The organism is Emticicia sp. TH156, assembly GCF_002855535.1.
Taxonomy (GTDB): Bacteria; Bacteroidota; Bacteroidia; order Cytophagales; family Spirosomataceae; genus Emticicia; species Emticicia fluvialis.
In genome coordinates this window covers 173,015-230,685 of record NZ_PKRS01000010.1, presented here as the reverse complement: position 1 = coordinate 230,685, position 57,671 = coordinate 173,015, and the positions used below count along the sequence as shown (strand labels likewise).

50 protein-coding genes (2 of these 50 running past the window's edge) are annotated in these 57,671 nt (G+C 40.9%); 25 read left to right on the top strand and 25 right to left on the bottom strand.

Annotation, left to right across the window (positions count from 1 at the left end; genetic code table 11):
• On the top strand, positions 1-22 hold the 3' portion of the coding sequence (locus tag C0V77_RS18920) for an SEC-C metal-binding domain-containing protein (protein WP_101727923.1). The gene continues 827 nt to the left of window position 1, outside the view; only the last 22 of its 849 coding nucleotides appear in the window; its start codon lies off the left edge, out of view; it ends in the stop codon at positions 20-22.
• 59 nt (positions 23-81) lie between these two features.
• On the opposite strand, the gene C0V77_RS18915 is transcribed toward C0V77_RS18920, so the two are convergent.
• Together C0V77_RS18915 and C0V77_RS18910 are read right to left on the bottom strand one after the other, a co-directional pair.
• Entirely contained in the window at positions 82-636 is a 555-nt protein-coding gene (locus tag C0V77_RS18915; RefSeq protein WP_101727922.1) for a DUF6580 family putative transport protein, read from the bottom strand.
• Positions 637-752: 116 nt separating this feature from the next.
• Positions 753-2,183: a circularly permuted type 2 ATP-grasp protein gene (locus tag C0V77_RS18910; protein ID WP_101727921.1), complete on the bottom strand. Its 1,431-nt coding sequence runs from the start codon at positions 2,181-2,183 to the stop codon at positions 753-755.
• 166 nt (positions 2,184-2,349) lie between these two features.
• Here C0V77_RS18910 and C0V77_RS18905 point away from each other — a divergent pair, with 166 nt between their 5' ends.
• The gene (locus C0V77_RS18905; protein ID WP_101727920.1) at positions 2,350-3,927 is read left to right on the top strand and encodes a DUF5723 family protein; all 1,578 of its coding nucleotides are present in this window, start codon (positions 2,350-2,352) and stop codon (positions 3,925-3,927) included.
• 48 nt (positions 3,928-3,975) lie between these two features.
• Here the strand turns inward: C0V77_RS18905 and C0V77_RS18900 are convergent, their stop codons facing one another.
• Both C0V77_RS18900 and C0V77_RS18895 read right to left on the bottom strand, forming a co-directional pair.
• Positions 3,976-5,262, bottom strand: a complete 1,287-nt coding sequence (locus C0V77_RS18900; protein WP_101727919.1) for a Gfo/Idh/MocA family protein — start codon at positions 5,260-5,262, stop codon at positions 3,976-3,978.
• Between the two features lie 109 nt (positions 5,263-5,371).
• Entirely contained in the window at positions 5,372-5,788 is a 417-nt protein-coding gene (locus C0V77_RS18895; protein WP_101727918.1) for a GNAT family N-acetyltransferase, read from the bottom strand.
• A gap of 293 nt (positions 5,789-6,081) precedes the next feature.
• On the opposite strand from C0V77_RS18895, the gene C0V77_RS18890 reads away from it, so the two are divergent.
• Both C0V77_RS18890 and rlmB read left to right on the top strand, forming a co-directional pair.
• The gene (locus C0V77_RS18890; RefSeq protein ID WP_101727917.1) at positions 6,082-7,356 is read left to right on the top strand and encodes a GWxTD domain-containing protein; all 1,275 of its coding nucleotides are present in this window, start codon (positions 6,082-6,084) and stop codon (positions 7,354-7,356) included.
• Positions 7,329-8,153, top strand: coding sequence for a 23S rRNA (guanosine(2251)-2'-O)-methyltransferase RlmB (gene rlmB / locus C0V77_RS18885; RefSeq protein ID WP_101727916.1), 825 nt, complete (start codon positions 7,329-7,331; stop codon positions 8,151-8,153). Before C0V77_RS18890 ends, rlmB begins: the two co-directional genes overlap by 28 nt.
• Positions 8,154-8,182: 29 nt before the next feature.
• On the opposite strand, the gene C0V77_RS18880 is transcribed toward rlmB, so the two are convergent.
• Both C0V77_RS18880 and C0V77_RS18875 read right to left on the bottom strand, forming a co-directional pair.
• Entirely contained in the window at positions 8,183-8,491 is a 309-nt protein-coding gene (locus C0V77_RS18880; protein ID WP_101727915.1) for a helix-turn-helix domain-containing protein, read from the bottom strand.
• Positions 8,491-9,927 (bottom strand): leucine-rich repeat domain-containing protein, encoded by a 1,437-nt coding sequence (locus tag C0V77_RS18875; protein WP_101727914.1) that lies wholly within the window; start codon positions 9,925-9,927, stop codon positions 8,491-8,493. Before C0V77_RS18875 ends, C0V77_RS18880 begins: the two co-directional genes overlap by 1 nt.
• Positions 9,928-10,246: 319 nt before the next feature.
• Between C0V77_RS18875 and C0V77_RS18865 the strand changes: the two genes are divergently transcribed.
• Positions 10,247-11,140 (top strand): alpha/beta fold hydrolase, encoded by an 894-nt coding sequence (locus C0V77_RS18865; RefSeq protein ID WP_101727912.1) that lies wholly within the window; start codon positions 10,247-10,249, stop codon positions 11,138-11,140.
• Positions 11,141-11,436: 296 nt separating this feature from the next.
• Complete coding sequence (gene alaS / locus C0V77_RS18860; RefSeq protein ID WP_101727911.1) at positions 11,437-14,082, top strand: alanine--tRNA ligase; 2,646 nt, start codon at positions 11,437-11,439, stop codon at positions 14,080-14,082.
• 139 nt (positions 14,083-14,221) lie between these two features.
• Here alaS and C0V77_RS18855 read toward each other — a convergent pair whose 3' ends face one another.
• The 5 genes from C0V77_RS18855 to C0V77_RS18835 form a co-directional block, all read right to left on the bottom strand.
• The gene (locus tag C0V77_RS18855) at positions 14,222-14,596 is read right to left on the bottom strand and encodes a transcriptional regulator (RefSeq protein ID WP_229236324.1); all 375 of its coding nucleotides are present in this window, start codon (positions 14,594-14,596) and stop codon (positions 14,222-14,224) included.
• A gap of 29 nt (positions 14,597-14,625) precedes the next feature.
• A complete protein-coding gene (locus C0V77_RS18850) occupies positions 14,626-15,006 on the bottom strand; it encodes a DoxX family protein (protein WP_101727909.1) in 381 nt (126 codons plus the stop codon).
• Between the two features lie 328 nt (positions 15,007-15,334).
• A complete protein-coding gene (locus C0V77_RS18845) occupies positions 15,335-16,213 on the bottom strand; it encodes a hypothetical protein (RefSeq protein WP_143706131.1) in 879 nt (292 codons plus the stop codon).
• Positions 16,214-16,245: 32 nt separating this feature from the next.
• Complete coding sequence (locus C0V77_RS18840) at positions 16,246-16,797, bottom strand: hypothetical protein (RefSeq protein ID WP_101727907.1); 552 nt, start codon at positions 16,795-16,797, stop codon at positions 16,246-16,248.
• A gap of 245 nt (positions 16,798-17,042) precedes the next feature.
• Complete coding sequence (locus C0V77_RS18835; RefSeq protein WP_101727906.1) at positions 17,043-17,462, bottom strand: peptidylprolyl isomerase; 420 nt, start codon at positions 17,460-17,462, stop codon at positions 17,043-17,045.
• 255 nt (positions 17,463-17,717) lie between these two features.
• Between C0V77_RS18835 and C0V77_RS18830 the strand changes: the two genes are divergently transcribed.
• The 4 genes from C0V77_RS18830 (at position 17,718) to C0V77_RS18815 (ending at position 23,937) form a co-directional block, all read left to right on the top strand.
• Positions 17,718-18,971 carry a TolC family protein gene (locus C0V77_RS18830; protein WP_101727905.1) on the top strand — a complete coding sequence of 418 codons (1,254 nt, stop codon included), beginning with the start codon at positions 17,718-17,720 and terminating at the stop codon, positions 18,969-18,971.
• Positions 18,972-19,074: 103 nt separating this feature from the next.
• Entirely contained in the window at positions 19,075-20,196 is a 1,122-nt protein-coding gene (locus C0V77_RS18825) for an efflux RND transporter periplasmic adaptor subunit (RefSeq protein ID WP_101727904.1), read from the top strand.
• A 116-nt stretch (positions 20,197-20,312) separates the two neighbouring features.
• Entirely contained in the window at positions 20,313-23,420 is a 3,108-nt protein-coding gene (locus C0V77_RS18820; protein WP_101727903.1) for an efflux RND transporter permease subunit, read from the top strand.
• A 109-nt stretch (positions 23,421-23,529) separates the two neighbouring features.
• On the top strand, positions 23,530-23,937 hold the full coding sequence (locus C0V77_RS18815; protein WP_101727902.1) for a DUF1003 domain-containing protein: 408 nt from the start codon (positions 23,530-23,532) through the stop codon (positions 23,935-23,937).
• Positions 23,938-23,957: 20 nt separating this feature from the next.
• On the opposite strand, the gene C0V77_RS23425 is transcribed toward C0V77_RS18815, so the two are convergent.
• Together C0V77_RS23425 and proS are read right to left on the bottom strand one after the other, a co-directional pair.
• Positions 23,958-25,025, bottom strand: a complete 1,068-nt coding sequence (locus C0V77_RS23425; protein WP_229236323.1) for a hypothetical protein — start codon at positions 25,023-25,025, stop codon at positions 23,958-23,960.
• Between the two features lie 420 nt (positions 25,026-25,445).
• Positions 25,446-26,921: a proline--tRNA ligase gene (proS, locus tag C0V77_RS18805; RefSeq protein ID WP_101727901.1), complete on the bottom strand. Its 1,476-nt coding sequence runs from the start codon at positions 26,919-26,921 to the stop codon at positions 25,446-25,448.
• A 329-nt stretch (positions 26,922-27,250) separates the two neighbouring features.
• Between proS and C0V77_RS23195 the strand changes: the two genes are divergently transcribed.
• On the top strand, positions 27,251-28,516 hold the full coding sequence (locus tag C0V77_RS23195) for a hypothetical protein (RefSeq protein WP_158237975.1): 1,266 nt from the start codon (positions 27,251-27,253) through the stop codon (positions 28,514-28,516).
• A 252-nt stretch (positions 28,517-28,768) separates the two neighbouring features.
• Positions 28,769-30,301 carry an OmpP1/FadL family transporter gene (locus C0V77_RS18790; RefSeq protein WP_143706129.1) on the top strand — a complete coding sequence of 511 codons (1,533 nt, stop codon included), beginning with the start codon at positions 28,769-28,771 and terminating at the stop codon, positions 30,299-30,301.
• An 84-nt stretch (positions 30,302-30,385) separates the two neighbouring features.
• Here C0V77_RS18790 and C0V77_RS18785 read toward each other — a convergent pair whose 3' ends face one another.
• The 3 genes from C0V77_RS18785 to C0V77_RS18775 form a co-directional block, all read right to left on the bottom strand.
• Positions 30,386-30,910: a shikimate kinase gene (locus tag C0V77_RS18785; protein WP_101727897.1), complete on the bottom strand. Its 525-nt coding sequence runs from the start codon at positions 30,908-30,910 to the stop codon at positions 30,386-30,388.
• Between the two features lie 41 nt (positions 30,911-30,951).
• Positions 30,952-32,061 (bottom strand): BT_3928 family protein, encoded by a 1,110-nt coding sequence (locus tag C0V77_RS18780; RefSeq protein WP_101727896.1) that lies wholly within the window; start codon positions 32,059-32,061, stop codon positions 30,952-30,954.
• A 63-nt stretch (positions 32,062-32,124) separates the two neighbouring features.
• Positions 32,125-32,676, bottom strand: a complete 552-nt coding sequence (locus tag C0V77_RS18775; RefSeq protein ID WP_101727895.1) for a DUF1599 domain-containing protein — start codon at positions 32,674-32,676, stop codon at positions 32,125-32,127.
• Positions 32,677-32,765: 89 nt separating this feature from the next.
• Here C0V77_RS18775 and folP point away from each other — a divergent pair, with 89 nt between their 5' ends.
• Positions 32,766-33,644 carry a dihydropteroate synthase gene (folP, locus tag C0V77_RS18770; protein WP_101727894.1) on the top strand — a complete coding sequence of 293 codons (879 nt, stop codon included), beginning with the start codon at positions 32,766-32,768 and terminating at the stop codon, positions 33,642-33,644.
• On the opposite strand, the gene C0V77_RS18765 is transcribed toward folP, so the two are convergent.
• Both C0V77_RS18765 and C0V77_RS18760 read right to left on the bottom strand, forming a co-directional pair.
• Positions 33,615-34,232: a hypothetical protein gene (locus C0V77_RS18765; RefSeq protein ID WP_101727893.1), complete on the bottom strand. Its 618-nt coding sequence runs from the start codon at positions 34,230-34,232 to the stop codon at positions 33,615-33,617. The two genes, folP and C0V77_RS18765, sit on opposite strands and share 30 nt — an antisense overlap.
• Before the next feature lie 24 nt (positions 34,233-34,256).
• The gene (locus C0V77_RS18760) at positions 34,257-34,568 is read right to left on the bottom strand and encodes an autorepressor SdpR family transcription factor (RefSeq protein WP_101727892.1); all 312 of its coding nucleotides are present in this window, start codon (positions 34,566-34,568) and stop codon (positions 34,257-34,259) included.
• A 316-nt stretch (positions 34,569-34,884) separates the two neighbouring features.
• Here C0V77_RS18760 and thrA point away from each other — a divergent pair, with 316 nt between their 5' ends.
• From thrA to C0V77_RS18745, 3 genes are all read left to right on the top strand, one after another.
• Complete coding sequence (thrA, locus tag C0V77_RS18755; protein ID WP_101727891.1) at positions 34,885-37,344, top strand: bifunctional aspartate kinase/homoserine dehydrogenase I; 2,460 nt, start codon at positions 34,885-34,887, stop codon at positions 37,342-37,344.
• 138 nt (positions 37,345-37,482) lie between these two features.
• The gene (locus C0V77_RS18750) at positions 37,483-38,742 is read left to right on the top strand and encodes a 3-phosphoshikimate 1-carboxyvinyltransferase (protein ID WP_101727890.1); all 1,260 of its coding nucleotides are present in this window, start codon (positions 37,483-37,485) and stop codon (positions 38,740-38,742) included.
• Positions 38,743-38,811: 69 nt separating this feature from the next.
• The gene (locus tag C0V77_RS18745) at positions 38,812-39,735 is read left to right on the top strand and encodes an aspartate carbamoyltransferase catalytic subunit (RefSeq protein ID WP_101727968.1); all 924 of its coding nucleotides are present in this window, start codon (positions 38,812-38,814) and stop codon (positions 39,733-39,735) included.
• A gap of 70 nt (positions 39,736-39,805) precedes the next feature.
• On the opposite strand, the gene C0V77_RS18740 is transcribed toward C0V77_RS18745, so the two are convergent.
• Positions 39,806-40,210: a hypothetical protein gene (locus tag C0V77_RS18740; RefSeq protein WP_101727889.1), complete on the bottom strand. Its 405-nt coding sequence runs from the start codon at positions 40,208-40,210 to the stop codon at positions 39,806-39,808.
• A gap of 242 nt (positions 40,211-40,452) precedes the next feature.
• On the opposite strand from C0V77_RS18740, the gene C0V77_RS18735 reads away from it, so the two are divergent.
• Entirely contained in the window at positions 40,453-40,953 is a 501-nt protein-coding gene (locus tag C0V77_RS18735) for an NADH-quinone oxidoreductase subunit C (RefSeq protein ID WP_101727888.1), read from the top strand.
• Between the two features lie 25 nt (positions 40,954-40,978).
• Here C0V77_RS18735 and C0V77_RS18730 read toward each other — a convergent pair whose 3' ends face one another.
• Positions 40,979-42,571, bottom strand: a complete 1,593-nt coding sequence (locus C0V77_RS18730) for a peptide chain release factor 3 (RefSeq protein WP_101727887.1) — start codon at positions 42,569-42,571, stop codon at positions 40,979-40,981.
• Between the two features lie 106 nt (positions 42,572-42,677).
• On the opposite strand from C0V77_RS18730, the gene C0V77_RS18725 reads away from it, so the two are divergent.
• The 7 genes from C0V77_RS18725 to C0V77_RS18695 all read left to right on the top strand — a co-directional run bounded on the left by C0V77_RS18725 (position 42,678) and on the right by C0V77_RS18695 (position 50,458).
• The gene (locus C0V77_RS18725) at positions 42,678-43,280 is read left to right on the top strand and encodes a 2OG-Fe(II) oxygenase (RefSeq protein WP_101727886.1); all 603 of its coding nucleotides are present in this window, start codon (positions 42,678-42,680) and stop codon (positions 43,278-43,280) included.
• Positions 43,281-43,373: 93 nt separating this feature from the next.
• Positions 43,374-43,547 carry a hypothetical protein gene (locus tag C0V77_RS23260; protein WP_173830566.1) on the top strand — a complete coding sequence of 58 codons (174 nt, stop codon included), beginning with the start codon at positions 43,374-43,376 and terminating at the stop codon, positions 43,545-43,547.
• Between the two features lie 207 nt (positions 43,548-43,754).
• Positions 43,755-46,379: a TonB-dependent receptor domain-containing protein gene (locus C0V77_RS18715; RefSeq protein ID WP_101727884.1), complete on the top strand. Its 2,625-nt coding sequence runs from the start codon at positions 43,755-43,757 to the stop codon at positions 46,377-46,379.
• Between the two features lie 312 nt (positions 46,380-46,691).
• Positions 46,692-47,771, top strand: coding sequence for a sialidase family protein (locus tag C0V77_RS18710; RefSeq protein WP_229236322.1), 1,080 nt, complete (start codon positions 46,692-46,694; stop codon positions 47,769-47,771).
• Positions 47,772-47,925: 154 nt separating this feature from the next.
• On the top strand, positions 47,926-48,717 hold the full coding sequence (gene cdaA / locus C0V77_RS18705; protein ID WP_101727883.1) for a diadenylate cyclase CdaA: 792 nt from the start codon (positions 47,926-47,928) through the stop codon (positions 48,715-48,717).
• An 82-nt stretch (positions 48,718-48,799) separates the two neighbouring features.
• Complete coding sequence (locus tag C0V77_RS18700; RefSeq protein ID WP_101727882.1) at positions 48,800-49,840, top strand: aminotransferase class V-fold PLP-dependent enzyme; 1,041 nt, start codon at positions 48,800-48,802, stop codon at positions 49,838-49,840.
• A 48-nt stretch (positions 49,841-49,888) separates the two neighbouring features.
• The gene (locus C0V77_RS18695; protein ID WP_101727881.1) at positions 49,889-50,458 is read left to right on the top strand and encodes a MarC family protein; all 570 of its coding nucleotides are present in this window, start codon (positions 49,889-49,891) and stop codon (positions 50,456-50,458) included.
• A gap of 218 nt (positions 50,459-50,676) precedes the next feature.
• Here the strand turns inward: C0V77_RS18695 and C0V77_RS18690 are convergent, their stop codons facing one another.
• The 5 genes from C0V77_RS18690 to C0V77_RS18670 all read right to left on the bottom strand — a co-directional run bounded on the left by C0V77_RS18690 (position 50,677) and on the right by C0V77_RS18670 (position 56,448).
• Positions 50,677-51,432, bottom strand: a complete 756-nt coding sequence (locus C0V77_RS18690) for a hypothetical protein (protein WP_101727880.1) — start codon at positions 51,430-51,432, stop codon at positions 50,677-50,679.
• A gap of 59 nt (positions 51,433-51,491) precedes the next feature.
• Positions 51,492-52,427, bottom strand: coding sequence for a DUF4097 family beta strand repeat-containing protein (locus C0V77_RS18685; protein ID WP_101727879.1), 936 nt, complete (start codon positions 52,425-52,427; stop codon positions 51,492-51,494).
• Positions 52,428-52,518: 91 nt separating this feature from the next.
• The gene (locus C0V77_RS18680; protein ID WP_101727878.1) at positions 52,519-54,912 is read right to left on the bottom strand and encodes a TonB-dependent receptor domain-containing protein; all 2,394 of its coding nucleotides are present in this window, start codon (positions 54,910-54,912) and stop codon (positions 52,519-52,521) included.
• 208 nt (positions 54,913-55,120) lie between these two features.
• Positions 55,121-55,912 carry a HEAT repeat domain-containing protein gene (locus C0V77_RS18675; protein WP_101727877.1) on the bottom strand — a complete coding sequence of 264 codons (792 nt, stop codon included), beginning with the start codon at positions 55,910-55,912 and terminating at the stop codon, positions 55,121-55,123.
• A gap of 20 nt (positions 55,913-55,932) precedes the next feature.
• Positions 55,933-56,448 (bottom strand): RNA polymerase sigma factor, encoded by a 516-nt coding sequence (locus tag C0V77_RS18670; RefSeq protein WP_101727876.1) that lies wholly within the window; start codon positions 56,446-56,448, stop codon positions 55,933-55,935.
• Positions 56,449-56,881: 433 nt separating this feature from the next.
• Here C0V77_RS18670 and C0V77_RS18665 point away from each other — a divergent pair, with 433 nt between their 5' ends.
• Positions 56,882-57,671, top strand: the beginning of a protein-coding gene (locus tag C0V77_RS18665; protein ID WP_101727875.1) for a zinc-dependent metalloprotease. The gene runs 1,775 nt beyond the window's last position; 790 of the gene's 2,565 nt are visible here — the first part of the coding sequence; its start codon is at positions 56,882-56,884; its stop codon lies off the right edge, out of view.

Here is a 57,671-nt window from a genome sequence, read left to right as displayed (position 1 = left end):
TAAAAAATGCTGTGGTGCGTAAACATCAAGAGCGGGCTGACAACACCCGCTCTTGTTATTTATATTAAAATAGAAGCTTATTTAAGCCATTCTCAATACTTCAAAGCGTCTTTGTAGCAGATAGAATCCACCGAATAACACTCCTGAATAGAACAGGTCTCCAAGAATCTGATTTTGATAAAACTCAAGACCTGCAGCATAAGAAGCTATAATGCCTGTCCAATTATGAGGGTAATTCCCTAAAGTAGGGTTTGGGACTGGCGCTTCAGGGTATAAAAAGGCAAAGTTTGTTATCAGATAAAAAATTGTTGAACTCGCTAAAGAAGCACCGGTTACTCTTAAAACTGAAACTTTATTCAGAAAAAATATACCAATTAGTGTTACAAGCAAAAATGAGCCATAAGTTACCGGCATACCCGAGTGGAAACCCCAACCGGTTAGTAATTCATACATGGTGTCACTCAGAAGCATAGCCGCCATTGGTATGGCAATTGCCACCCAACGTTTGGTAAAATAAGCGCCTCCGAACAAAGCTAATGCTGCCATGGGTGTAAAGTTATACGGATGCGGCAGTATTCTTACAATGGCTGCAAGAACAATAATGGCAACAATAGTAGAAAAACGTGTAATATTCATAAATATCAATTGGTCTGTATCAGGATTTTACTGATTCTTCAGTATTAAAGATTGCAAAATTACAAAGCAAATGTAACAAACAAAAATTAATAGGTCGTTTACATTACAATCATTAATCAGTAAAGCACCCAGGTATCCTTACTACCGCCCCCCTGAGAAGAGTTAACAACCAACGAGCCTTTGCGCAAGGCCACCCTGGTAAGCCCGCCCGGTGTAACATGTATACCATTGCCATACAAAATATAAGGTCGTAAGTCTACATGGCGGCCTTCCAGCCCATCTTCCAGCACACAGGGGCTGCGCGATAGTGATATGGTTGGTTGGGCAATATAGTTTCTTGGGTTTTCTTTGATTCTCTTTCTAAAAAGGTCATGTTCTTTTTTAGTTGCTTTCGGCCCAATAAGCATTCCGTAACCGCCTGCTTCGTTGGCTTCTTTTACCACCAGGTCGGCTATGTTTTCTAATACGTATTTCAATGCGTCTTCTTCGCCGCATATATAAGTATCCACATTGGGTATAATGGCTTCTTCACCCAGATAATACTTAATAATTCTTGGTACGTAGGCATATACTACTTTATCATCAGCTACGCCGGTGCCGGGTGCATTGGCTAGTGCAATGTTTCCTTTTTTATAAACATCAAAAATGCCCGGTATACCAATTAACGAATGCGGATTAAAGGTTAGCGGATCCAGAAAAGTATCATCTATTCTTCTATACACAACGTCTACCGTTTTAAAACCTTTCGTTGTACGCATTTTTACATAATCGCCAGATACCACCAGATCTCTGTAATCTACCAGTTCAACACCCATTTGCTGGGCAAGGTAAGAGTGTTCAAAATAGGCTGAGTTATAAATACCCGGTGTAAGCACCACCACAGTAGGGTCGGGGCGGCCTGAAATGTAACGGAGTACTTCCAGTAGTTTGGCCGGGTACTCTGAAATAGATCGTACACTTGACTGCGACAGCACATCAGGGAAGGTCTGTTTTGATAACTCACGGTTTTCCAGCATATAAGAAACTCCAGAGGGGCAACGGAGGTTATCTTCCAGCACCCTGAAAACGCCGTCGTTTCCACGAATCAGGTCTGTTCCGGTAATATGTATCCATATTTTTTTAGGTGGTGTTAGCCCTTTACATTCTTTCAGAAACCCTTTGCTTGATTCAATAATTTCTCGCGGAATGATTTTGTCTTTAATTATTTTCTGTTGATTGTAAATATCCTGCAGAAACAAATTGAGTGCAGTAATTCGCTGGATAAGCCCTTTTTCTAGCCGGTTCCACTCAGAAGAATCAATTACTCTGGGTATAATATCAACCGGAATGATGCGCTCAGTGCCTCCTTCTTCCGAGTAAACGTTAAACGTTATCCCTGCCGATATCATGGCACGTTCGGCGGCATGTTGTTTGGTTTGTAGTTCACCAATGGTTAGTTTTTCTATACGCTCTTTCAAAAAATGATTTCCTACCCGGGCAGTGGCATCAGCAGTAAGCATTTCGTCAAAGAAATTTTCGGTCTGGTAGTTTTTGAAGTCGTAGGTCATAAAGTTTCTTTGGTTTTTAGGATAAACTATTTTACTAAAATATTACAACTGTTTATTAATTCAAAATCTAATATCGGTTTTTGTCAATAATTAATTAGTTTTGTTCTTTAGTTGGGCAAAAACTTATAATTTAACCTATAATCAAGGGAGTACATTCTTTATATAGATGCGGCTGGTCTTTTGTTTTATTCTTCTTTTTGTACAATTTCATGTGTTTTCTCAGCAATGGCTGGGTATATCATCCAGTAATTATTCGGGTACCCATGGTATCTACGCCAACCCGGCTAACGTAGCCGATACACGTTATAAGGTTTATCTCAATCTGGCTGGAGCCAATATTGATTTTGCCAATAATTATGTTAAATGGGGAGCGCCGTATTCACTTTTCGGCTTTGTTACTAATACGGTTCCTGGCAAGCACAGGGCACCGAACGGACTAATTCGCTACTCCAATTCGTATCTGGAAGAGGCCCAGGGCAAAAGCAATGTAGCTGCTTTTTTAGGGTCTGATGTAAGGGGGCCTTCATTAATGTTTACGTTCGACAGAGCAAAAATGGCTGTGGGTTTAACAACAAGAGGCAGGCTGATAACGAACCTGAACAATACTAACATAACGGCAGCAAAAATAATTATGTTTGGCACCAAGCAGCCTTCTATTTTTAATTTGTCATTGACTGATAATCATTTTAATGCCAATATAAACAGCTATGTAGAAATGGGGCTTACAGTGGGTAAGGTAATAATTGAAGATGCCGACCATTTTATGAAGTTAGGGCTGACCATGAAGCGGGTAAATGCTTTATTGAATGTGCATTATCTGGTAAATCAAGTGGATTTTAAAATTAGTCCTCAGGCGAACCCAAACAAGCAGGACCTTTTTTTGGAAAAAGCCGTGGCTACTTACGGATTAACAAAAACCGGCGCTTCGGCCGCAGCCGGTTTAAATCCGAACTGGCTGTTTGGTAATACACCTGCTGGTTTTGGTTATGGTTTAGATATAGGCTTTGTTTATGAATACAGACCCGATTTTAAGGAATATGATGTAAGATTGAAAGACAGAATGACAACTGACCCTACCCAGAATAAATATAAGTATAAGTTTGGTCTGGCATTGCTTGATTTGGGTCAGATGAGATTCAATAATAATGAACTGGTTTTTCAGACCAGCATCAGTAAGACCAACGTCAATATCCCACAAGGTACGTTTAACAAGATTGATTCGCAGGATAAATTGTACAGCCAAATGAATAATGCATTTGGTTTATCAGATGCCGACTACCGGCATGCTTTCAATGTTCCGCTTCCGGCAGTGGTGTCAGCTACTTTTGATTACTCCTTTTCTGATAAAATATATGCCAGCGCTACGCTGATTCAGAACATCAGAAGCAATAATTCATTAAGCATGATACAGCCTTCTTTATTTGCAATAACACCACGCTGGGAAACCAAATGGCTGGAGGTGTCGGCACCGGTTTCATTATACAATGGTTATAAAACACCGGCCATTGGGCTGGCTGGCAGGGCAGGGGCACTTTTTTTAGGTACTGATAACCTGGTTTCTTTGCTAAATGTAGGTAATCCTAAAAGTGTAAACTTTTATTTCGGTTTATATGCCCCCTTGTTCAGGAAATTACCTGAGGGACCCACAAATTGTTATTATGAACCCCGGTTCACGCTTTTTCAGGACATCAGGGATTTTTTTAACAAAAGCAAGAAAAGAAGAAAATGGCGGAGTATCCGGTAAAAAGCAAAAGCCTGTTACTTGCAACGGGCTTTTGCTTTAATAATGAGGCTATATCTTTATGCCATAAGGCGACCGCAATTTTCTGGTTAGCTTCTTGTCTGCTTCGCGGTCATCGAACCTTTCTGTGCCAGGGTTCCATTTTAAAGGGCGTCGAATTTCATACCCGATGTTAGCAATATTGCACACGGTACAGGTTCGGTGTCCTATTTCTACATCACATAGTGGTTTCTGGCGGGTTCTCATTGAGTTGAGGAAATCTTTGTAATGATTGCCCCCTACCGGAGACGCAAGTTTAATATCATTGGCTTTTAATTGAACATCTTTCAGGTTGTCAGGCACATTCAAAAAAGAACGGCTAACCTCAATAATACCGTCTTTGCCTCTGAACTGCACCGCATTTCCTTTGCCAAAATCGTGGTGAATCATATTTACCCCATTGGCATATTTAAATACCATACCCTGTTGCGCATTTGGGTCAGTTGGTGGATACAGCTCCACCGGCCCGCTTTCATCCATCCCAAGCGCCCATTGGGCAATATCAAACATGTGGGCTCCCCAGTCGGTTACATCTCCCCCGCCAAATCCTTTGTAATAGCGCCATTTAGCCCAGAAATTATATTCAAGGCGCGGTGCAAGAAAATGGTGGTAGGGGTGAGGTTGGTTTGGCCCCAGCCACATATCCCAATTCATACCGGCAGGAACAGTCTCCGGCTGAAAATCTACTTCTTTCGGCGGGCCTCCTATGGTAACACGCACTTCGGTAATCTCGCCTATATATCCGTTTCTTACCAGTTCACAAGCTCTTCTGAAATTATCGCCTGAGCGCTGCATGCTTCCCGTTTGCAGTACACGGTTGTTTTTACGTACAGCATTAACCAATGCGCGGCCTTCAGCAACTGTAAAAGTAAGCGGTTTTTCTAGATATATGTCTTTGCCTTTTTCTGCGGCTCTGATGGCAATAGAAGCATGCCAGTGGTCTGGTGTAGCAATTACAACGCCGTCAATATCTTTTCTGTCGAGCAGCTCCAGGTAGTTTTCATACACTTGCGGAGCTGTTTTTACTTCTCCAAAATACTGTTTGCTGTTTTTAGTAAACTGATCTTTTGTGAAGTTTTCCGACTTCGTTTTGTCAACATCACAGGCAGCTAACAGATTTATTTCTTTGGTTTCAAGAAACCGGGCCTGTAAGCCACGGGCTTGCCGGCCCAGGCCTATAAATCCAACGTTTATTACGTCGCTGGGTGCCATAAAACCCCGGCCTAAAACATTTCTTGGTACTATAGAGAAAGCGGCCAGCGTTCCGGTTGTTTTAAGAAAATCTCTACGGGTTGTCATAAAATTAGGGGTTGAATATGAATTTGGTATCAAATTGAATAGATGTTGGGGTACTTTATAACAGAAGCGACACAAGTGCTAAAGGATACTCTTATTTGACCAGAAAAATTTACACCAGATCATCCGGATTATCTAATGTAAACGCATGGGTATGGTGTGTCATGCCAATGCGGGGATAATAATTGATGGCTTTGGGCGCCGAAAGCAGAATCAGTTTCGCATCAGGGCTTGCCAGCTTGGTGTGCCGTATCAGTTCACGGCCAATGCCATGTTTCTGGTAGGCTTCATCAACAAATAAATCAGACAGGTAAGTGCAAAACGCCCAGTCTGTAACAGAGCGGGCAACACCAACGAGCTTGTTATGGATTCGCGCCGTTATGAGCAGATTAGCGTTTTCAACCATTGCTTTAATTCTTGGCAGGTCGTCAACAGGGCGTCTTTCACCCAATGTTGAGGCTATAAGTGTATTTCTGAATTCCTGCCAGTCAAGGTCTTTTTCGTGGGCATATTGTATTGTACTTTCCATAGTTTTGGTTTGGTTGTCTACGCTACAAATGTATTGAAATGCCCAAAATAAACAAACCCACGCTTTTTTCAGAGTGGTTATAAAATGGGTTCTTCATCTATAACTGCCGGCTATAAGATTTGTACTTTCGCGCGGCTCTTACAATTTTACTTCGAAGCAGTTATTGCGCTTAATTACTTCAGCGAATCTGCAATAAAAAAAGTCTTTGCCTCGTTCTCAATTTGTTTGTTTTTCTGCATTAAGTAATAATATTAGCAAAGAAATTTCTACATTTGGAACAAGAAACGGGTATAATGAGAAAAATACTACTATACACTTTATTATTGGGGCTGGCAGCCTGCGCTACCAGTAAGAAAAATACCAAAGAGCCAAGAGAAACCAAGGCGGCAACGGTGTATCCGGATATTACGGTTAAACCTGTGGTGGTGGCCATTAAAAGCCGATATATAGTGAAGGATTCTTCGTTAGCCAGGGTTTTTCTGGAAATGGAAGTGGAGAATCTTTCAAAAGTTAATGCTTTGCAGCAACTGAAGGAGACTTTCAGGATGAGTTGGTTGTTACAGTCTGACTACGGGGTAAGAGACCGTCTGGCATATAACCGGGTTGATTTTACTGAGCAGAATGTACTGTTGAGAGATAATAAGGTTGAGGTGTCTTTCGAAATTCAACGGCCGAAGAACATTACCCGTGCCTTGTTGCTTACTGAGATTTTTGAGGTGCTTACCAGTAAAAAGTCAAACAACGATTTAGTGGTTGATTTCTCTGCCACCCGCCTTAGCGACAGATACGGGCTTTTCGTGAACGATTACTCAAGACCAATTTTCAGAAACTATATCAATAAAAAAGATACCTTTCAGATCAGAAGTTTAGATAATCATATTAATGAGCTGTTTCTGATTAGATATACCAATGAGTTTGACCCCGCGCAGTCTCCAATGGCAACATCGCTGAGGCCTCCGTTCAGGTCTTTGAAAATTGAAGAGATTCTGAAGGTTAAATCGGGTACGCCACTCCATCTTGAAAACGAAGGTCTGTATTTTGCAGTCGAAGACACCATGAATACCAGAAATGGCTTTGGATTTCTGATTGTAGATAACCGATACCCGCGGTATACCATGCCTGAGAAACTGGTAAAACCGCTGATTTATATGAGTACCAGCCAGGAGACCAGAACCGTAAGCGAGAATGCAGATGCCAAACAGGCAATGGATAGTTATTTTTTGGGGATAACAGGCGGAAACCAGGCTTTGGCCAAGAAAATAATAAGAACCTACTACAGAAGAATTGAAGAGGCTAACCAGTTGTTTACCTCATTTAAAGAAGGTTGGAAAACCGACAAGGGCATGGTTTATATTGTATTGGGCCCGCCTAACAAAGTGCAACGCAGCCGTGACCGCGAAGTGTGGATGTATGCACAAACGCAGAATTTTTCAGAAATTATATTTACTTTTAATAAGAAACCAAATCAGTTTACAGATAACTATTATGAGCTTGTCCGGTATCCCGAGTATCAGGCCTATTGGTATCCGTTTGTAGAAGCATGGAGAACAGGAAACGTAGCGGAGTAAGATCCGAGTCCGGTGGTCGTCCGGAGTATAACAAAAAACCAAAGTTTTTTGCCCGACCAAATTTTGAGAAACCATCGAAACCAGATATAGTTTTTGGTGTGCAATCTGTATTGGAGACGCTGAGAGGCACCAAAGAAATTGAAAAGATATTAATTCAAAGAGAGTTTGGCCATGCAGAAGTAGAGAAGCTGGCCAAAGAAAGAGACCTGCCCGTGCAGCGTGTACCGATTGAAAAACTCAATCGGATTACAATGAAAAACCATCAGGGGGTAATTGCATTTGTTTCGGCGGTTAATTACGCCAGAACATCGAACGTGGTAGCTGATGTTTTTGAAAAAGGTAAAGTGCCTTTGCTACTTATTTTAGACAGAATAACAGATGTACGTAATTTTGGTGCCATAGCCCGCACGGCCGAATGCTCTGGCGTGCATGCCATTATTGTGGCATCAAGAGGGGCAGCGCAAATCAATGCCGATGCCATGAAGACCTCATCAGGCGCTTTGAATTTTCTGCCCGTGTGCCGCGAAAACAGCCTTGCGCAAGTGGTTGAAGAATTGCAACAATCTGGCATTCAGATAGTGGCCTGTACTGAAAAAGCTACCGAAGAGTTGTATCATGTAGATTTTACCGTACCTACTGCCATATTGATGGGCTCAGAAGAAGACGGCATATCAGATAACCTTTTAGAACAAGCCGACCACTCAACTAAAATACCTATGTTGGGCAAGATTGGGTCATTGAATGTGTCAGTTGCTACAGGAGTTATTTTATACGAGGCCGTAAGGCAAAGGCTTTAACAGCAGGCCTTCTTGCCACAGAAGGTCTTTCAGGCCATTTCGTCAAGCGTATCCTGTAAAAATGCTCTTATGGTCAGTAGTCTGGCTTTCAGAGCATTTTTGTTTTTATTCAGGTCGGTTTTCTTATTGATTGTTCTTTCGGCGCCTTTCAGGGTTAATGTGCCTTTACTTTTTACATCAATTATTTCGCGGAGTTTGTCCAGGTCTTTTTGGGTTAGTTTGCGGTCGCGGCCAATACGCTCAAATTTCAGATTAAACTGTTTTTCATAGAACCGAATCTTAGAGGCCGCCACCCCCAATATCTCTGCTGCCTCGTTGGTTGTATAGAAAAGTTTCATTAACGTACCAGAATATCTTTTTTCTCTAAATCGGTTACTAATATACTCAATTCTTCCTTTTTAGAACCAATTTTTACAAAATCATTTCCTTCAATAAAAACCTGTTTCAATTTATCGAACTTTCTTAGCTGGTTTGGTACTTCTTTAATCTGATTGTGGGTAATATCAAATTCAACCAGGTTTGTAAGCTGATACACCTGTTCAGGAAAAACCTTAAACAGGTTGTGCCCAATATGCAACAGTTTTAAATCTGGCAGTGCAGGTAATTCTGTCAGGCGATTATGATGCGCATACAAAGTTTCCAGTTTTTTTAAGTGGGCAAGGTTTGCAGGCAGCGCCCATAGCTCATTGTTAGACACCGCCAGGGTTTTCAAGCCGGGCATATCGCAAATGGCATCAGGTAGTTTTTTCAAATTGTTATAATACAAATCCAGCTCTTCCAGCTTTTTCAGTTTTATGATATTCAACGGTACCTCGTTCAGGCCTGCATTGTATAAGTTAAGTGCTTTCAGGCTATCCATTTTTCTGAAGTCGCGCTTTCTGAATTTCTCAAACCTGTTATTACCAAGAAACAAAATTTCAAGTTTACGGTTTCTGGCCAGTGTGCGTGGTATCATGCCCATGCCTGTGTATTGCAGATTAAGGTCTTTCAGATGCGTATTCTTTTTAAATCTGATTTTATGGGCATTTACCGGGTTATTGCTAATGCTCAGGAATTTAAGATGCGGCATAGCAGAAATCTTCTTAGGTATTTTTTCAATGTAGTTGTTGGAAATGTCCAGCTTTGTCAGGTTTTTAAACCTGAAAACCACCTGTGGGAACGAGGTCAGATTTAAATTATTAAGCATTAACGTTTTTACGGTATCCGGTTTGTCGCAGGCTTCTGCCATTTGTATATTCCAGATATAGGTTTTACTTGGTTTTTTAGGCTGCGAGCCGATGTTCAGCATTATATTGATGCTAAAATTAGTTTTGCCCGGGTTGGCAGGTAGTTTATAATTCAGGCAGAAATTTTCTGCCAAAGCAACAAATTTTGCTGTGTTTTCTGTGTTTAATGAGTCATTAAAAAACGGGCTGTTGCCTTTAACCCTACCTATAATTTGGCCCTGAAAACCATATTTAAAATAATCAATAGTGCCATTAGGTTGCACAAATAACTCAACCGGGATACTCTTTATTTCGCTATACTGATACAGTGGGCTACCTGTCCTGATGGCCATCAGGTTAAAATCATTAATTATTTTTTTTACTGTGGCATCCATAATAATAGCCTTACTTTTATCAGTATTTAGATCGATAATTGTTGAAGAAGGATACTTTTTGTGGCCCTCATGCTGTGTCATTACTTTTCTCTCAAAAACGCTGGCTTGATAAACTTTTTGTTGTGCCTTAGCGCTAAATGAAACAAGCAAAAGAAGGTATAATAGATTTTTCATGTAGTTTTTGTTTAGTGCACAAATATATAACTAAAAACATAGTTATATATTTTTTTTCTGTTTTTTTCACTAAATCTATTTAAGTGCAGGTTGCTTCCATGCCATTTAATGCAAGCGCTTATTTTTAAAATAGTTTGAAAAAACATATAGAAACATATATTTGTATTGTGCTTTAGTAGAATGCCTATCAAAAATTTGTTAATTTTTTCTAAAAATCTTCTTGGAACAATGGTATTAAAGTGCCAAAGCCGGTAGTTTGAAAGCATCGGTGTTCCGGAATACTTGTTAAAAAAGTCATGAAGCTGTTTTATTAAATCAGATGAAACCAACTTTATCGGGCAAGGCTCCCTGCAATAACATTGAAATTTATTTTGAGGCGTACGGAGAAAAAGAAAATCCTGCCATTGTTTTGATAATGGGTCTTGATTCCCAGAGCATCTTGTTTTCGTACGATTTCATAAGGCCTTTAGTAGAAGCAGGCTATTATGTTATCAGGTTCGATAACAGAGATATCGGGCTGTCGACCTGGATGAACGATCAATGGCACCCAAAAAGGCCCTACACGCTGGAAGATATGGCCAAAGATACAATTAGCCTGATGGATTTTTTGTCTGTTGATAAGGCGCATATCATTGGGGTTTCTATGGGAGGGATGATAGCGCAGCGCATAGCTATTTCGTATAAGCCAAGAGTGCTTAGTCTTACCTCAATTATGTCATCAGGCTTTGCGCTTGACCCCGCAGCCGTATCTTTTTTCAAGGGTCGTCTGTTTTATTATCTGGTTCCTTTTTTTGTCAAAAATTTCCGTTTAAATACACGCTATTTCACCAGACGCGTTTCGGTAGCAGGTTATGTGAAAACTTTTACCAAACTGAACGGCAAAGGTTTTCCGGTCAACAGAGAGCATCTGCATAGTGTTTTTACCGAGGCAATAGAAATCAGAAAAGGGCAGAACCCGCGTGCCAGATTCCAGCAGTTTTGTGGTATTGTGGCTTCGGGGTCACGCCTGAACGAACTTCCATCAATCAGGGCTCGAACGCTGGTTATTCATGGCACCGCCGACCCGCTGATTCCGCCAATTCATGCACGCATTTATGCTCCAAAAATACCCGGAGCAACAATGCTGTGGGTAGAGGGTATGGGGCACCAATTTTCGAAACCTGTAATTGATAAGATAATGCCCGCCATTTTAACACACCTGCAACCGCTCTGATTATTTACGCCGCAAGCTTTATTGCATAGGTGGGCAGCAAAATTTTGATATAAGCGATATATGCTTTGGATTGAATAAAGTAGTAACCTCTGTTTTTATCAGATAACACTTCAAATAGTCTGTAATTTAGTCTAAATTTGCAGCCAGTTTAATACAACAAAACATTAGTAATAAAACTTTGGTCAGAAGTTAATTAAACTGCTTCTGATTCAGCATGAATGTTTATCTGAAAAGCACTTTTGGGCTAATCAGAATAAGCATTCAATTGTACATTCATAAATTTACCCGACGCAGATATGACCTCGCACGAAATTCGTAAGGCTTTTTTAGATTTTTTCCGCAGTAAAGGACACCTCATCGTTCCATCGGCTCCGCTTGTGGCCAAGAATGACCCAACTCTGATGTTCAATAACTCAGGTATGGCACAGTTTAAAGATTTTTTTCTGGGCAACGGAACGCCCCCGTCTAAACGCATTGCGGATACTCAGAAGTGCCTTCGTGTAAGCGGAAAGCATAACGACCTGGAAGATGTAGGCTTTGATACCTACCACCATACCATGTTTGAGATGCTGGGTAACTGGTCGTTTGGTGATTATTTCAAGAAAGAAGCGCTGGAGTGGTCGTGGGAGCTGCTCACAGAAGTTTATAAATTACCCAAAGACAGAATTTACGTGTCGGTTTTTGAAGGCAACCCTGACGAGGGGGTACCTTTTGACCAGGAAGCATTTGATATCTGGAAAAGTTTGATAGGCGACGAAAACCGGATTATTTTAGGTAATAAGAAAGATAATTTCTGGGAAATGGGCGACACCGGTCCGTGTGGCCCCTGCTCTGAAATTCATATAGATTTAAGAAGCCAGGAAGAGGTAGATAAAATAAGCGGAAAAGAACTGGTAAATAATGACCATCCGCAGGTAATTGAAATCTGGAACAACGTATTTATGCAGTTTGAGCGCAAAGCAGATAAGTCTTTGGTGCTTTTACCAGCCAGACACGTGGATACCGGTATGGGATTTGAGCGACTTTGTATGGCCATTCAGGGCAAGCAATCAAACTATGATACCGATATTTTCCAGAATACAATAACTGTATTAGAGGGGATGTCGGGCAAGAAATACGGCGAAAACGGCACGCTGTCATCAAATAGTTATGTTGATGTAGCCATGCGTGTCATTGCTGACCATATACGCGCCGTAGCTTTTACCATTGCCGACGGCCAGTTACCTTCAAATGCCAAGGCAGGGTATGTTATCCGCCGTATTTTACGTCGTGCCGTTCGTTATGGTTATTCTTATTTAGGGTTCAGCGAACCATTTATGACCAGGCTGGTGCCTGTATTGGCCGACCAGTTTGCTGATGTTTTCCCTGAACTGAAATCTCAGCAGGATTTTGTGGCTAAGGTGATTGAAGAAGAAGAAAAAACGTTTCTGCGCACACTTGAAACCGGTTTGAAACGCCTGGATGCCATTATCGGGGCTACAGAAGGAAAAATAATTGCCGGTGACCAGGTATTTGAGTTGAGCGATACTTATGGTTTCCCTTCTGATTTAACCGCTCTTATTGCGCGCGAAAAAGGGTATCAAATAGATGAAGACGGATTTCTGAAAGCGTTACAAGTGCAGAAAGAGCGCTCACGCAAAGATTCTGCCAAAGAGGCTACCGACTGGGTTGAACTGAACGAAGGAGAAGACTTTGAGTTTGTGGGTTATGACCAGCTTTCTTCTGAAGCGCAGATTGAAAAATACCGTAAAGTTAAAACAAAGGGTGGTGAAGAATACCATATTGTGCTTGACCGCACGCCATTTTATGCCGAAATGGGTGGCCAGGTAGGGGATACCGGAACCATAGTGGTTGGTAACCATGTAATTAATATTGCCGATACCAAAAAGGAAAACGATTTGTTTATTCATATCTCGAGAGACAAAAATCTGGAGGAAGTATTGAATACCGCTACCACCGTGCTGGCACATGTGGATGAGGCCCGTCATCAGAAAATAATGGCTAACCATACAGCTACACACTTAATGCTGGCTGCCATGCGTAAAGTGTTGGGCAACCACATAGTGCAGAAAGGTTCATATCAGGACGACAACGTTACCCGCTTTGACTTCTCGCACTTTGCTAAAGTAACGGACGAAGAACTGGCCAGTATTGAAGACATTGTGAATGAGAAAATCCGTGAGAATATTACTCTTGAAACCAAAGTGAATATGCCAATTAATGAGGCTATTGCCTTGGGAGCCACAGCTACTTTTGGTGAAAAATATGGTGATTTTGTGCGTGTAGTAATTTTTGACCCACAGTTTTCTGTTGAGCTTTGTGGGGGTACACACGTGCCATCAACCGGGAATATCGGTTTGTTTAAATTTATTTCAGAAGGGTCGGTTGCCGCCGGTGTGCGCAGGGTAGAGGCTTTGACAGGCGAAAAAGCAATGGAGCGAATCAAAGAAGACCTGAAAGTAAAAGATGAGATTGCAGCGTTACTGAAAAATCCTGCTGATTTGCTAAAAGCTGTTGAAACGCTGATTGCTGACAAGGCCGCCTTACAGAAAAAACTGGAGGTGCTTGAAAACGAGAAATTGCAGGAATTGAAGAAAGAATTGCTAAACAGGGTTGAAGAAATTAACGGGGTAAATGTTTTGACAGCAAAGGTTACCGTACCATCAGCCGATGCACTGAAACAACTGGCCTTTGAATTGAAAAATCAGGTGGGTAGTTTCTATGGTGTTCTTGGCGCAGAAATTGGCGGCAAACCTCAGTTGGCTGTAATAATTGACGAGGCCGTGCAGAAAGATAGAAACCTGCATGCAGGCAATATAGTGAAAGAACTGGCTAAAGAAATGAAAGGCGGCGGGGGTGGACAACCACATTTTGCAACCGCGGGCGGTAGTGACGTGGCAGGCCTTGAGAAGGCCATCGAGAAAGGCAAGAGCCTTATCTAGAACCACGTTATGGTTTAGGAAATATTTAAAAGGCCCTTCCCTGGCAAAGGTGAAGGGCCTTTTTGGATATTAGCGATGTTGTTACTTTTAAACGTTAATCGATGATTATAGTTTTTAGCCTTTTCTGGTTGTATGAGAATCAGTCTGCCAGCCGTACCATACATTTTACAAGGTTATCGTCCAGATACCACTCTATGCAGGCGCCATTCGGGTCAATACCAGGAAACGAAATTAGCTTCTGAAAAGAAACACCAATGGCCTCTATGTTTTCCATGAAATCAGGTATATCAATGCTAATGTAATTCCCTTTTTTGATAACAAAAGTATTTAGCTCTAATTGAATGGCTTCGCCATCTGTAATCTCCTCAGCTGCGGCTTTATAGATAATAAAGCCGCTCCGGTCCGGAAACGAAATACCGAAGTACTTCCGGTTTTCAGTTCTTTTCACGAGTCCATGCAATTGTTGGTGGGCTTTCAAGACACCGGCAGGATAAGAATCCGCCTCAATATACATAGCTTTTATATCAGCTTCTAAATGGTAATTTACCATACTTTTTCTTTGGGCGTTTTTAACTTGTGATAATACACATAAGAAACCATCAGAATAGCCAGAATGATTAACGGAAAAGGTGTCTGGGCATTCATACCATCAACAGCCCAGTGACTGATAAAAGCTGATAGTAATGAGAAAGAAAGACCTGCATACGCCCATTCTTTTATACGTGCCGGAACCACAGGTAAAATCAGGGCAATAGAGCCAGTTACTTTATAGACCGTCAGCATAACCCCAAAATAAGCAGGGTATCCTAAGTGGCTGATGCCCTCTTTAGCTAATTCAGTTTGCGATGTAAGCGCAGGCATGACCCCTTCCCAAAGGAAAATAATAGTAGTAGCAACCCAGAAAATTATATTGTCGCGTTTCATGCTCTTAAGTATTTAGTAATGATTGTATTTATATTAATATGATTTGATGGTAGTTTTCATTAATGATTGCCTGGATACCCGTTCGGGTCCATTCAGCCATAATCTTGCAGATTTCTAACAGGTAGATTCAAAAAAATCTGTTTTGCCATTGTAATTATAATATTATTTGGTTCAATTAAGAATCAACAATACAAAAGTAGAGCAAAGCAGATTGTCAGTTGGTGGTTAAATACGCCAATAAAAGGGCTATTTGCGACAAGTTGATGATTAATAAACAAGACCTGCTCAGGGCTTGTAGAAATTAGAAAAAATAATAAGGTAGTTTAAATTATAAGGAATCCAGAAATTTCAATAAATCGTCTTTTGAGGTAGAGACGAGTTTAATTTCAATAGTTTGTTTTTCCTGAACCCTTGTTTCTGCCAGAAAAGAGTACCATTCATCTTTGTCAGTAATCGAGATAGCAATTATTTTAACTTTACTTCCAATGGGTACTGGGTCTAGACTTCCGTTATTCACTTTCACAACTGATTTCATATCAGGGAAATACAGGAAAATGTTAATGTTTTTAATTTCGGGGTATTCTGAAACGAAATTTATGTTGGTGAATGGTCCAGGCGAGTCAATCAATTTGTCACAATTAATCCACCCAATTTGTGAAGGAAATGCGGTATATCCATCTCTATCAGGGTACAAAGGCAGATTTTTTCCTGTGGTATCGGCCGGAAGCCATTTTATTACGTTGCCATCTTTTTCAACTCCATAAAATAGCCCCATCTTTTGGTCTACACCATTTGCAGCCGGAAACGCAATTATTAAATCGTTGCTTTTACTTAGTTTTAACTCTTTCGCATCTTTAAAGGCTGTTATTTTTATTTGTCCGGCTGTGCTTAACATTCCTCTGTCAGTTACTGTGGATATACCGTTTAAAATCATATCTTTTGGTTTATATACCTCAAGTATTTCAACCTGAATCGGGTAGGTAGCCGGCTTGCCATCAGGTAAAATCAAATCATCTGAGGTCAGCCAAACCTCAGTACCTAGTTTACCTTTAATAGGTAAGTCTGTATCTTTGCCAATCGTTTTCTTTTCCGGAAGCGCGGCAGCCTGTTTGAGTTTTTCTCCGGCAGTATCAGTAAACTTTTTTCCTTTAATACCCAGGTCTTTCAGAAAAACGGCTCTGTCATTAGAGCACGCTATTGTTAGCAAACTTGTTAACAGAATTATAAAACTGTTTCTTATCATAATCTATACGGGCAGTTGTTTTTTCGTGGAGAAGGCGCATTGAAAGGGAATAGCAAAAAACCTATTTCGCCATAGCTTTCCTGCCAAAGCATATTATATTTTACCTCAGCAAATACCCTAACTAAATTTAAACCGGCCGATACCCCTATACCTGCTTCAGGTATAAGATTCTGAGGTTTTGCCTTGCTGTTCAAGTTAGCCTCATAATTCAGCCATTTATTGTAATCAAGCCCGGCAGATACATACACAACCGGGCGGTTTGGCACCACCAGATTTTTTGTACCACGGGCAACGGTATTGTTTATGATGTTATATTGAAAGCTAAGGCCGCCATAAACCTCTTGAATAGTATTAAAGGCCGGCATATACTTTAGCTTTGGAACAACCGATACCCGGTGATTAACAGGTAACTGTATTCTGATACCTCCGCCAATTGAATGTAAAGGGAAATTGTAAATACCAGAGAAACCGACGGCGGCTTTATCCTGAGCAAAAATTGCTGAGGAGGTCAAAAGTAGTAATGCAGCAGTTGGAATTAATTTTATCACGTATAGCAAAAAGTAATGGCACAAATTAATTCACAAACCATAAGAAATCAAACAGGGATTTTACGTGAGTTTTTAAATATTATTGGTAAACAATAGTAATTAAGAGGATTTCTGCATGAAGTTGTCTGCTCTTCATGCGCAGTTGCCACTACTATAAAAATTATTGTTGCTTAAATACCTTACAAGCAACAAAAAGCCCCTGCCTGTTTAAAGCAAGGGCCATTTTATTGTATTCCAAAACCTATTTACTGAACACTCACCAGTTCAATTTCAAAGATGAGGTCTTTACCTGCTAATTCATGATTCGCATCTAATTTTACTTTGGTGGCAGTTACCTCACGAACAATAACCGGAATGGCCTGTTGCCCATTATGCATATTCAGGGTGCCGCCTATTTCAAGAGGTACATCGTCAGGTATATCCAGACGATTAAAAGTAAATATCATATCTTCCCTTACAGGGCCATAAGCTTCTTCTGCCGGTATGAACACGGTTTTCTTATCACCAATCACCATTCCTGCTACTCCGTTATCAAAGCCCGGTATTACCATACCGCTACCTACTGTAAATTGTAGCGGCTCGCGCCCTTCCGAGCTGTCAAAAACTGTTCCGTCGCCCAAAGTACCTTTATAATGAACCTGCACTGTATCGCCTGATTTAACCATAGTCGTAAATTTTATGTCTGTTTTAATTGTAACGTTTTAATTCTTACATAAGCTTCTGACTTACAAAGTTCCATAATTGTTTTTGTTTTAAAGAATTATATTGTAAAAATGCAATTTAATTTTCAGGTTTTTATTGTTAAATTATTAATTATTAGACGTTTATGTGTTGTGCTTTTTATTTTAATCTTCTTTTAATGCTCGTTTAATTTGGGTATAATTCAATAAATACAATTTTGCTGCATCAAAATCACAAAAATGAAACGGATTCACTACGCCTTTTTATGGATAAGCCTTCTGGCAGCACCAGTTGCCAAAGCCCAGGACTCGCTGAGCCTGACCCTACCCGATGCAGAACAACAATTTAACCAAAAGAATCTACAGTTAATTGCTGCCAGACTTGGTATTGCAGAAAGCAAAGCCTATGAGATTCAGGCCGGTTTAAAACCAAACCCATCAGTTTACCTTGAACACATGCCCTATAATACGCAAAAAAAAGAATTAGGCGGTTTTAGCAGCAATAATGCGCAGCAGGTTGTGCAGTATCAGCAGTTAATTGAGGTGGCAGGTAAAAGAAGCAAGCGTTTGGCTTTGGCCAGATTAGGAACAGAACAGGCGCAAAATCAGGTTCAGTCACTTTTAAGAGACCTGCAATATGCCCTGCGCACTACTTTTTATGACCTATATTATCAGCAACAGCAATTAAAAGTGTATGATGAAGAAATTCTGACACTTCAACAAACAGTAAGTCTGTATCAGCAGCAATTTGATAAAGGCAATGTACCTTTAAAAGATTTGGCTCGTCTGAAAGCATACCTTTTTAATCTGAACAGCGAGAGACAAACGATTCTTGCCGGCATTGCCGATGACGAAGCCGACCTGAATATTTTAACAGCCAACAGAGGCAAATATTTTATAGCCGCCGCCAATTTACCTGAGGTAAACCTGGGCCAGTTTAAAATTGGCGATTTATTAACACAGGCTGAAGACAACCGGAGCGACCTGAATTTAATAAAAACCGGCGTAAAACTTGAAAGCCAGAATCTTATCTTACAAAAAGCCTTGGCGAAGCCAGATGTGAACCTTCAATTTACATACGACCGAAACGGGGGGTACATTTCCAATTACCTGGGTGTAGGTGTTAATGTTACATTGCCGTTCTTTAATAAAAATCAGGGAAACATCGAGGCCGCCAAAATCAGAGTTCAGTCAAGTCAGGCTGCTTTGCAGGCCTACCAGTTGCAGGTTCAGCAAAATGTAATAACGGCGTTCAAAAAGGCACTTCAGGCAGATAAAATGTATCAGACCTTTGATAATCGTTTTGCTGTAGATTTTTCAAAACTCATAGAGGGCGTTATCCTTAACTATAAGAAGCAGAACATTGATGTAGTTGAATTTATAGACTTCTTTGATTCTTATAAAAGTACGGTTATTGAGTTTAATCAATTACAAAACAACCGTATGAAAGCTTTTGAAGACCTTAATTATGCCGTTGGCAAGATAATTATCTAAACAATAAAGCGAGCATAATGCCAATTGCCGCAGGAGTGAAGTCTTTAGTCTTCTGCCAAAAAAAAGTACTAACCAAATAAATGAAATATAAAATAAACAAGAAATGAAAACGCTTCGTGTATTCAATATAGTTATTCTCTCATCTCTTATCTGCCTTTCCTCTATCGGCTTTACCTCTTGCACTGGCGCTGGAGGTGAAGAGAAAAAGATTGATTCTGCCGATAGTTCTTCGCCTTTATCTGCAGAGCAAATGAAAAGGCTGGTTACAGAAACTGCTGAAATGAAGACAGTAGCCAACGACCTGAACCTGACTGGAAAAATTCAGTTTAATGAAGACAAAATTGTAAAGGTATTTCCGTTAGTGGGTGGGCATATTGAAGATGTTAAAGTTGAATTGGGCGACTACGTAAAAAAAGGGCAGATACTGGCCATTATTAAAAGTGGCGACCTGGCCGATTTGCAGCAACAAGCCATCACGGCTCGCTCGCAGTTGTCAGTAGCGCAGAAAAATGCACAAGTGGCCGAAGATATGTCTAAATCCGGGTTGGCGTCACAAAAAGACCTGGTAGCAGCGCAAGAACAATTACAGGCGGCTAAAGGAGAACTGCACAGGGTGGCCGAACGCCAGAGTATTTTAGGGGGTAATGGGGCAGTTTACGTAGTAAAAGCACCAGTTGGCGGATATGTGGTTGAGAAAAAGGCCGCCCCTGGTATGGAGCTACGGTCTGATGACCCCGAGAGTCTGTTTACGATAAGCAATCTTGATCAGGTATGGGTTATTGCTAATGTGTATGAGTCTGACCTGGCAAATGTAAAGCAGGGTTATGCCGCCGATATTTCAACACTTGCTTATCCTGACAAAGTATTTAAGGGGAAAATAGATAAGATTTTTGATGTGCTTGACCCGTCATCAAAAACTGAGCAGGTAAGAATTGTTTTACCTAATAATGATAAAGACTTTTTTCTGAAACCCGAGATGTTTGCCAACGTGCATCTTGAGTATGCCGGGACCGACCAGAAAGTGGCTGTTCCTTCTAAAGCAATTGTATTTGATAAAAGCCAGAATTTTGTGGTGGTTTTGAAAGGCAGTAAAGACCTGATGATAAAATCGGTTGATGTTTACAAATCATCAGGCACAACAACGTACCTGAATAGTGGCCTTATACCAGGAGAAAAAGTTGTTACCGAAAATCAGCTTTTAATTTATCAGGCTTTAAACAACTGATAATCGGTCGGGTTATTAATCAATTACTTTCGATTCAGCATAAAAACAGGTCTTTTGTATCAGCAGAGCCACCGGCTTACTGCATTGCCCCAGACCGTGCCTAAATCACAAAAACCATGAACAAATTCATAAAAAATATAATAGCATTTTCATTGAAAAATAAATATTTCATATTTTTCATGACACTGCTTGCCATTGTAGCCGGGTTTATCAGCTACCAGAACACTCCGGTTGAGGCTTTTCCGGACGTAACCAATACTCAGATAACCATTATTACGCAATGGCCCGGCCGGAGCGCAGAAGAAGTTGAAAAGTTTGTAACTATTCCGCTTGAAATTGGCCTGAATCCGGTACAGAAGAAAACAGATATCAGGTCTACCACGGTATTTGGTTTGTCGGTAGTAAAAGTAATGTTTGAAGATGAGGTAGATGACGCCTTCGCCCGCCAGCAGGTAAATAACCTGCTGCGCGAAGTTGACCTGCCCAATGGCGCCAACCCTGAAGTAGAGCCTCCGTATGGGCCAACAGGCGAGATTTTCAGATATACCCTTGAAAGCCCGACCAGAAGTGTGAGAGAACTAAAAACACTGCAAGACTGGGTAGTAGAAAGAAATCTGAAAAGTGTGCCAGGTGTGGCCGATGTGGTGAGCTTTGGTGGCGAAGTAAAAACTTATGAAATATCTGCCGACCCACGCCGGTTACTAGACTATGACATTACACCCATACAATTGTATCAGGCGGTGTCGAATGCGAATATAAATGTTGGTGGAGATGTGATTGTAAAAAACTCTGAGGCCTACGTTGTGCGGGGTATAGGGTTACTGAAAGGCGTTAAAGACATAGAGAACATTGTGATTAAAAACAGCAGCGGTGTACCCATTTATGTTCGCAATGTGGCTAATGTGTCAGAATCAGCACTGCCAAGACTAGGGCAGGCAGGAAGAGATGAACGCAGCGACGTGGTTGAGTGTATAATCGTAATGAGAAAAGGCGAAAACCCAAGCCAGGTAATAGAAAAAGTAAAGGCAAAAATTGAGGAAATCAATACCATTATTTTGCCTAAAGATGTAAAAATCAATACTTTTTACAACCGCGAAAACCTCATTCATTTTGCTACCCATACGGTAACGCATAACCTGTTAGAAGGAATTATATTTGTTACCTGTATTGTGTTTATTTTCATGGCCGACTGGCGCACTACCATAACAGTTTCTATTGTTATTCCGCTGGCCTTGTTGTTTGCTTTTATATGCCTGCGCTTAAAGGGTATGTCGGCCAACCTGCTTTCAATGGGCGCTATTGATTTCGGTATTATTGTTGATGGCGCGGTGGTAATGGTTGAAGGTATTTTTGTAACGCTTGACCAGCTTTCGCACAAAATAGGTATGGAGCGATTCAACAGGCTGTCTAAACTGGGCTTGTTGAAAAAGACCGGAACCGAGCTTGGTAAGGCCATTTTCTTCTCCAAAGCCATTATTATTACCTGTCTGATGCCTATTTTTAGTTTTCAGAAAGTAGAAGGGAAGATGTTCAGCCCTCTTGCCTGGACCCTTGGTTTTGCCTTATTGGGTGCCTTGATTTTTACCCTTACACTTGTGCCGGTTCTTGCCAGTATTCTGCTAAAGAAAAACGTAAAAGAAAAGCATAATTTCTTTGTTGATTTTATTGAAAAGAAATCACTGAAGTTGTTTTCATATACATACAAGCACAAAAAAGCTAGTATTATTATAGCAGCGATTCTGGTTGTGGTAGGGTTCTTTAACTTTAAGTTTTTAGGCACAGAGTTTCTTCCTGAGCTGAACGAAGGTTCAATTTATGTAAGAGCAAGTATGCCCATGAATATATCGCTGGAAGAGTCGGTAAAACAAACCCAGCAAATGCGCGCAATATTCCGTAGTTTTCCAGAAGTAAAACAGGTTATTTCTCAAACCGGAAGACCCAATGACGGTACAGACCCAACCGGGTTTTACAATATTGAGTTTCTGGTAGATATTTACCCTAAAGAAGAATGGAAACGGCACATTTCAAAAGAAGAACTGATTGACGAAATGAACAAGAAGCTGGAAATTTATCCGGGCGTTCTTTTTAACTTCTCGCAACCTATTATGGACAATGTTGAAGAGGCTGTGTCGGGGGTAAAAGGTAGTATAGCGGTTAAAATATACGGACAAGACCTGCCTACCTTAGAGAAAAAAGCATTAATGGTATACGACCAATTGAAAACCGTAAAAGGAATTGAAGACCTGGGAGTTATCAAAAACATTGGCCAGCCTGAGTTAAGAATAGAGCTTGAGGAACAAAAACTGGCACTTTACGGAGTAAATAAAGCAGATGCCCAGGCCGTTATTGAGATGGCGATTGGTGGAAAAGCCGCTACCCAAATTTATGAAGACGAGCGCCACTTTGACCTCCGAATCAGGTATGCGCCGCCGTTCAGAAACAATGAAGAGGCCATTGGGAATCTGATGATACCTACTTCAATTGGTAACCAGATACCGTTAAAGAGCGTGGCGCATATTTACTCGCAAACAGGTCCGGTTCTGATTTTCAGAGAAGCCAACCAGCGTTTTATTGGTGTTAAGTTCTCTATCAGAGGCCGCGATATGGGGTCGGCCATTGCAGAAGCGCAAAAGAAAGTAAATGCGGTAGTTAAATTAGACAAAGGATATAAAATGAAATGGGCAGGTGATTTTGAGAATCAGCAGAGAGCTACTGCCAGACTGGCTCAGGTAGTGCCTATCAGTCTTTTGCTCATATTCCTGATATTGTTTGTGCTTTTTGGCAATATTAAAGATGCAGCCCTTGTGCTCACCAACGTGCCGTTTGCAATTATAGGTGGCATTGCCTCATTGCTTATATCTGGCACCAACTTTAGTATATCGGCGGGTATCGGGTTTATTGCATTGTTTGGTATCTGTATTCAGAACGGCGTTATTTTGATATCGGTATTCAAGAAAAACCTGCACGAGAAAATGACACTAAACACGGCTATATATGAAGGGGTGCGTTCAAGAGTTCGCCCGGTTATTATGACTGCCCTCATGGCCATGATTGGATTGATACCTGCTGCCATTTCAACCGGTATTGGTTCTGAAACCTCTAAGCCCCTGGCAATTGTAGTTATTGGCGGGCTTATTACTGCCACAGTTTTAACACTTTTCGTTTTTCCGCTTATTTTCTTCGTGTTTTATCGTAAGAAATTTGCAGCGGCACTTGAAGAGTAAATCTTTTATACAGGATTTTTTTTATATTTCACGGTAGTTTCTAATAACAGGGGGCAATGCCCTCTGTTATTATTTGCAAAAAAATCATTTGAACCTAAAATACAGCTTTATGAATAAGGATATTCTGAATGAAGAAGATAGTGCAAATCTGTCGTTTGGTGACAGAATGGCTGATAAAATAGCCACCTTTGGAGGAAGCTGGACATTCATTCTGTCGTTTATTGGTTTTTTAGTAATCTGGATATTTATTAATATTTTCTGGCTAAAAAACCGCGCTTTTGACCCTTACCCGTTTATATTACTTAATCTGATTTTATCTTGTATAGCAGCTTTGCAGGCGCCTGTTATTATGATGAGCCAGAACCGGCAGGAGGAAAAAGACAGAGAGCGTGCAAAGATTGATTTAAAAATCAACCAGAAAGCAGAGAAAGAAATCAGGAGCCTGCATAAAAAACTGGATTTGCTGATAAAACAACATGAGGAGTTCAGACATGAAATGAATGAACGCCACAAATAATGCTGGAAACCCGGGTTTGCTCAATCAAAAGCATACAGAAGTTCATTTCCTTTCATCAGAATAGGCAGCGAGTCTACATCTCTTAAAAAGATGAGGTCTTTTTCAAACTCATAAGTCAGGTAGCTTTTATTAAACTCAGTGTCTCCATCCAGCAGGCGTATGGTATCCAGTGCAAAATTGGCACCCCCGGCGGCAAAACACTGGGTAGTAGCAATATGCCTGATGTTTACCTCTGTTATATACGGTTTGCCGTTTTCATCTTCTTTCAGGTCTACCGTAAAAAAACCGTGTTTTTGAGTGCTGGTGTAGGCAAAAAGGTAGTTCATGGCTCTATCAGCCTCCTGAACCAGCAATGGGTCATTGATTAACCTTCCGTATGAAACATTTCCTGTTATGCCAGATGGCGCCACTTTAGCCATAATGTATTTCATACGCTCGCAGCAGGCTGCCCTCAGAAATGCACCTTCATAATATAGTACCTTACATGCCAGATTTCGGCCTGGCAGGTATTGGCTTGCCATAAATTCCTGTACGTTCGGGTTTATTTCAATCCAGTTGCGCAAGGCGGTTTTATTTTCAATTTTCAAAGCACCCAGGCCACTGGTTCCGGTGGTGCTTCGTACCCAAAAGCCTTTATTGAAGGTGTCGAATATTTCGTCGGCATTATAGATGTCTCGAGTAAAAGTAATCGACAATGGGGCCATGTCAATGCACCGAAGCACATCTGTCATTCTTGATTTATTAACTAACAACTCGGCAATGGTGTTATCTGGTATTAAAGCTTTGCAGGGTAAATTGCCAACGGCTTTCTTTTTGCTCCATTCAATTACCTCGGCCTCTGGCAAAATAACAGCCATATCAATACTTTGCTCGGTTATTAACTTTTCTATTACCGGCCAGTAATCGGGGCTGCCAGCTGGTGGCACAATAAAAGTATGATTGAATAATTCGTTCTGATAAAGCCCAATAGCTAAGGGGTTGGTATCGGTTCCGATAAGTTCGAAACGTTTGTAAACGGAGTATTTTCTTAATGCGGTGGCAAAACTTCTGGGGGTAGGGCCACCAACACCGGTTATAAGTATTTTCATGCTATAATTACAATCTGGTTCTTAAAATCCTTCAAACAATAGCAATAGCTAAACTGCTTAAAATGTAAATTTCATGCTCATCCGGTAATACCGGATTACTTTTTACTTCTGGATAATAAAAATAAGATATGTGAAAATTAAGTTGTAAAATACTTTTACCATCACAGCATTGTTCGTGACGCAATATTGTAAAAAAAATTATATTTTACAAATATTCGGTTGGTCACTGCCTTTCAATGAAGTGCAACGAATGAAGGTTTAGCAACCTTAAGTATATAACAGAAACATGAAAGACCAGATAAGGTTAAACGATAAATTTGTTTAGTTTCAAACCTGTAAAAAAGCAAATGCCTGAAAGACCGCAATTCAAATTAAAGCCTGGTCTTTCAGGCATTTGCTGTGAATTTCTAAAACAGCATATTAATAAGCCCTTGCAAAAATAACTCTTTTTTTTGATGGTTTGCCTGTTAATATACACTTGCCTTCTTCCTCTCTGGTGTCTAACGGAATACAGCGAATAGTCGCTTTGGTAAACTCCTTTATTTTTTCTTCTGTTTCTGAGGTACCATCCCAATGGCAATGCAAGAAACCACCTTTTTCTATCTGCTCTTCAAATTCCTGCCAGGTATTTACTTTAAAAGAGTTTTCTTTTCTAAAATTCAATGCTTTCTGATAGATGCTCTCCTGAATTTCATTCAACAAATCTTTCACATAAACAGCAATGCCTTCTATTGCACGTGTTTCTTTACTTAAGGTGTCTCTACGCGCTACTTCAATAACCCCATTCTGTAGGTCTCTCATACCAATGGCCATGCGTACGGGCACCCCTTTCAGTTCATACTCTGCAAATTTCCATCCAGGGCGGTTGGCGTCGCTGTCATCAAACTTAACACTGATACCATAAGATTTAAGCTCTTTGATAATAGGCTGAATGGTCTCTTTAATGGCCGATAAATCTTCTTCACCTTTGTAGATGGGTACAATAACCACATGTATTGGCGCTAATTTTGGAGGAAGCACAAGACCGTTGTCGTCTGAGTGAGCCATTATTAAGGCACCCATTAAACGTGTACTTACACCCCATGATGTACCCCATACGTGTTCCAGTTTTCCCTCTTTCGACTGGAATTTCACATCAAAAGCTTTTGCGAAATTCTGCCCGAGGAAGTGGCTGGTGCCAGCTTGCAGGGCTTTACCGTCTTGCATCATGGCCTCTATACACATGGTTTCTTCAGCACCGGCAAAACGTTCATTGGCAGACTTGAAGCCTTTTACCACCGGTACTGCCATAAATTCTTCGGCAAAAGTGGCATATACATCAAGCATTTGTTTGGTTTCTGTTAGGGCCTCTTCGCTGGTGGCATGGGCGGTGTGTCCTTCCTGCCAAAGAAATTCGGCTGTACGTAAAAACATACGCGTGCGCATCTCCCAACGCACCACATTGGCCCATTGGTTAATCAGAATCGGTAAATCACGGTATGATTGTATCCAGTTTTTGTAAGTGCTCCAGATGATGGCTTCGCTGGTAGGTCTTACAACTAATTCTTCTTCAAGTTTAGCTTCAGGGTCAACCATGAGCGAGCCTGGTTTATCCGGATTGTTTTTCAATCTGTAATGCGTAACAACGGCACATTCTTTGGCAAAACCCTCGGCGTTTTTTTCTTCAGCTTCAAACAAACTTTTGGGCACAAAAAGCGGAAAATAAGCATTGGTATGCCCTGTTTCCTTAAACATGTCGTCAAGTGCACGTTGCATTTTTTCCCAGATTGAATAACCGTATGGTTTTATAACCATACAACCTCTTACTGCCGAATTCTCGGCCAAGTCTGCTCTTTTAACTAATTCGTTGTACCACTCCGAATAATTCTCACTGCGTTTTGGAAGACCTTTACTCATAATTGTCAGTTAAATTAAACTTTATCGCCTGTAATGAATCTAACAGGTGTATATTTACGTTATATCTATATAAAGCACAATCCTGCCTACTTTTAATTAAACTTTCATTTGGATTGGCTTGCAAAGATAAGTTTTTATATTAAGTTTGTCATAGTTAAATTGGTTACTTTTAGGTAATCTGTGCTAACGGGATGCGATGTAAAAATCTGGTTTTACTGGTTTCTATATTTTTTTTAATTTTTTCAATAAGCCATACAACCATTTAAGGTGCCTGTGCATCATTCACATAGACAACAGGTTATATTTGCTCACAATTAATTCAATATAAAATGAACACTTTCAAATCTTTCAGGTATCTGTCGGTTGCAGTGCTTTTGGGTACCTGGGGTTGTAGTCAGAAACAGGTTGCCACTAAGGGCGATTATGATGACTTGTACGGTTCATCAAAAGATGCCCCCGAGGTAGCTTACAAAACATCTACACGACCTTCTATATACCAGAATCCGGACTTTGAAGATAATTTGCGTTATCAAAGAGAAGAGTCTCCAGTTCAGGCTGAAGGGACTGATGAATATTATGATGAAAATTACGTAAACTCACGCAAGGTGAAACGTTCGTATTCTGCCGAGCCGGGTTATTCATCAGGTTTTTCAGACGGATATCAATCAGGTTGGAATGATTATGCCTGGAGCCAGCCAATGGGATGGGCAAGTCCGTTCAGCCGTTTCGGATATTATTCTCCATTCGGGTATAATGCTTTTGGTTACAATAGCTTTAATATCGGGTTTGGTTTGGGCTTAGGCATGGGGTATGGTGGTTTCGGTGGCAGATATTATGACCCTTTCTGGGGAAGCCGTTTTTATGACCCATTCTGGGGCGGTGGTTTTTACAGCCCTTATTATAGCTCTATTTATTCGCCTTGGGGATACTCTCCTTGGGGTGGTGGTTTCTACAGCCCTTACGATTATTACGGTTATGGTGGATACTACGGTGGTTACCCGGGTTATTATTACAACGCTACAGCAGGTGTAGTTGGCGCTGCAAGAAACCGTACTTATGGCCCGCGTGACGGTGGCAGAGGTTCTGCTTACTACAATGATCGCTTTAATAATACCGCTATCAGAACCAATGAAAGTGGACGCCGGGCTGATGGAAGCAATGCCAGAACTACCTCGGCAGGTGGCGGGGGAAGAACTTATTCCGGAAATGATGGTTATTATGCCGCACCGCGAAGAAACGGAGGCTATAACTCTTCATTTGATAATACCCCGAGTGCGTCTCGTTCAAACAGTAGCAGTAATGATACTTATTACGCCCGGCCTCGCCGAAACGGTGGTTACGAAACCCCCAGTGGTAGCAGTAGTTCATATAGCCGTCCGTCTTCAAGCAACAGCCGTTCGTCTAACAGCTGGTCAAGCGGTAGCGGAAGCTCATCAAGAGGTTCTGACAGCTGGAGAAGCTCAGGCTCTTCAAGCAACTCAAGCTGGAGCAGCGGAAGCAGTAGCCGTGGTTCAAGTTCAGGTAGCAGCAGTAGCAGCGGCGCCTCACGCGGAGGCGGTGGTGGTGGCGGCGGCGGAAGCCGGGGCCCAAGATAATAACCTGCCGGCTGAACAATTGAACGATGGTGCTTGTTAAGCTCTTGCGAGCGTACGTGAAAACGGTTTTATTTTGTAAAATATTCAGAAACCTCGCTGAATCAACTTTGTTTGGCGAGGTTTTCTATTAAATGAAAAAGCTTTTTTGTTGTACCCTTAATTTAGAAGAATGGTAAAACTTATACTCGGTTAATACCGGTAAATGCATGTTGTGGCATGCAGGCTGATTCTTCAATCATAAAGTATAAAAAAATGAAAATCTCACGCATTCTGATTACCGCGTCCTTTCTTTCAGGAGCAATCGCAGCCAAGGCACAATTAAGTCTGGGTGGCCACTTTTATGGTGAAGAAGCCCTCAGATTCTCGGAAACAAAAATTTCAGGTTCGGCCCGTATGCAGGGCTTAGGTGGTGGATACGTTTCTTTAGGTGCAGATGCTACCAATAATTACACCAACCCCGCCGGATTAGGATTTTACAATCGCTCAGAGTTGAGTATTACACCTGTTTTAAATTCTATTAATACTTCTTCTGTATATGCCGGTGAACAATTCGGCAGGTCTACTACAAGCCCGAACATCGGGCAGCTAGGGCTTGTGTTTAGTAGTGGTGGGGTAGGTACAAGAAAAAAACGCTCGGCATTTGCCATAACCTATTCAAGACAAAATAGTTTTTTGAGTGATTTCCGCTATAACGGTCTTAATCAGCGGAGTTCGATGATGGATTTTTTTGCTCAAAAGGCTTCGCTGCGCGGCGCAGATTCTAAAACACTTGATGATGAGTTTAACCCTAACACCGGTACGGCCTTTACCTCAACGTCAATGTATTACCAGGCCTACATGATAGACCCATCGCAAAATGGCGGGGCGCCTTACAGCAAAATTGAGCAGGCGCTTCCGGCCGACCAGGTAGGTAATGTTTCGGCAACCGGTTCTACCAGCCAGTGGAATCTGGGTTATGGAATCAACTTTGACGATAAAACCTACATAGGCCTTGGTATTGGTTTTGTCAGGCTGAACTATGAAAACACCAATTCACATAGTGAAAGATTTACCAATGGAGTTGTTTTTAACGGATTTGACTACAACGAGAACCTGTATGTTAGAGGCTCAGGCGTGAACTTCTCACTGGGCGCTATTTATAAAGCAACAGAATCAATCAGTCTGGGTGCCAGTTTAACTACCCCTTCCTGGATTAGTGTAAGCGAAATTTATAATTCAAACATCAGAACTGATCCCAAACCCGGAAACCCGGTAATTCCTTCTAATGCTTCTACCTATTTGGCTACAGAAGAGAACGTATTTTCTTATAACCTCACTACCCCATTAAGAGCCAGCGGTGGCGCTACTTTCTTTTTGCCTAACAAAGCAGGTTTTATTACTGCTGATGCCGAGTATGTTGGTTATAGAGGAATGGGTATTAAGGATACTCAGGACAAAGACTGGAGTTCTAATCAGAAACGTGGTATACAATCAACTTATGTAGATGCAGTAAATGTAAAAGTAGGGGCAGAGTACCGTATCCAGAGTATAAGATTACGCGCCGGGGCCAAATATATGCCAGACCCTTACAAAGTAAAAACAGATAATCTGGACCGCTCTCAAATGTTGTTTACCGGTGGTATTGGGTACCACTCTTCCAAATTCTTTATTGATTTGGCAGGTGTATTTAACCAGTTTAAAGGCGCTTATACTCCTTATGAATTGTCTAATCCGGCAAATTATGGTTCTGCTGCCTTAACTACCAAGGCAACCAGTTTTGTGGTGTCGGTCGGTACATTCTTCTGATACGCTATTCAGACCACAAATAATAAATGAAATACAAAGGTTTATAAACAAAAATGACAACCCTGAAGAGTTGTCATTTTTGTTTTACTGAATTTTCCTGGCAAATTCGGCCTCTAAAATCCAGAGAATGGCATCGGGGTCGGTGTCTCCCTCAATGGTAATATCGGCCTGTTGATAGTAAGTCAGGCGTTCATTATATTTTTCTGTTAACGTTTCAAGCAGATTTTTACTTTCAAGGTCATACAGTGGTCTTTCATTTTTCTTCGATAACTGCATTCTTTCCAATAATCTGTCGGGCTTTACATCCAGAAAAATACTGATACCGTTTTCTTTGATATACGCCAGTCCGTCCAGAAAACAAGGTACACCTCCTCCTGTGGCAACTACAGAACGCATATCTTTTTGAACTTTCTTCAACTGCTGATTTTCTACCTTACGAAAATATTCTTCGCCGTTTAATGCAAATATTTCAGAAATCTTCTTTCCCTCTGCAAGCTCAATCCGGGCATCTAAGTCAATAAATTCGTATCCTAAACTCTTGGCCAGTTGCCTCCCCAGAGTACTTTTACCTGACGACGGCATGCCAATCAAAAAAATGTTAGTAGTCATTCTGTCTGCTTGGGCGTAATTATTAAGTATTTAGTATATAACTATTTGAGCAGTTTAGTTAAATCTTCTTTATTGGGTATGCTATTGTTGCCCCATTTGCCTTTTACTACTCCGTTTTGTAACAAAATCACGCAAGGATTTGTTCGTGCCATGGTTTTTAATACGGTGGCATCGGCAGTAAAATAAGGAACTGAAAGGGCATTGGTCTGCCTGAAGGCTTCAAATTCTGTTTGAATGGCCGAAGTTAATATAATGGGTTTTATAATGCTGCCTTGCAGGCTTTCGGCCAAAGCTTTTATCTCAGTTATTTCTGACTCGTTTACGTCTTTTATATTTTTGAAAACAAATAACAATTTATTGCCAATAAAAGTAGAATCGGTATACACGTTTCCCTGCGCATCATTCACAAAATAATCAGTGATTTTTGGTTTCACTTGATCATCATTTAAAGTAATGGATGTTACATATTTATATGTGGTGGTATCCATCAGAAACTCTGCCGATTTTATCTCTTCGTTGGTTTTTTTGTTCAGAAAAGTATATTCAAAAATGGGTTTAATGCCGGTGGGCTTCATCTGCTCGGGTATGCTTTTGCCAACTGCATAAGGAAGGAAATCAATAGGAGGCAGGTAACGGATGGCATACATACCAATACCAAACGAGACTACCGAAACCAACGCCATAACACTATGCAGGTTAGAATCTTTATACCCGTTTCTGTAAATAAATATAATTACAATAAGTAAAGTAAGGAAAATGTCTTTGTTGAATGACGTCCATGGTTTTAGTTTCAGAAAGTCGCCAAAACATCCGCAGTCTGTAACTTTATTGAAATAGGCAGAGTAAAAAGTAAGGAAAGTAAAAAATACAATAATACCAAGCAGCAACCATGAGGTGATTTTCATGCGGTAAGAAAGCAACGTAGCCACACCCAGAATAACTTCTAACGCGCAGAAAATAAGCGACAGCGCAAGAGCGTTATGTGCAAAAAACATAAAGAAGCCCTCTAAAGCCGGGATATCCTGCGAGAAAACTTCAAAATATTCTTCCAGCTTTATACCTGTTCCTACGGGGTCAACTACTTTTACAAAACCAGAAAAAATAAAAATAACACCCACTATGATGCGAGCAATTTGTGCAGGTATTTTCATAAAAGAACAAAGTAAATTTGGAACAGCCTATGAATTGAAATTTTGTTTTCCGCATATAGCGCTTTATTGCTGGCTTTGTGCCTGGCCCAGTTTTATCATGCAGAAAACAGCATAATTGATGATGTCCTGATAACCAGCCCTTATGCCCTCAGAAACAATAGTTTTGCCCTGATTGTCTTCAATTTGTTTGATTCTGAACAGTTTCATTAAAATAATATCAGTCATTGAACCCACGCGCATATCGCGCCAGGCTTCACCGTAGTCATGGTTTTTATTGAATAAAAGTGCCATTACTTCATTTATTTCCTTATTATACAGTTCATGCAACTCATCGAACGGAATCTCGATTTTAGTTTCGTCAACCAGCTTTTGTTGAATAAGAGCCATTACACAATAATTGATAATGCCTATAAACTCTGGCACTATGCCTTCGTCTACTTTGCTGAAGCCTTTATCCTGAATGGTTCTGATGCGCTGTGCTTTAATAAAAATCTGGTCGGTGATGCTCGGAAGGCGCAGAATACGCCACGAAGTGCCGTAATCTTTGTTTTTTTTCTCGAAAAGATCCTGACAAATTTTTATAATATATCTGTATTCAAATTCGGTCTGATTCATGCGCACAATCCAAAAAAGGATAATTTTAAGGAATTCCGGAATATATAATCTATTATTGCAAAACTATAAAACTTCATGGCTATAAACAAATGTCAACCTTAAAAAGCAATGCCCTGGTGTGCCTTCCGAATGGAAGATTGATGGATTTAACACGTCCGTCAGTAATGGGAATTCTCAATGTTACACCCGATTCTTTTTTTGAAGGAAGCCGTTATCTGGCAGCGCCACAGCAGATTGTAGATGCGGCGGGGAAAATGCTGGAAGAAGGCGCATCCATACTAGACATAGGCGGATACTCAACACGGCCCCATGCAGCCGATGTAAGTATTGAAGAAGAAACTGAGCGAATTCTTAATGCTATAGAACCAATAGCCAAGCAATACCCCAATGCCGTTATATCTATCGACACGTTTAGAAGCGCAGTAGCCGAAGCAGCTGTAAAGGCAGGGGCATCGATAATTAACGATATAGCAGGAGGCAATTTAGACAGCCTTATGTTTGGCACAGTGGCTGAATTAGCCGTTCCTTACATTCTTATGCACAGCAGGGGCAACCCGTCGACCATGAGCAGGCTAAATGATTACCACGACCCGACTGTTGATGTGCTGAGCGAACTGCAGATAAAAGTAAACAGTTTAAGAGAATCAGGAGTGAAAGATATTATCATTGACCCGGGTTTTGGCTTTGCCAAAGACCCCAGACAGGGTTTTGAAATGTTGAAAAACCTACCTGCTTTTCAGATACTTGGCCTGCCGATGATGGTGGGGGTTTCTCGCAAATCAATGATTTGGAAAACTCTGGGTATAACTGCTTCAGCAGCTTTAAACGGCACAACGGCGCTGAATATGGTTGCGTTGATGAATGGTGCGAATATCCTGAGGGTACATGATGTGATAGAAGCCATGCAGACCATCAGGCTCTATGAAGAAATTTACGGGTCATCGGCTGGCAGCAATGTTTCTGATTAGACGAATAACTATGCCATAAAAAATAACAGCCCCGATAAATATTAATCCCCATGATACGAGTTTGCTTTCAGTAAAGTACAGAAAAAAAGCAGTGCCTGCTATACCCACCCAAAAAAACAAACGGGCAGTAAAACGTTGCAATTGGCGATAGTTTTTTTCTTCAAAGCTCCTGGTAAACCAGTTATTACCTGCAAATGCGCTACTAGGGTGCAAATTTGACTGAAAATTGCCACTGGCAAATAAAAATAATGATAAGGCCACACCGAGATAGCGGGGAGGGATGCTCTCACCTTCAGAGTCATGCAGAACATAATAGAAAAGAATAAAACCCAGCGCTGAAAGGTAGGCAGACCAGATTAGCCTGATGCGTTTATCGCTTCGAATGAGAAAATCGGCATTGGGTTTCTGGCTGTCGAGATACTGCATCACTAAAGGCAGGAAATAAAAGAAAAGTGCTGCCAGGCCGTATAGTACCAGAATGCGTATTTGCCCACCTAAAATGGCCTGGTTCCAGCTTGACAGCAAATAAGCAAAAGGGGCAAGTACAACGCCAATAATGAGCATTTCGAACATCAAACTGCGTTTCATGACATTCAAAGTTTTGGTAGGCTTTTATTCAGAAATAGTGCGGGAATTAACCTGAAGACGGATTCTTGGTTTTTCGGCCGCAGCAGGTTTAAACTGAATAAACCAGGCCAGAATTTCGTCCATCACAGTCATATTAAGCGAGTAATAGATAAACTGCCCTTTTTTTACGGCAGCCACAAGGTCGGCCTGTTTCAGCAAATCAAGGTGATGCGAAATGCTGGGTTTGGTCATATCAAAGCGCTCTGCAATGTCTCCTGCAGTCATGTCTCCGTCTTTCAGCATTTCCAGTATTTCCCGGCGGGTAGAGTCGTTCAGCGCTTTAAATAAACTATTCATTTGGAAAAGAGAATCAGTAATATTGAACAAATGTTAATGTTACGAAATTCTGAAAAAAAATCAATTTTGCCAAATAATATTGCTTTAATATTTAGATAATCTTCTAAATGCGGTTTGCCTTTTGGGTCTATTCTTTGAAAAACACAATTTTGCAGCTAATTTTCTTTCTTTGGTATTTAAATCATTATATTTGCGCACACTTCATCAATAAACGCCCCATTCCTTGCCGAAGTGGGGTATTTTTTTGTAAGGCGGCAAACAGAAGCACAATTGCTTATGTAAATTAATGATGTAGTAATTTATCAACCAGAAGATAATGAAAGTTTTAAAGTTTGGGGGCACCTCGGTAGGCACAGTAGAAAGTATCAATCAGGTTATTCAGATTATCAAAGAGAATCTGGACGAAGGAAGTAAAATAGCTGTTGTGTATTCAGCTATGGGTGGTGTAACCAACAGGCTGATTGAGATAGGCAAGATGGCGTCGCAGTCAGACCCTGAATTTACCGAACAATTGCGTTCGGTAGAAGACAGACATTTCAATGCAGTTAAAGGGCTTATTGATATAAAGAACCAAAGCAGTGCCATTGCCAAGGTAAGAGGGCTGTTTAATGAACTGGAAGACCTGCTCAAAGGAGTGTCGCTCATCAAAGAGTTATCGAGCCGGACACTTGATTTAATAGTGAGTTTCGGTGAAAGGCTTTCTACTACCATTATTACCGAGGCATTAAAAAACAAAGGCATGGAAGCAGAGTTTTTAGATGCACGCAAGGTAATTAAAACTAATGATGCGTTTGGGTATGCTGATGTAAATTTTGAGTTGACCAATGAGCTGATTCGGAAGCATTTTGCCCAGACTAATAAACTGCAGTGTATTACCGGCTTTATTGGTTCTACCATAGACGGGGTTACTACAACCCTGGGCAGAGGAGGCTCTGACTACACAGGGTCTATTTTTGGTGCTGCCCTGAACGCCAGCGTGATAGAAATATGGACGGACGTAAACGGTATGATGACGGCAGACCCGCGCAAGGTAAAGAATGCTTTTACGATACCAACCATAACCTATGCCGAGGCCATGGAACTTTCGCACTTTGGGGCTAAAGTTATATATCCGCCTAGTCTTACACCTGCTTTTTACAAGAATATCCCAATTAAGGTTCTCAATACTTTCAATCATAAGCATCCGGGTACGTTTATCAGCAAAACCGCCGAAACCAAAGAGTATTCTATAACAGGCATATCTTCTATTGATGACATCGCGCTCATCAACGTACAGGGTGGTGGTATGATAGGCGTGGCGGGTATATCGGCCAAATTGTTTTCTATACTTGCCAAGAACAAAATTAGTGTAATACTAATATCGCAGGCTTCGTCTGAACATTCCATCTGTTTTGCCGTAGAGCCAAAGTCAGCCTATGGCGTAAAAGAAATTCTGGAAGAAGGATTTGCTACTGAAATAGCCCAGGGATTGTTAGATAATATAGCCATTGAGCATAACCTATCTGTGCTTGCCGTTGTAGGTGAAGGAATGAAATCAAGCTCGGGTACATCCGGCAAGCTGTTTTCTGTTTTGGGTAAAAACGGTATTAACGTGGTGGCTACGGCCCAGGGGTCTTCTGAGCTTAACATTTCGGTCGTAATACATAAAAAAGATATTGGCAAGGCCCTTAATGCTATTCATGAAACCTTTTTTCAGGTAGACGGGCTTACACTCAATCTGTTTGTGGTGGGTGCAACCGGGCTTATTGGCAGTACGCTGATACGCCAGATTCGCGAGCAGAAAGATTACCTGAAGTCTCGCAAGAATTTGAATATCAGGCTGGTGGGTATCACCAATACCCGTAAAATGATATTGAATGAAGGAGGCATAAGCCTGGATACCTGGAAGGAGGAATTACTTGAAAACGGAGATATAGCAAACATAGGCTCTTTTGTATCTGACGTACAGGATCTGAACATGCCCTATAGCGTGTTTGTTGATTGCACGGCCGATAAAAACATTGTGCAGTATTATTATTCGCTTCTGAGTTCAAGCGTATCAATAGTAACTCCTAATAAGGTGGCAAATTCAGGCAAGTTTGAGCAATACTTTATGCTGCAAAAGGCTGCCCAGAAACACGGCGTGAAGTTTTTGTATGAGACCAACGTTGGGGCAGGGCTACCCATTATTAACACGCTTCAGGGGCTTATAACGAGCGGAGACAAAATTCATAAAATAGAAGCCGTATTGTCGGGTACATTGGCCTATATCTTCAATAATTTCAGAGTAGGCGATAGATTTGTGGATGTGGTTAAGGAGGCCAAGGCCAAAGGCTACACAGAACCAGACCCGCGTGACGACCTGAGCGGCCAGGATGTAGCCCGCAAGATTCTGATTTTATCGAGAGAATGCGGATTGAAACTGGAACCCGAAGACGTAAAAATCATCAACCTTTTGAACGATGCCTGTCTGCAAGCCAAAACAGTTGAAGACTTTTTTGTGGAATTAGAGAAAGATAATAACCGTTTTGAGCAACTTCTGGCTGAAGCCGAAGCAAAAGGCGAGGTGCTGCGCTATATTGCTACACTGGACGAAGAAAAGGTTACCATTGAACTGAAATCGGTAGGTCGAAACCATCCGTTTTTTAATCTGGCGGGTTCAGAGAATATTGTGTCATTTACTACCGAGCGGTATAAATTCAATCCATTGGTTATTAAAGGTCCGGGTGCCGGTGCTGAGGTAACGGCATCTGGTGTATTTGCCGATATCATGAGCATCAGCAGTTATCTGGGTTAAATGTCGGTACCCATTATTGTATTTAACAGGCTGATTGAAAGCAGCCTGACTGGCAGAACATTATTTAATTGTTCAGATATCTGGCCTGGTAATTTTTTGTAACAGGCAAATTCTGGAGGCATAACACTACTTAATATTTTGGAAAAAGTAATTCTTTACAAAAACGTTCAGGCATTTGATACTAAAATTCTGTTGGCTTCATCTAAATCTGAAAGCAACAGAGCCTTGATAATTAATGCACTGTCTGGTTTTAAAGGCGATTTGAAGAATCTTTCTTCGGCTCGTGATACCCAGACCATGATTCGCCTTTTGCAATCTGCTGATTCGGTGGCCGATGTGATTGATGCCGGAACGACCATGCGTTTTTTAACCGCCTATTTTACTGCAACCAACCAAAACAAAACCATGACAGGTACGCCTCGTATGTGTGAGCGCCCCATAGGTATTTTGGTTGAGGCCCTTAAAACCATAGGAGCCGATATTGAATATCTGAAAACCGAAGGGTATCCGCCTTTACAGATAAATGGCTTGTCGGTGCAGAAAAGCAATGAAGTAACGATAAGAGGAGATGTAAGCAGCCAGTATATTTCAGCCCTGTTGATGATTGCGCCCATATTACCGCAGGGGCTGACCATTCGTCTGACAGGTGAGATTGGGTCAATACCTTATATTAACATGACCCTGGCGCAGATGAAAGCTTTTGGGGTAGATGCCAGAGCCGATTGGGATGCCAAAGTGCTGACGGTAGCCTCTCAGGAATATAAGCCGACCAGCTATCAGGTAGAGTCTGACTGGTCTGGAGCCAGTTATTGGTATAGTATTGTTGCGTTATCAACCTTTGAAGACACCCGTGTAGAATTATTGGGTTTGAAAGAGAACTCATTGCAGGGCGATAGCGCTATTGTAGCTATAATGACCCAACTGGGTGTGAAAAGCACTTTTACTGCCGATGGCGTATTGTTAACAAAAATACCTGCCCAGCCTGGCCTTCAATGGGATTTTGCCAATTGCCCCGACCTGGCGCAAACCGTAGCAGTAACCTGTGTAGCCAAAGGTATTGAAGCTGTTTTTACAGGCATAGAGAGCCTTAAAATAAAAGAAACAGACCGGATTTTAGCTTTGCAGAACGAGCTTAAGAAGTTTGGAGGAAGCCTGACAGAAGTAGTAACCAATACCGAATACCGGGTGTCTGGCTCAGGTTTTGAGTTCGGCAGCGCCCCTGTAAGCATTGCTACTTATGACGACCACCGGATGGCTATGGCTTTTGCACCTCTGGCAATGCTGACAGACTTAACCATAGAAGAACCCAATGTGGTGGTGAAATCGTACCCGAGTTTCTGGGACGATATCAAAAAAATTGTTGAGATAGAACGGCAACCGGCTGCCAATGTTTCATGATTTTCATTAGCCCCTTTTGTGTATTGGGGCTTTTTTTTTAATTTTGCCAAACATACTTCTCTTATTAAGATGCAATCATTGAGTACCAAACATCTACTCGGTATAAAAGACCTTACAACAAACGATATTCAGCTTATTTTAGAAACTGCCAAAGAATTTAAGGAGGTTATTAACCGACCGATAAAAAAAGTACCTTCGCTGAGAGATGTAACAATTGCCAATGTTTTTTTTGAAAATTCTACCCGTACGCGTCTGTCATTTGAGTTGGCTGAAAAAAGGCTCTCTGCTGATGTCGTTAATTTTTCGGCTTCAGGTAGCTCTGTAAAAAAAGGAGAAACCCTGCTTGATACCGTTAATAATATTCTGGCTATGAAGGTAGACATGATTGTAATGCGCCATAGTAGCCCTGGAGCACCTCATTATTTGTCTAAAAAAATAAAAGCCAATATTGTAAACGCTGGTGACGGTACGCATGAGCACCCGACACAGGCTTTACTTGATTCTTTTTCTATGCAGGAAAAGCTGGGAGACCTTGCCGGTAAGAAAATTGCCATTATTGGCGATATCCTGCATTCGCGCGTGGCGCTTTCGAATATTTTCTGCTTGCAGAAACTGGGTGCAGAAGTTACTATTTGCGGGCCTAACACCCTTTTGCCCAAATATATTAACGAAATTGGTGTAAGAATCTCACATAGCGTAAAAGAGACACTACAATGGTGCGATGTGGCCAACGTTCTGAGAATACAGCTGGAACGCCAGCAAATTAAGTATTTCCCTTCATTGCGTGAATATTCGCTCTATTTCGGAATCAATAAACAAATGCTCGATGAGTTGGATAAAGAAATTGTGCTAATGCACCCCGGGCCGATAAACAGGGGTGTGGAGTTATCGAGCGATGCCGCTGATTCACATCATTCAATTATTCTCGACCAGGTAGAAAACGGCGTAGCTGTCAGAATGGCCGTACTTTATTTGTTGTCTCAGCAAAACTAGATTTTAAAAAATTACAAAAACAAAGGCATAACCGGTAAAAGTTATGCCTTTGTTTTTGTAAAGCCGGGGCTTATCTTCTTCCTCTTCTTTCCTTCCAGTTATCCCTTATTTCGGCTCTTCTTTTTTTGGCTTCTTCACGTAATTTTGTCATTTGTTCGGGTGTCAGAACACTCTCATAGCTTTTCATGGCGGCGTCGTAGTTAGACTTCATTCTTTTACGGCTGGCAAGCATTCGTTCTCTTTCTTCGTTTCTGAACTCATCCCTTTTTTTCTCCTGCTCCAGATTAATAGCCAGCATTTTCTTATATTGATCATCATTTAAGGCCAGCGATTCCTTCATGCGGTTGGTTCTCATTTCTGCGCGTTGTTCAGGTGTTTTATGAGGTCTGTCTCCACGCTCTGGTTTGTCTTGCTGAGCAAATGCTCCGGTAAGTACTCCGCCAATAAGCGTGCACACTAAAAGTATTTTTTTCATTTTTTGAATTGGTTGATTGTAAGAAAATTGTCCTTTTTACAACGTTGCAAATGTTAGAGTGAAATCATTAAAAAAGGTTTAAAGACCATAATAAACTAATTTGATTTTCAGGATAACAGATTATGTTTTAACTTTAGGAAACAATATATATCAAACAGATGGCAGAGGTAATGGTGATATATGTAAGAATGCTTTAATCTGTTGATAATCAGTTAGTAACGCATGCACCCAATTGGATAATTATGGATTTTGAACAAATAAAGCAGTTAATTACAGATAAGTTTGGTGAAGCAATTGTACTGAAAGCAGAGAGCCATGTTCTTCAACCCAGCTTAACGGTTCCTGCTGAAAGCATTGTGGATGTCTGCAGATTTATGCATGAAAACCCCAACCTGTATTTTGATTTTCTGGCCTGCATTACTGCCATTGATAACGGCTCTGCCGTTGGCACCATTGAGGTAATCTATAATCTTACCTCAATTCCGTATGAACATAATTTCGTTTTGAAGTTGGAAGTATCCAGAAATGCAGAAGGTACACCCTTGCCACAGGTGCCTTCAGTAGCGGGTATCTGGCGTACGGCAGACTGGCACGAACGTGAAGCCTTTGATTTGGTTGGAATTGAATTTACCGGCCACCCCGACTTGCGGAGAATCCTGCTTCCGGCTGATTGGGAGGGGCACCCATTAAGAGCCGACTATCAGGAGCAGGAAGAGTATCACAGCATAAAGGTAAAATATTAATAAAAATGGTTTAGTGAGCGTTTCACTAAACCATTTCTGTTTTAAATTCAGAAGTAGTATGAAATTTGATGTCCGGATTATTCTGGATATTCATTCGTAGTATCCAGTCGGTCTCTGCCAGAAAAACCGGATTCTGGTCTTTATCATAAGCAATATAATTGCCTTTCAGGCGCACAAACTCTGCCAGCTTATCTTTATCTTCTGAGGTTATCCAGCAGGCTTTAGAGTAAGGGCGGGCATCAAATCTACAGCTAGCGCCATATTCATTCAGCAGTCGGTACTGAATTACTTCAAACTGAAGCTCACCAACTGTGCCTATTATCTTACGGTTACCCGGTTGCTGGGTAAATAACTGGGCTACGCCTTCATCTGTCAGTTGCTGCACACCTTTCTCCAATTGTTTCGATTTCATAGGGTCATTATTAATCACCTCTTTGAATATCTCTGGTGAAAAGCTTGGAATACCCGTAAATTGAAGTGCTTCTCCTTCGGTAAGCGTATCGCCAATTTTAAAAGTACCGGTATCGTATAGACCTATTACGTCTCCCGGGTAGGCATCTTCAACCACATCTTTTCTGTCGGCCAGAAAAGCAAACGGGCTTGAGAAACGCATATCTTTACTTAAGCGCACATGTTTATAGAATTTTCCACGTTCAAACTGTCCGCTGCAAATTCTCAGGAAAGCAATTCTGTCACGGTGTCGTGGGTCAATATTGGCGTGGATTTTAAAAACAAATCCGCTGAATTTCTTTTCCTCCGGCTCCACCATTCGTTTGTCTGTCATGCGGTGCACAGGCAGAGGAGACACATCACAAAAAGTATTCAGTAGCTCCATCACACCAAAGTTGCTTACGGCACTACCAAAAAATACAGGTGCCAGGTTTCCTGCCAGGTACGCTTCTTTATCAAATTCGCTATACACCCCTTCTATCAGTTCTACATCTTCCCTTAGCTGGTTGGCATCTTTTTCACCAACTTTTTTGTCCAGCACCTCCGACTCCAGCTCAATTACATCAATATCGTCTTCCAGGCGTGTTTTGTTTACGGCAAAATGGTTCATCTTTTTTTCCAGCAGGTGGTACACCCCTTTAAAGTTAGAGCCACCATTAACCGGCCATGTAATAGGGCGCACACTGATATTCAGTTTTTGCTCCAGTTCATCCAGCAAATCAAAAGGGTTTTGTCCCTCGCGGTCCAGTTTATTAACAAAGATAATCACCGGCGTATTACGCATCCGGCAAACTTCCATCAACCTTTCGGTTTGTTCCTCAACGCCTTTTACGCAGTCAATTACCAGAATTACACTATCTACGGCAGTAAGCGTTCGATAAGTATCTTCGGCAAAGTCTTTATGGCCGGGGGTATCCAGAATATTGATTTTAAGCCCTCTATATTCAAAAGTCATTACAGAAGTGGCCACCGAGATACCTCTCTGCTTCTCAATTTCCATGAAATCGGAAGTAGTAGATTTCTTGATTTTATTCGATTTTACCGCCCCTGCCGTCTGAATGGCACCTCCGAATAGCAGCAGCTTCTCGGTCAGTGTGGTTTTCCCGGCATCGGGGTGGGCAATAATAGCGAACGTACGGCGTTTGTGTAATTCTTGAAGAAATGACATTTTTATCTAATTTTGCGAACCTGACGTTTACAGCCTTGGTCTGTAAGTGTCAAAAAAACGGCCTTTTGGCCAACCTTAAAAACGGGTGCAAAATTACGCATAAATTATGGAAGAAACATGGCAAGTTGCATTTGAATCAATAATTTCTCAGATATTAGACCAGGGCTATGGCATTTTGGACGGATTCCTGTCTGACGAAGAAATTTCAGCGCTTAATGAGCGTTTTCTTTTGCATTATCAGGCACAAGCTTTTAAAAAGGCTGGTATCAGTAAAAGCCATGAAGTGGTAAAGGATATCAGAGGCGATGAGATTCTGTGGCTGGAGAAAAGCAATGCCGTAGGAATAGAAACCGTATTTCTTGACCGCCTTGAACAATTTATGGGCTATGTAAATTATACCTGTTTTCTGGGGTTACGGTCTTATGAAATCCATTATGCGTCTTATCCGGTAGGTACGTTTTATAAACGGCATCTCGATAAATTCAGAAATGATTCTGGGCGAAAACTATCTTTCATTTGTTATCTGAACCAGAACTGGCAACCTGATAATGGCGGAGAACTGGTTTTATTTTTGCCGGATAGCGACAAAACCGTTTTGCCGCTGGGTGGCAGGCTGATTGTATTTGAAAGCGATAAAATAGAACATGAAGTACTACCTGCGAACCGCGAACGCCGAAGTCTGACAGGCTGGTTACGCAATATTGATTAATGAGAACCTTTAAATTTAGTATTGCTTTTACAAGCGCGTTTTATGGCTAAGCCTTTAAAGTTTTTTTATAAATTTGTACAAAATCATGAAACTATGACTTTCGAAGAATACCTGATAAGCAAAAAAATAGATAAAGATAAGTTTGCGCAGGCCGAGCCTGAAAGGTTCAGAGAATGGAGTGTGTTGTTCAGTCAGATGCACCCCGAAAGTTTTACCATGCACAAGAAATTTCTGATAAATCCCACGCGTCGCAAATACCATTTATAGTATTCTTCAGCTTTTCTTGTTCAAGTCTAAAGTATCGCTTATCTACTTTTCCGGTACTTTCATCTATTGTTTTCAGGTAATGGTGTTTTTTATAAATCTTTTAATGTGAAATACGGTATTTAATGAGGGTTTGAGTGGTAATTTTGTACAAAATCAAGATTTTTTAGCCACGACAGACACCATATTTTTTAACCGTTATTTACACAAATGAAAAGAAAAATTTTACTTACAATCCTTTCATCGGCATTACTTCACACAGCTTTTGCGCAGTTTCCGGGTGGAGGAGGTTTTGGAGGAGGAGGCCGTAGTGGGGGAGGCTTTCCGGGGGGTAATCCACAGCAACAGCAAACCCCACAGAATGATGTGCCTCGTGGTTCGGCTAAAATTATTGGTATTCTGGTAGACTCTACAACCAAAAAACCTGTTGAATTTGCCTCTATTGCAGTATATGACAAAAACAATAAAGTAGTAGAAGGCTCAATGACCGATATGAACGGTGCATTTACTGTGAAGAACCTGGCTAAAGGAACTTACAAAGTGGTGGCCTCTTTTATTGGTTATAAAAATACCACATTAAACAAAGTTGATGTTCCTACCAATAAAGCAGAGGTTAATCTGGGTAATCTGGTGATGGCTACTGATACCAAAATTTTGAATGAGGTAACGGTGGTTGGGCAGGCCGCTCTTGTAGAAGATAAGGTTGACCGCCTGGTTTACAATGCAGAAAAAGACATTACCAGCCGTGGTGGAACAGCAGAAGATGTGCTAAGAAAAGTACCTATGCTTACAGTTGATATGGATGGCAACGTGCAGATGCGTGGCAGCAGCAATATAAAGGTATTGATTAATAACAAGCCGTCGAGTATTCTGGCAACGAATATTGCCGATGCCTTAAAACAGATACCGTCTGACATGATAAAATCGGTAGAGGTAATTACCTCGCCGTCTGCCAAATATGATGCAGAGGGTACGGCCGGTATTATCAATATCATAACCAAGAAAAATACCCTGCAAGGACTTACCGGATTTGTAAATGCAGGTGCCGGTGTGCGTGGCGCCAATGCCTTTGGTAATCTTAACCTTCGTCAGAAAAAAGTAGGTACTTCGTTGAGCTTTGGTGGTAACTCGGGTTATAATACACCCAGTGACGGAAGCACTACCCGCGAAAGCTCGGTACGCGGCACAACCACAACCCTGGCACAGACTGACGCTAATAATGTGAGACGTATAAATGGTAATACGCAGTTGAGTATTGATTATGACATTAACTCAAAAAACTCTATGACATTGACTGGCCGTTTGGGTATCGGAAATTTTGATACCAGAGGGCCACAGACATCTTTACTGACAGGGTCATCAGGTGAGGTAATGCAACAGTTTACACGCTATGTGAAACAGCTACGCACCAACAACAGCCTTGATATTGATTTCAACTATACACGTACATTTAAACAGCAGGGGCATGATTTTACGTTGCTGATACAGCATGGCAGAAATACCCGTGATACTGATTTCAGAACTGACCAGGATAATAAACCATTTAATAAAAGTAACAATGATGGGCTGAATAATGAGACTACCTTTCAGGCTGATTATAACCTGCCTTTTAAAAAGAATATATTTGAGGCAGGTGCCAAGTATATTATCCGCGATGTATCCAGTGGTTATGACTTCCTGCAGTTTAACGAGCAAACCAATGATTATGTTATCATCCCGTCAAGAACCAACGACTTTAACTACGAGCAGAAAGTAAGTGCAGCCTATACTACACTTACCCTGGCTTTACCGCAAAAATGGGGCTTGAAAATGGGTGTTCGCTACGAAAATACTTCAATTAATGCCAAGTTTCAGAATTCAGACAAACCTACTACCATTGCACCTTATGATAACATAGTGCCTACGGTTACGGTGTCTAAAGATTTTCCTAAAAATCATAAGGTAAGATTCAGCTACGGTCAGCGTATTCAACGCCCGTCTCTTGAGTTCCTGAACCCTTTTGTTAACTATGCCGACCCTCTGAATATCTCTTACGGTAACCCGCTTTTGAAACCAGAGCTGAGCCATAACTTTGAAATCAACTATAATACATACTTTAAGGCTAACTCGGTTAACGTAGCTGTTTTCAGAAGATTCACCAATAATAACATAACATCAGTTCGTTCGGTTGATGAGAAAGGAGTTGTTACATCTACTTTCGACAACATTGGTAAAACCAACTTTTATGGCGCCAATATATTTTTAAATGTGCAGCCAACCAAAAGCCTTAGAATAGGTGGCGGAGCCAACTTTACATATAATCTTTTAAATGGTACCGTTGTGATTCCGGTATTACAGGCAGACAATACGTATAAGAGCAGCCTGGTGGCTATTGAAAACAAAGGATGGAACTCCAACTTCAACTTCAATGCCTCTTATACCTTTACCAAAGGCTGGGGTGCTCAGGCTTTTGGGTTCATGGGTAGCCGCCGGGTGCAATTACAGGGGTATCAGGGAGCCTTCCGTTTTTATAATATCGGGGTGAAGAAAGACTTCAAAAACAAAAAAGGAAGTTTCAATTTTGGTTTAGATAACCCGTTTGCCAAGAAGATGGTTATCAAAAGCTATGCAAGCGACCCAACCTTCGTATCCAATTCAGTACGTAATGTGTATAACCGAGGTGTGCGCTTCTCTATCAATTACTCATTCGGCAAGATGGATTTCAACGGTGGCGGTGGTTTATTCCGCAACAAGAAAAAAGTTAATAACGAAGACATCAAAGAAGGTGAAGGCGATGGCGGCACACAAGGGCAGCAAGGTCAAGGCGGTGCCGGCGCTGGCGTACGCCCACGTTAATCACTTTCGGTTGTAATAATTAATATCCAATTTTTTCTTCCCATTTTGTGAATTTGTTACTCAGGAATAGATTCACAAAATGGGATTCTTTTTTAGAGATATCTTTATTGCTTCCGGCTTTCAGAAAATTAGTATCTTGCTTGGCTGTTCAAAAAGAGCTAAAGCTCCATCAGGATATTTTTTCGACCTGTTTACCTATCTATTATTATGAAATTACGCACCAACTCATTTATTTGTGCTCTTCTCTTTTTGTTTTTTTATCAATCCTATGGACAAAGCACTGCTGAGCCACCTGGGATAGTGATAGACTATATGGCGAAAGAGACTGGTAAGTATATTGGCTCGCCTTCAATCTGCATTTTACCTGACGGCAGCTACGTGGCATCGCATGATGAATTCGGGCCTAAATCAAAAGAGTTTGCTTCAGCCCAAACCAGAATTTTTTCTTCTAAAGATAAGGGCAAAACCTGGCAGCAAATCGCCATTATTGATGGTCAGTTCTGGTCGAATCTGTTTACGCATAATGGTGCCTTGTATATTATGGGTACTAATAAGCATCATGGCAATTTTATTATTCGTAAATCGGTTGATGGTGGACACAGCTGGACAACCCCCTACAGCAAAACAACGGGTTTGTTACTGGAAGGTGAGTACCACACAGCCCCTGTGCCAGTGGTTATTCATAAGGCAAGAATCTGGCGTGCTTTGGAATACGCCACTGCCCCCACAACCCGTTGGGGCAAGCGATATAGCGCCATGATGATTTCGGCACCTTTAAATTCAGATTTACTGAATGCAGATAAATGGAAGGCTACCAACAAGCTGCCTTATGATTCTACTTACCTGAACGGCAAATTCAACGCATGGCTTGAGGGTAATGCACTGATTGGCAGAAATGGTGAAATGATTGATATACTAAGGGTTGATGTGCCGCAAGGTAATGCAGAAGTGGCAGCTTTTGTGAAAATCGACAGGCATGGTAAGATGGCTGCCTTTGATAAGCAGACAGGGTTTGTACCCATGCCCGGTGCGAGTAAGAAATTTAGTATCAGATATGACAGCAACTCTGACAGGTATTGGGCATTGGTGAATACGGTAGACACACTCTATAAAAATAAAACACCTGCTTCAATTAGAAATCAATTGGCTCTTGTTAGCACTAAAGACCTGAAAAAATGGGAAATTCACCAACAACTACTATACCATCCTGATGTAAGCAAACACGGTTTTCAGTATGTTGACTGGCAGTTTGATAATGACGACATTATTTTTGTTTCAAGAACTGCCTATGATGATGCCTCAGGAGGCGCCAATAATTTTCATGACGCCAATTTTCTTACTTTTCATCGAATTGTAAACTTCAGAAAGCAGATTGATAAACGTGTAGAATAGCTGCCAAAGTAAATATATCTGTTTATTCTGAAGCTTTTGACTGCTAATTTGTACATAAATTTAAAAAGATTTTAATAGGAAAAGCCATATCATTAGATGTGGCTTTTTCGTTTTTTTTGTACTTTCGCAAATCACGCACAAAAATTACCAACTTATGCAAATTGGCTTTCTGGAGATAAAGTGGACAGATGTATTAGATGTTGTATTAGTAGCTTTTCTCTTATATTATATTTATAACCTGGTTAGAGGTAGTGTAGCAAGTAAAGTTTTTCTAGGGTATTTACTCATTTATTTGTTCTATTTAATAGTTAAAGCCATTGGACTAGAGCTGCTTACCCGTATAATGGAGTACTTCATGGGGGTAGGAGCAGTGGCGCTTATTGTGCTTTTTCAGCAAGAGATTCGCAGATTTTTATTATTAATAGGTAAATCAACCACTTTAACCAATAACAAGTTTTTTGCCAGACTATTTGGTACCAAGCTGGAGGAAGAAGAAAGTACTACACCGCTTAAAATTATTACCGAGGCCACCAAAGCTATGTCGAGCGAGTTTACAGGTGGTATTATTGTTATTCAAAAAGATGACGACTTAAGCAAGTTTGTAGAGTCTGGCGATGTGCTTGATGCCCTTTTGTCTAAAAAATTATTGATATCAATTTTTAGTCAGTACAGCCTTCTTAATGATGGAGCGGTGGTAATCAGCCGTAACCGCATTCAGGCTGCTCATTGTATTCTGCCAATTGCCAGTAGCGACGAACTGCCTACGCATTATGGTTTCAGGCACCGGGCAGCTTTGGGTATTTCGGAGGCGACTGACGCAGCCGCCATTTGTATTTCTGAAGAAAACGGCCGTATTTCTCTTGCGCTCGACGGGAACATAAAAGTTGTAACGCCTGTTGAACTGGAAAGAGAGCTAAGCGCCTATTTTCTTGACCAGATGCAATAAAAAGCTAGTGCCCTTTAAATAATTTTAGCCATTACTTCTAAAGCCGGTTTTTCCGGCTGTTTTCTCTGTTATTTTTAAACCCATGATTACATTTTATCCGGGGCCTTCAAAGATTTACCCACAAGTAGCAGGGTATCTGCAAGATGCCTTCAATGAAGGAATTTTAAGCCAGAATCACAGAAGCACTGCTTTTATGGGTTTACTACAGGAGAGCATTGAACTTCTGAAACAAAAACTGAATATCCCTGCTCATTATCACGTTTACTTTACCTCGTCAGCTACTGAGTGCTGGGAAATAGTGGCGCAGTCTTTTACTTCTAAAGGCAGTTATCATTTATATAATGGGGCATTCGGACAGAAATGGTTTGAGTATGCGCAAAAGATTGCTGGAGGAAATGTAGCAGGGCAAAAGTTTGATGCAGAAGAAACCATACCAGTTATAACAGAGGCAGCGGGTGAATTTGACGTTTTTTGCATTACTCAAAATGAAACCTCTAATGCTACACAGGTAGATGTAAGTAAAATACCGTCACTTAATGCACTGGTGGCTTTTGATGTTACGTCGTCTATGGGTGGTGTTGCCTTAGATTGGCTAAAAGGAGATATCTGGCTGGCCTCGGTACAGAAGTGTTTGGGCTTACCGGCCGGTCTTGGGTTAATGGTATGTTCGCCCAAAGCCATTCAACAAGCAGAAATGATCGGAGAGAGGCAACATTACAACAGCTTTTTGTTTATACATGAGAATTTTGAGAAGTACCAGACCCATTATACGCCTAATGTGCTGGGTATTTATTTGCTAAACAGGGTAATGCGCCAGGTAGAAAACATTGAGCTGGTTAGTAAAAAGACAGTTGCCAGAGCCAGAGATTTTTATGAGTTTATAGAAAAACAAACGGCGTTAGAGTTATTGATTAAAAATACCCGGGTGCGCTCAGATACCGTAATTGCAATTGAAGGTAGTTCAGCTGCCATCAGGCTTTTAAAAGATAAGGCAAATACCGCAGGTATAACCTTAGGCAATGGATATGGCGCATGGAAAGAAACTACTTTCAGGATAGCCAATTTTCCGGCCATTGAGGATTGGGAAATCGATCAACTAAAGCAAGTTTTAATTGATTTTTGAGGTAATTTTAACAGTTAAGTATTTTTAAAAACCTATATCAATCAGATAATGAACTTCAGTTTTAAAGAAATTATTTCTGTTACAATTATTCTTTTTTCAGTGATTGATATTCTTGGGTCAATACCCATAATTATTGATTTACGGAAAAAAGCGGGCGGTATACATGCTGAGCAGGCAACTGCCGTGGCCGGATTACTCATGATAATCTATTTGTTTCTGGGTATCAGCATTCTGAAACTCTTCGGGGTTGATGTCGAGTCTTTTGCTGTGGCCGGGGCATTGATTATCTTTCTGATAGGTATGGAAATGATATTGGGCCGGAATATTTTCAAGCATGAAACGTCGTCAAGTAAAGCCACATCGATTGTGCCGCTGGCGTTTCCGATTATTGCCGGAGCCGGAACCATGACCACTATTTTATCTTTGAAGGCAGCCTACAGCCAGGAGAACATCATTGTGGGTATTGTGCTGAATCTGGTAATTGTTTATATCGTTTTAAGGAGTTCGGTCTGGATTGAAAAGAAATTAGGACAAACAGGTGCTGATATTCTGAGAAAAGTATTCGGGATGATTCTGATAGCCATTTCTATTAAGTTAATTAAAGCTAATCTGGTTTAGAAAATATAAGGGCAAGACAAAGCCTCGCCCAATACTGATAGATTAAATTGTATGATTAAATTTGTTTTTCAAACCTAAAAAGAAATGAGCGTTTGATTAAATAGCAAGTCGTTGCTTTCAGAATTGTTTTAAAATACTAAACGGTAAACTAAAATCTATTGCCAGATGCCTGTATCTATTGAACAGATTCATCTGCATCGATTTTACTGCGCTTTACTTTATTTAGTTTTCTTTTGCCGTAGGTAAATATTGCCATGCTCTGACTTTAATTCTACCAGATTTCCGCCACCGTTCAATCGGGTTGTTATTATATTCTGATTGTTTTCTGCTACCGGCAGCTGAAAATCTGTAAAAACATCGTTCCATTCTGAAGTCTTGATTTTCAGGTCAGCTTTAATGGTTGGGGGTAATTCAGCCACTATTTTGCCAAATAGGCTCGACAGATACACACTATTGGTTTGGGTGAGATAAGCATTTACTGAGCCATGCCTGCTATATGCTTTTATGCTGCCACTTACATTCTGCAGGTAAATGTGGCCAAACTCGGTGCTTGCATCAAAGTTGCCCTGCATATCTTTAACAGCCCAGCGTTGCCCGTTTTGTGGTGAGTTTTCATAAAGCATCAGGTTTAACCTTTTGGGCAGATACATGGTGTATGTTCCGTTGTAACAATTACATACTTCCCTTATTACCAGCATTGAATCTTCCTGCAATACGTTTAATCCAAGTTGGGTATTATCTTCCAGTCCCTTTATGGTTACTCGCTTTAATCCATCAGCCTGTTTGGGTATCGAAATTGGGTTTTCAATTTCAATTCTAATTTCATTTCCATCGTACCCCTGAATATGGATATGGTTGCGATCTATTAAAATGGCGGCGTCTTTAATCGTATTTTTAGCAACTACGGCGTATCTAACCTGAGCGAACGCAACCTGCCCTGCTATAAGGCAGTAAAGAAGTAATAGTTTTTTCATAATCAGGTTCTGGGTAATCAGGTAGCAAACCAGCAAGGCTTGCTACCTGATTGGTTGGCTTATTTTTTCTTTCTGATGTAAATATTGCCGTTGCTCGACTTCAGGTCAATAACCACACCTCCACCGTTAATAGTGCCTTCAAAAGCATCAGCCTTGCTGAATGTTGAACTCACATATACGTATTGGTCTCTTTTAAAAATATCTTTTTCGTCGCAATCGCTACAATCTGCTCTGGCGGCAATTTTAGCTCTGGTGTTGCTGGTAACTTCACTTATTTCACCTTGCCCGTTTATTGTCTTAGCACCTGAACTGGCTACACTTTTGGTTTCTTTTTTTGTGGCCGAGATATCCCAGTCGGTAAACAAATCGCCATAATAGTTACGTACTTTCAGGTTAGCCTTGGCGTCAGAAGGAAGTGTTATGTCAATTGCTCCGGAAGCATTAATGGAACTTGGCGAACTTTGAGACAATTTAGAGTAAGTTACAAAAATTTTACCATAGCCGGTATGCGCTACCAAAGGACCCGTGATATCGTTCAGATAAGCTTTAGAGTTATTGGTTTTCAATTCAATTTCACCGGCTATATCGCTGATTACGATTTTATGCTCATTCATATTCTGGCTTTCGATTACACTCAAATCCAGGTTTTTAGGTACTTTAATGCTCAGAATACCAGTGTAACGATTTTTAGGTATAGTAATTTTTAACAGGTTGCCTTCTACTTCGGCGTTGGCACCTAAACCGGTGTTATCAACCACACCCCCGGTTACCAGTCTTAGGCCCTCAGCTTCTTTAGGTAGCTCTTTGCGGTTTTCACCTGTTTGTTCAATGGTTACCTCGTTGCCATCAACACCCTGGATACTAACAGAAGCCTGTTGAACAATTATCTGTACTTTTTTGCCCTGTCCGTTGAACGACACTTTATATGGTTTGGTTTGCCCGAAAGAATTGGCATAGCTCATGCAGATTAAAACCGCAATAATTATTTGTTTCATGATTTTTTATTGGTTTAATATGATATATTTTTCTTGAAATTTTACTGTTTTATGGTGAGCTGTTATTTTAGGATATTCTTAAGCCCTATGATTAATCGCCACTTTTTTTGTCATCATTGCTAATGCTTTTCTTAGAGCGTTGCGGTTGGCTGGTCATTTTGCCGAACTGGTATGAGAAACTCAACCTCCAGCCCTGATTATAGTATCTTGATTTAGTGGTTTGTGTAAAAGTTGGCCCCGAAAACTCACCGTTTTGTGTAAAGTAAGGTGCCAGAAAGTTGTCGAAACCTAAACCTACGGTAGCTTTTTTATTCATTATCTCTTTCTGGAACGCTACATTGTAATAAGCAAAGCCACTTACTTTGCCTTGCAACATTACGCGTGGTGAGTTAAAGAATCCGAAGAACTGTGCTTTAAAGCCTTTTCCTAAATCATAGCTTGAATTCACATTGAAGCGGTACATCAGGTTTTCGTTTTTGGCCTGAAGGGCTGGGCTGTTCAGAATGTTGTAATACACATTTACTGCGCCGTTGGCTGTAAACTTCTTTATTTTGGTGTTTCCGCTCAGGGTTAGGCCATAAGAAGTATTCTGTGCAATGTTCTGGAATGCCAGTGTTGCTACACCTTCCTGGTCAAAGGTTCTGATACGCTCAATGGCATTGTTGGTGGTACGCATGAACAATGAAGTATTGATTGACGATTCTTTGATGTAAACATTATAGTTTATTTCTGCACTATGGGTTAACTCAGGTTTAAGGTACGGATTACCGGTATATGTCATCAGAGGTTCACTGGCATTTATGTAAGGGTTCAGATACCAGAGCATCGGCCGTTGAATACGTTGTGTATAGCTTATTTTCAATTTCTGGTTTTTAGGTAAACTTCTCGACAAACTAAAATTTGGAATAATGTTACCATAGTTGTTTGAGAACGGCACTTTACCAGCCAGAAACTCAGCATTGATAAACGTATGCTCGTATCTTACACCGGCATTTATGCCCCACTTGTTTTTTGAGGTACGAGAATAGGTAAGATAAGAACTGGCCACCTGCTGGGCATACTCAAAAACATTGGCAAGGGCAGGTACATTTTCAAAATTGTTTGAGCCATCAATTGCATTAGCCACCTGATAATCGCTTTTTACATTTCTGAAAATTGATTTAACCCCTATCTCCATCGTACTGACACTATCTAACGGATTAGTGAAGTCGAGCTGAACCGTGCCTTCATAATTAGCGCTATAGTTGGTACTTTTCTCACGGTAATTAACAGCTTTGTTTTCATTGGCCTGGTCAAGTTTATAAAAGCTGTCTTCGCCTTCTTTTGAGAACATGGTAAGCACATTAAATTCTCTTCTCGGTTTTTTGAAAGTCTTGGTATAGTCCAGATTCAATGTATTGCCTTGCCAGTCATAAATCCTGTACAGATTCCGGGTGAAATACTGGTTGGTTACACCTTGCGTTGAGTAATCGTTCAGGTAGTCGAAATTCATACCATTTTTGCCGTCATATAGATTCAGGCTGGCACTCATACGGTTCAGCGAATCAATATCCCAATCTGCAGATATAGTGCCGTATCCGTTTTCGCCATCACCTCTGAACGACGTTGTCTGAAACAAGGTACTTGAAACGCCTTCCACATTGGTTACCCGGTTACTTTCATTGCCGCCCTGGTTACGCCAACGGTTAAATCCGCCACGTGCCGATATACCAATTGCTTTTTGCCTGAAGTTTAATGAACCATTCATGCGGTCGTTCCAGCGTCCTACCGATAAATCGGCATTACCATTTATACCCTGAATGCTATTCTTTTTTGTAATGATATTAATGATACCAGCTGTACCTTCTGCATCATATTTGGCCGATGGTGAGGTGATAACCTCAATCTGTTTGATGTCGTCGGCGGGTATCTGTTTTAAAACGTCTGCAATGCTGCGTGCCATTAGGTTTGAAGGCTTGTTATTAATCAAAACCTTAATGTTGGCACTTCCGCGCAGTTCAACGTTTCCGTCCATGTCAACGGCTATAGATGGAATCTTCCGCAGTACATCTCCGGCGTTGCCACCTTTAATGGTTATGTCTTTTTCTGCGTTATACACCAGCCGGTCGGGTTTTTCTTCAAACAATGCTTTTTGCTCAACTACTGTTACCTCCTGTAATTGCTGAGCCGCCTGCCCAATTTTAATTACGCCCAGGTCCAGGTCTTCGTTTTCAGTTTTAATGTTGTTGATGATTTTGTCGCGGTACCCTACAAATGTAATTTTGACTTGATAATTGCCTTTGGTTGCTTTTGTAAGTGTAAATTTCCCTCGTTCATCGGCAGTGGCACCTTCAATGGGGGTGTTATCTTTCAAGAGCGCCACGGTGGCAAACTCAACAGGTTTGTTAGTAGTTGAGTCTAACACAAAGCCTGTAATTTTAATTTTTTGGGCAAATAAAGACCCGGTTGCTCCTAAGAGCAATGTCAATAGTAAAAGCTTTTTCATAATTTTTGTTTAAAATTTGATAGTTTATTAAGAGTAACTTCAGATTTTAAAACGTTGCAGTTTCAGGTGATTTTTTTTGAAATGAAACGGTCGTAATTCTCTGAGTCATCAATCCAAACTATCGGGGTTATCATTGTGTGAAAACCAATAAACGGGCAGTTAATACTAAAAAGATGCAGGTTATTTCTGATTCATAAAGTGGGCAATATTACATGCTTAACACTTTTACGCTTTCCTGTGCTTTCCGCTTAACAAAGTCTTCGGTTTCATTATTTTGTAATAGCTTTTGCAATGGTTTTACGGCTCGTTTATCGCCAAGGTTAGCCAGTATATCAATCACGGTTATCTGCAGTGTTGGCTCTTGTTGCGTAAGCAGTGTTTGTATCAGGGCATCACGCGCTACTTTCTCATCTCCGAAGTGCGACAGCGCCTCTGCTGCCGCTGTGCGCACATTTATATTCGGGTCATTATTCAGCGTTTTAACCAGCGCTTTTAATACTTCAGTGTCGGGCTTATTGATGTCGTATGAGTAATTGACTGCCTGAATTCTTTCAGAGGCTGACTCCCGTTTTAACATCGACAGCATTACCAGTTCTTTGGTTTCTTCTACATCTTTTTTTAGCTGTGTAAGTTCCTTTAAATCGCCCAGGTCTTTGTCAGCTGTTTTGCGGCCTATCAGAAAAAACCCTAATAAAAATACAACTCCGGCGGCGTATTTCAGTGCTGGTGAGTTTACCCAGCTAACGCGCAAATTTCGCTTTTGTGCTTTTTCTTTTCTTTTTTGTTCGGCTCCTTTTTCTTTTTCAAGCATCATATAGAAGCCAAAGTCAAGGTTGGCATCGGGCTCATGCGCTTCGGGCTGGGGCAGGTTATGATAAAATGCTTTGAGTTCTTCAAACTCTGCTCTGAGCGACTCGTCGTCTGCCAACAGGGATTCAAGTTCCTGTTTTTGTTTATTTGTCAGTTTATTATCCAGGTAATCGGCAAATAATTGTTCCATATCCACATTCCTTCTAATTATTAATTTAATTTTAAAAATTCTTCTTTTAATTGTTTTAAACCTCTGTGTACCCGAACTTTTACCAACGACACCGAAATATTGAGTACGTTGGCGATTTCTTCGTATTTCAGGTCTTCATATCTGCTCAACCTTAGTACGTCCTGGTACTCCTGGGGTATTTTTTTTAAGGCTTTCTGAATTAAAAGGTATTGTTCATCATCATAATTTTCTTCTTCGGCTAAGTCAAAATTTTCGTTCAAATCTTTAAAGTTGTGCGATTGCTCTTTCAGGTAATCGTGATAAATGTTTCTGGCTATCCGGTATATCCATGTTTTGAACTCGTAACCATCCTTATAGCTTTGCCGGTAATGAATGATACGATAGAAAACCTGCTGAGTCAGATCCTGACTCGAATCACGCGCTACACCAAATCTTAAATAAAAATTAAACAATGGGCGTTTGTAACGTTCGTACAAAATCGCAGCCTTGTCCAAGTCGCCTCCGGCTACCAGTTGCATAGCTGCTTCGTCTGTCATATAGAGCTTTTTCGTTTTAGGTTTCTGAATATGATTACTTGGGTACAGGTAAAAGGTTACAGCGATTCTGAAAATTTTTTTTATTTCTTGGACATTGTCTGAACTCTGCCGCGACGGCGTACCGTTTTACCTGATTAAATGATTTATTTAAATAAATGTATTTTAACCTGATTATTTCAAAGACGACTGAAGCGGATTTTAATTACATAAGAAAACAAGTTTACTGTAATACCAATCAGCGAAATCAATAAATGGTGGTAAACGAGAGTACAAGACAGCTATCTCCTAAATTTTGTGATGCCACTGAGTAAAATTTACACCAAATTTGGGCTTTGGTCTCATATTCAAATTAATTCATCAACATTTAAAAAATTATTCTTTCTCTTCGCTTACATTTACGAAATTTTTTTCATCACACTATTATTAATTAATTATGAAATTATTACGCCTTGCACTTGTACCCTGTGCTATTTTTGGAATGACCCTGACGGGGAATGCCCAGAAGAAGGACGACAAGAAAAAAGAAGAACCTGCAAAAACTACCCAGACACCAACTGCAACACCTCCTGTAGTTAAACCTGCCGAAACCCCCAAACCAGGGCCGAAACCCTACAAAGATGTAATTACTGACAAGGCCAAAACCAGCAAAGGATTGATAACGGTGCATAAAATTGATGAGAAGTACTTCTTTGAAATTGCCGATACCCTGCTGGGCCGTGATATCATGACGGTTACACGTTATTCTAAAACTGCTGCCGGTGGCGGTATCTTTGGTGGAGAAGAAGTGAACCGTCAGATGATCAGATGGGAGAAAGGACCAGACAATAAGATTTTCTTACGTTCTATCTCTATCGTTATGTCAAGTCCTGATAGCACCAAGCCTATTTTTCAGGCCGTAAGAAACTCAAGCGCCGACCCAATTGTGGGTGCATTTGACATTAAAGCCATTAAGAAAGATACGGTTTCTGTAATTGAAGTAACTGATTTCTTCAAGGCCGACAACCAGATTTTTTCTTTAGACCCTGTAAGCAAACAATTACTTAAAATTACGGCGCAGTTGCCAGACCGTTCGTATATTCAGCACATACGGTCTTACCCAATTAATACTGAAATCCGTACGGTTAAAACCTTTGGCGTAGTGCCGCCGTCGGTTTCTTTAATGCCGATTCCGCAAATTGGCCAGTATCTGCCGGCCTCACGCGATGCAGGTGTGGTAACTATGG

Excerpts from the sequence above, each read along its gene's own strand:
- C0V77_RS18880 (WP_101727915.1), bottom strand. The coding sequence starts at position 8,491 with ATGAAACTTTTCTATACAACCAACGAGGCAGCAGAGATATTGGGGGTG.
- C0V77_RS18765 (WP_101727893.1), bottom strand. The coding sequence starts at position 34,232 with ATGAAACGCAGTTTGATGTTCGAAATGCTCATTATTGGCGTTGTACTT.
- C0V77_RS18850 (WP_101727909.1), bottom strand. The coding sequence starts at position 15,006 with ATGAAACGCGACAATATAATTTTCTGGGTTGCTACTACTATTATTTTC.
- cdaA (WP_101727883.1), top strand. The coding sequence starts at position 47,926 with ATGCAAATTGGCTTTCTGGAGATAAAGTGGACAGATGTATTAGATGTT.
- C0V77_RS23195 (WP_158237975.1), top strand. The coding sequence starts at position 27,251 with ATGAACACTTTCAAATCTTTCAGGTATCTGTCGGTTGCAGTGCTTTTG.
- C0V77_RS18710 (WP_229236322.1), top strand. The coding sequence starts at position 46,692 with ATGGCGAAAGAGACTGGTAAGTATATTGGCTCGCCTTCAATCTGCATT.
- C0V77_RS18865 (WP_101727912.1), top strand. The coding sequence starts at position 10,247 with ATGAAACCAACTTTATCGGGCAAGGCTCCCTGCAATAACATTGAAATT.
- C0V77_RS18695 (WP_101727881.1), top strand. The coding sequence starts at position 49,889 with ATGAACTTCAGTTTTAAAGAAATTATTTCTGTTACAATTATTCTTTTT.
- C0V77_RS18670 (WP_101727876.1), bottom strand. The coding sequence starts at position 56,448 with ATGACAGACGAAGCAGCTATGCAACTGGTAGCCGGAGGCGACTTGGAC.
- C0V77_RS18830 (WP_101727905.1), top strand. The coding sequence starts at position 17,718 with ATGAAACGGATTCACTACGCCTTTTTATGGATAAGCCTTCTGGCAGCA.
- proS (WP_101727901.1), bottom strand. The coding sequence starts at position 26,921 with ATGAGTAAAGGTCTTCCAAAACGCAGTGAGAATTATTCGGAGTGGTAC.
- C0V77_RS18905 (WP_101727920.1), top strand. The coding sequence starts at position 2,350 with ATGCGGCTGGTCTTTTGTTTTATTCTTCTTTTTGTACAATTTCATGTG.
- thrA (WP_101727891.1), top strand. The coding sequence starts at position 34,885 with ATGAAAGTTTTAAAGTTTGGGGGCACCTCGGTAGGCACAGTAGAAAGT.
- C0V77_RS18740 (WP_101727889.1), bottom strand. The coding sequence starts at position 40,210 with ATGAAAAAAATACTTTTAGTGTGCACGCTTATTGGCGGAGTACTTACC.
- C0V77_RS18895 (WP_101727918.1), bottom strand. The coding sequence starts at position 5,788 with ATGGAAAGTACAATACAATATGCCCACGAAAAAGACCTTGACTGGCAG.
- C0V77_RS18685 (WP_101727879.1), bottom strand. The coding sequence starts at position 52,427 with ATGAAACAAATAATTATTGCGGTTTTAATCTGCATGAGCTATGCCAAT.
- alaS (WP_101727911.1), top strand. The coding sequence starts at position 11,437 with ATGACCTCGCACGAAATTCGTAAGGCTTTTTTAGATTTTTTCCGCAGT.
- C0V77_RS18715 (WP_101727884.1), top strand. The coding sequence starts at position 43,755 with ATGAAAAGAAAAATTTTACTTACAATCCTTTCATCGGCATTACTTCAC.
- C0V77_RS18780 (WP_101727896.1), bottom strand. The coding sequence starts at position 32,061 with ATGAAAATACCTGCACAAATTGCTCGCATCATAGTGGGTGTTATTTTT.
- C0V77_RS23425 (WP_229236323.1), bottom strand. The coding sequence starts at position 25,025 with ATGAAAATACTTATAACCGGTGTTGGTGGCCCTACCCCCAGAAGTTTT.
- folP (WP_101727894.1), top strand. The coding sequence starts at position 32,766 with ATGTCAACCTTAAAAAGCAATGCCCTGGTGTGCCTTCCGAATGGAAGA.
- C0V77_RS18690 (WP_101727880.1), bottom strand. The coding sequence starts at position 51,432 with ATGAAAAAACTATTACTTCTTTACTGCCTTATAGCAGGGCAGGTTGCG.
- C0V77_RS18725 (WP_101727886.1), top strand. The coding sequence starts at position 42,678 with ATGGAAGAAACATGGCAAGTTGCATTTGAATCAATAATTTCTCAGATA.
- C0V77_RS18745 (WP_101727968.1), top strand. The coding sequence starts at position 38,812 with ATGCAATCATTGAGTACCAAACATCTACTCGGTATAAAAGACCTTACA.
- C0V77_RS18785 (WP_101727897.1), bottom strand. The coding sequence starts at position 30,910 with ATGACTACTAACATTTTTTTGATTGGCATGCCGTCGTCAGGTAAAAGT.
- rlmB (WP_101727916.1), top strand. The coding sequence starts at position 7,329 with ATGGAGAACAGGAAACGTAGCGGAGTAAGATCCGAGTCCGGTGGTCGT.
- C0V77_RS18680 (WP_101727878.1), bottom strand. The coding sequence starts at position 54,912 with ATGAAAAAGCTTTTACTATTGACATTGCTCTTAGGAGCAACCGGGTCT.
- C0V77_RS18790 (WP_143706129.1), top strand. The coding sequence starts at position 28,769 with ATGAAAATCTCACGCATTCTGATTACCGCGTCCTTTCTTTCAGGAGCA.
- C0V77_RS18890 (WP_101727917.1), top strand. The coding sequence starts at position 6,082 with ATGAGAAAAATACTACTATACACTTTATTATTGGGGCTGGCAGCCTGC.
- C0V77_RS18700 (WP_101727882.1), top strand. The coding sequence starts at position 48,800 with ATGATTACATTTTATCCGGGGCCTTCAAAGATTTACCCACAAGTAGCA.
- C0V77_RS18825 (WP_101727904.1), top strand. The coding sequence starts at position 19,075 with ATGAAAACGCTTCGTGTATTCAATATAGTTATTCTCTCATCTCTTATC.
- C0V77_RS18910 (WP_101727921.1), bottom strand. The coding sequence starts at position 2,183 with ATGACCTACGACTTCAAAAACTACCAGACCGAAAATTTCTTTGACGAA.
- C0V77_RS18820 (WP_101727903.1), top strand. The coding sequence starts at position 20,313 with ATGAACAAATTCATAAAAAATATAATAGCATTTTCATTGAAAAATAAA.
- C0V77_RS18855 (WP_229236324.1), bottom strand. The coding sequence starts at position 14,596 with ATGTATATTGAGGCGGATTCTTATCCTGCCGGTGTCTTGAAAGCCCAC.
- C0V77_RS18735 (WP_101727888.1), top strand. The coding sequence starts at position 40,453 with ATGGATTTTGAACAAATAAAGCAGTTAATTACAGATAAGTTTGGTGAA.
- C0V77_RS18775 (WP_101727895.1), bottom strand. The coding sequence starts at position 32,676 with ATGAATCAGACCGAATTTGAATACAGATATATTATAAAAATTTGTCAG.
- C0V77_RS18730 (WP_101727887.1), bottom strand. The coding sequence starts at position 42,571 with ATGTCATTTCTTCAAGAATTACACAAACGCCGTACGTTCGCTATTATT.
- C0V77_RS18675 (WP_101727877.1), bottom strand. The coding sequence starts at position 55,912 with ATGGAACAATTATTTGCCGATTACCTGGATAATAAACTGACAAATAAA.
- C0V77_RS18760 (WP_101727892.1), bottom strand. The coding sequence starts at position 34,568 with ATGAATAGTTTATTTAAAGCGCTGAACGACTCTACCCGCCGGGAAATA.
- C0V77_RS18900 (WP_101727919.1), bottom strand. The coding sequence starts at position 5,262 with ATGACAACCCGTAGAGATTTTCTTAAAACAACCGGAACGCTGGCCGCT.
- C0V77_RS18815 (WP_101727902.1), top strand. The coding sequence starts at position 23,530 with ATGAATAAGGATATTCTGAATGAAGAAGATAGTGCAAATCTGTCGTTT.
- C0V77_RS18875 (WP_101727914.1), bottom strand. The coding sequence starts at position 9,927 with ATGAAAAATCTATTATACCTTCTTTTGCTTGTTTCATTTAGCGCTAAG.
- C0V77_RS18915 (WP_101727922.1), bottom strand. The coding sequence starts at position 636 with ATGAATATTACACGTTTTTCTACTATTGTTGCCATTATTGTTCTTGCA.
- C0V77_RS18835 (WP_101727906.1), bottom strand. The coding sequence starts at position 17,462 with ATGGTTAAATCAGGCGATACAGTGCAGGTTCATTATAAAGGTACTTTG.
- C0V77_RS23260 (WP_173830566.1), top strand. The coding sequence starts at position 43,374 with ATGACTTTCGAAGAATACCTGATAAGCAAAAAAATAGATAAAGATAAG.